The organism is Paracoccus sp. (in: a-proteobacteria) (assembly GCF_030538655.1).
Lineage (GTDB): Bacteria > Pseudomonadota > Alphaproteobacteria > Rhodobacterales > Rhodobacteraceae > Paracoccus.
Window position 1 is genome coordinate 1 of sequence record NZ_JAUNTO010000015.1, and the last position, 55,729, is coordinate 55,729.

The window sequence follows — 55,729 nt, forward strand, 5'->3', positions numbered from 1 at the left end:
CAAACCCCGAAAGGAACCAAAATGACCGGCTCATCCCCGCGCATGCGGGGAACAGGGCCGGAAAATGAACCTGCCGGATTGGGAGAACGGCTCATCCCCGCGCATGCGGGGAACAGTGGTCTGATGCGAATTTATTTTATGCGACAGTCGGCTCATCCCCGCGCATGCGGGGAACAGGGCATCCCGGCAACGCTGCGCTATCACCCCGACGGCTCATCCCCGCGCATGCGGGGAACAGGATGCGTTTCTGATCGGTTCGGAAATGGTCGGCGGCTCATCCCCGCGCATGCGGGGAACAGGCGGCGCGCGACCTCACGCCGCACGCGCTTTCCGGCTCATCCCCGCGCATGCGGGGAACAGTCTTCCTGTAGTCTATTGACCTACCAGCATTTTCACAATGTCAAACAGCGCACCGATTTTTCGGTGGTTCAGCGGCGGGGTGTTTCTGGCAGGAATTGCACCAGTTTCAGCCCGTCGAAATCGACCGGCATACGACGGTTGCGGCCGACTGTCAGAAAATCGAAGCCCTGATCGGTGGGGGCGCGCCAGACCATTACAGCATCACCGTTGTCGATGTAAGAAACCACCTGATCCCAGATCCTCTCGCGGGTGCGGGCGGAATAGTCGCCGACAAAAACTCCGGCGCGGATTTCCAGCAGCCAGGCGGCCAGCCGCCCCCTCAGCCGGGGTGGGGCGTTGTTAACCACGATGACCATCATCGCCGGATACCTCGTCGTCAAAGGCGGGGCCTGCGGCCTCGGGGGGCGGCTCGGGGCGGGGCAGATCGCCCGCGCTCAGCATATCCTCGATGGTGGGGATGATTTTCGCCAGCAGGCCACTGCGACGAAACGCGTCGCGGCAGGCCAGACGCACGGCGCGGTCGGGGGGCATATCCAGCCGCCCCTTGGCGTGCTGACCGGCAACGCGAAACGCCTCGGGGACGACAGTATCCAGCTTGAACAGATCAGCAATGTCATAGACGAAACTTAACGGCTTGCCAGTGTGCAGAAAACCAATGGCGGGGGCGTAACCTGCGGCCAGAACGGCGGCCTCGGTCAGGCCGTGCAGACAGGCGGTCGCCGCGGACAGGCAGCGGTTGGGGATGTCGCCCGCCTCCCAATCCTTGGGGTCATAGCGGCGGCGCTGCCACGCTACGCCATGCTGGGCCGCCAGCAGGGCATAGGTTTCGCGCACGCGCACGCCCTCGATCCCGCGCAACTGGTCGATGGACCTGCGGGCCGGGGCAGGCTCGCCAAAGCGGCGCTCATACATGGCGCGCACAACGCGCAGACGTGCGGCAGGGTCCAGCGCAATCGACGCCTGCCACAGCAGCTTGTCCGAACGCGCCCCGCCCGGCTGGCCAGCGGAATAAAGCCGCACCCCGGCCTCGCCCACCCATGTAATCAGCGTGCCGGTGCGCGCGGCCAGTGACACCGCAGCATGGGAAATGCGCGCGCCCGGTTCCAGCATCAGCCCGGCCAGACCGCCGACAGGAATATGCGTGCGCGTGCCATCAGCGTTGATCACGACGAAGGCACCGTCCACCACGTCAAGCTGTGCGCGTTCGACAAACACCAGCGACGAGCGATCCTTGAGCGGAATCGGCTTGGGCAGCGGCAGGCCCTTCATACGGCTAGGCCCGGCGGATCAGCATCAGGCCGCAGCCAAAAGCTTTGGCACGGCCAAAACCGGCGGCAAGGCGATCAATAAAGGCCGCCGGGTCGGTCACGATTATCTGCCCGGTCAGGTCGAGGATGCCGAATTGCGGCTGCCCCTGACGCTTGCCGCGATGCGCAGGCAGGGCCACGACAGAATAATCATCAACGGCCAGCGCGGGTCGGTCGTGGTCATCGTCCCACGCGATCTGAAAGCCATGGCGCGCGCCCTGCCCGGCCAGCCAGTCCTGCGCGGCACCCTGCGCTATTGCCATCCGCTGTGTCGCACGTTCAGCCTGCGGCACCGAATGCAGCGCATCCATCACCACATCAACGCGGCCAACACCTTTGCGCGTGCGCGTGGCATTGGTGCGCAGCACAAAGCGCAGCCGGTCGCCCGTCCGCAGATCGGGGGCAAAGGGCTTGACCTGAGGCGGATCGAACAACGCACTGGCCTGCGGCGGGCGAGCCGACAGCACGATGAACCGGCCCCGCCCCTCGGCCCGCCACAGGAAATCGCGGCCAGCCTCGGGGTCGCCGGCAAAGGCCGACCAGATCAGCCGGTGATGTGCGTCCTGCTGCGCCCCCTTCGGTGCCGGGTCCAAAAGGGCATTCAGCGCCGCCACATCAGGGCGCTGCGACAGATCAAGGCGCGACAGATACAACGTCATGGCGTGCCCCCCGGCCTGATGTCCACCACGCGCATCGCCACCTGACGCGGGGCAAAGTGCCAGCGGCTGCGATCCGTGGCAATGTCGTGGCGTGTTTCCAGCCTGTCCGCACTGGCGGTGTCGTCACTGGCCATGACCTGCGCCTGCGCGCCGCTGCGCCAGACCGGCAGGCTCAGCCCCGCCAATGCCTGTTCGGGGCTGTCGGCCGCGACGATCTGCGGGTTCAGCGGTGCCGCCAGCGGACAGGATTTGCGGCCCAGATACAAGGTGAACACCGGGCGGCGCAGCGCCTCGGCCAGCACCGCCAGATCACCACCCCAAACCCCCACGCCATAGAGCGGCGCGGTGCGGTAATCACGCAGCGTAATCGTGGTATTCAGTTTTGCACGCGTGTCGCGCAGGGCCTGTGGCCGCGATTGTGGCTGGCGCGCAGCGGCCCCCGGCACAGTCTGCACGGTATGATAATCGCGCAGTGCCTCGCCCGCGTCAAAGATTGCCACCGCCATGTGCAGCGGATCAAGCGCGGAAAAATCATCCCCCCGCCGCAACCCGAGTGCTGCGCCGAACATACCAATCAGCGCCGAACGTCCAGGCCAGATCAGCGAACCGCGCCGTTCATGCCCGGCGAATTCACCCATCGCGCCCAATGCGGCAGTCAGTTGAAAGATCAGGTAATCGCCCACCGTGTCAGCCTTTGGCTGCCCCCGCGGCAAAAGCCGCGATCTGATCCAGCGAGCCTGTGCCTGCGGCAATGTTCATCACCTCGGCCCGGTCGGACGAGACGCCGTAAGCGCTGTCAATCCGGCCTGCCATATCCTCCAGCGCGGTAATCGAGGCACCCATCAGATCACCACCCTCGACCGGCTTGAAAAATGAACCGGACAGATCGCGCGGCTGCTGTGCACCGATCTCGGCCCGGATGTAATGCGCGCGCGGATGGTGGGCAAAACTGTTCTGCTTGCCCTTGGGCGTCGCCACGGCCAGCGCGCGGGCCAGCGATTCCAGCCCCTGCGCCGCCAGATCACGGTCACCGTCAAGGTTTTCGATCAGCAGATCAACATTCACGCAAGTATAAAGGTAATACACGCCCGAGCCAAAACCCAACTCGCCCAAATGCCCTGCCCCGGCATCCTCCTCGCGGGTTTTCAGGTCATCGACGGCGGAAAACCAGTCGTCTTCAGCCAGCACACGATGGGTGGTGACTGCATGGGCAACCTGCACCGCCGCATCGCGGTTGAAATCGGGATCATCGGCCAGCATCCGCCCGAACATCGCAATATCCACCGCCCCGTCAGCGCGGCGCAGCACCAGCTTTTTCAGATCTTTGTCCTTGGGCAAATCCTCGCCTGCCAGTGCCTTGGCGGCCAATTCCTGTGCCAAATTCCATTCCGCGGGCGAAATAAAGGCCAGCGTTGTGGCAATCAGCCGCGGGTCATCCTTTTTCGGCTGTTCCAGCTTGCCAAAGATGCCCGCGACCGTCTGCGCTGCCTCATGTGCCGCTGTGTCGCTGGCCCCATCGGCGATCAGCTTTTCACGCAGCTTTTCAAACAGCCGTTTGGTGCGGGTGCCGGTATGCCCGGCCAGATCGTTCTGAAAAAAGCTACTTTCCCGGACGGCCCGTTTCACCGATTGCGAGGACAGACGCAGACGCGGTGCGCCGCCCATCATCGCCGATTTCGGCCGCCCCTGATCGTCGCGGTTCGGATTCGAGGGCGGATAGGCGGTCAGCAGATGAAACTGAACGAATGTTGTCACGGGGTAGCCTCGGCTGTTTTCAGTTTGTCAGGAATAGGCGCGGCGAAGTAATCAAAACTCCAGCGAGCGCGGGTTTTGTCGTTCCAGAACCACAGGTCGCGGCCCAGTGCAGCGATGTTACAGCCGGGGTCGGACAGGCTGCGGATAGCGCGGATCAGCGCGGTGGCCAGCGTGTCGCGGTCGGATCGCATCAGTCGCTGAAAGCGTGCCGTGGACAGCGCTGGTTCCGGCCCGCCCAGACGACGCGCCAGCGTCAGCCCGGCATCAAAGCGCAACTCAGCCAGCACCTGCACCAGCGCGATCAGCCGCAGCGCATCGCGGGTATCAAGATGGCGCGCCAGATCCTGCACGGCGGGTTCAGCCAGCACCTCGGTTCCCTGTGCCCGGCGCAGCCGTGCCGCAAGGCCTCGCGCGGCGCCACTTTGACGATCAGCAAGATGTGCCGCCCACCAGTTGCGAATAATCTGGCCGGTGTCCGATAGTTTCACGCTCATGCGGCCTCCTGCTTGGTGTTGTGCAGCGGCAGTTCCATTGCGCCAAACGCCGCCTTGCCGTATTTGCCCCGGCCCGCGAATGCTCCGGCCAGAAAGCCGCGCGCCTGCACCACCGCCTGCTGCGCCTTGACATCGCGATCCGCCAGCCCCGGCAAGGCGCGGGCGTCGAACAGATCAAAGGCGACGGCGCGCATCACCGCCAGCCAACCCTGCGCCACATCCGGCGCCGCGATGCCGGCTTCCAGCGCAGCCAGCGCAGTCTCAAAGCCAGTTTGTGTGCGGGTGTAAAATTCCTCGCGCGCGGCCTCGCGCAACTCACCCTCGGCCAGAACCGGGGCAAGGGCACCCCGCAGCGCCAGCGACAATTGTTCCGCCGCTTCGATCAGCCCGGCCAGCATCGCCTGAGCCGCCCCCTCCAGCCGGATCAGCGGCGGGGTAGACAGCACAAAATCACGCGGCTTCATGTTGTCCATCGCCCAACCGGCCACGATCACCCGTGCCCGTTGACCTTGAGCGCGTCGTTCCCATGCCTCGACCATGGCAGCGCGGCGCGCGAGGCCCTGCCCGTCATCCGGCAGAGCCGCGATAACGCCCAGCCAATGCCGATAGCCGAACAGACCGGCGCGCGGATGTTTGGGCAACCACTCCGCCCCTGCCTTGACGCGGTAATAGGGCGATGTCGGGTGATCCCAGCCCGCATAATTCGTGCCATAGGGCCGCTGGACAACCCCGGCGATTGCCTCATCGCCGACCAGCCGCAGGCGGCGCGGCATCCCAAAGAACGCCTCGACCGGGTGGCGCTGTTCGGGGAACACCTGCTGCGCCTTTTCCGAAGTCGTGGTCTTGCGCATCCATGGCAGATCGGCGGGCACCGCCGCCTGCCCGCAAGGCGTATTCGCCCAGATCAGCGGCCACAGCCCGCCCTGCGGTTCAACCAGTGTCACCATCGGCCCGCCACCGCGCATCGAGGTGCGGTTGCCCGCCCCACCCGCCGGGGCAAATGCCTGAAACGTATAAAGCGCCATCGCCGCCATCGCTGGCGTCAGTTCGCCATAGCGCCCGCGCCAGACCATCAGATCGGCGTTATTCTTGACCGTCTGCCCGCCCGCGCTGTCGATAAACAGCATGTCTACCGGGTTTGGCTCACCCGGCAAATCATCGAAATCCTGCATAAAGCGCGGTCCGACCCCGGTCAGGTTAAAGGCCGGTGCAAACGGCTCCAACCGCTGCCGCAGCCGGTCAGGATCGGGGGACCAGCGGTCCAGCCAATCGTTATCATCAGCGGGCGGATCAGCCATGGCCACCAGCCCGACCAGCAATTCCAGACAGGCAATATTCATATCCGCCCGCGGCCAGTCTGTCCGTAAAATTGCACAGTCCGCAATTTCCCAAGGCGCGACAGTACGATGCCCTGCATCGGTGACAACCGGAATCCATGGATCTGTGATAAGATTCAGGGGCATATAATTAAATTACCAGTTGCTTGCCGCCAAGCTAGGTCAGAGGCGCAGTCCACGTCAACACCCAAAATTGCGCGCTAAGAAATTATTATTTGTTAAATCTCTGGGTGATTGCTTTTTCATGCCGCTGACTTAACAGGTGTCCCCACATCGCCCCAAAGAAAACACATCAACGACAGCGGCAGGTCAAAGCCGGTCATCTTGATATTTCTTCGAGGGTCTATCCCCGCACACGCGGGGAACAGTGACGCGCGCAGAAACTGCCGCTGCATAAAATCGGTTCATCCCCGCACACGCGGGGAACAGGCCGTAGGGCGCGATGCGTGTCGGGTATTTTGAGGTTCATCCCCGCACACGCGGGGAACAGACGGCGGACGGGGCGAGGCGCGCGTGGCAATCCGGTTCATCCCCGCACACGCGGGGAACAGTAATCAGAGCGCAAATGAACAGGCAATTCCGGCGGTTCATCCCCGCACACGCGGGGAACAGCGCATCTGGCGGGTGCATCCGCCGCGTTGCAGCGGTTCATCCCCGCACACGCGGGGAACAGGCTGCATCGCGGACGGTGCGCACCGATGCGGCCGGTTCATCCCCGCACACGCGGGGAACAGTCCCAGTAGCGGCCGTTGTCGATATCATCAACCGGTTCATCCCCGCACACGCGGGGAACAGGGGCTAGCGGACGCGGCACCAACGGCAGGCACCGGTTCATCCCCGCACACGCGGGGAACAGTGATGAGGACCATCGCAGCGATCAGCACGAGGCGGTTCATCCCCGCACACGCGGGGAACAGGGGCTAGCGGACGCGGCACCAACGGCAGGCACCGGTTCATCCCCGCACACGCGGGGAACAGTGATGAGGACCATCGCAGCGATCAGCACGAGGCGGTTCATCCCCGCACACGCGGGGAACAGGCCTGCGCGATAGGTCAACCCACCGAATGACACGGTTCATCCCCGCACACGCGGGGAACAGTCAGGTGATCTACCAGTTCACGCAATGCGCGCCGGTTCATCCCCGCACACGCGGGGAACAGCTTCTCAAACCGCTCAAACCGCTCAAACCGGACGGTTCATCCCCGCACACGCGGGGAACAGTCTTCCCTCAACCCTCTGAATACAAACATCAACCCCATTCCGTCGTAAATTACCAAAAGCACGCAACCTATTTTTCATCGTGCCCAAACACCACCCCAACCTCCGCATCATATCCCAGCCCGGCACAGATCAACCCGGCCTCATCCACAGGACAGACCACCACCGCCACGCGGCGCCATTCGGGCCAGTCTGCCACCAGCGCCGCAATGTCAGGTGCGCTTTGATCCGGCAGGTTCAGCCCGCGCAGGCGGTGTTGGGCGACCTGGACTTCGGACAGGGACCAGCCGTCCGGGCCGGCGGCCCAAGGGCGAAGCACGCCGTTCATGTGCCGGGCCAGCATCAGCGTCTGCGTGGGGCGGCCAAGTCGGGTGGGATAGTCGGTGTCATCTGCGGCCGCATTGGCGCGATAGCCTTTGGTAAGGTCGATCAGATTGCGCCGGGCCTGATTTGCCTCGGCATAGCCTTGACCGATGCGCAAAAGCTCGGCTTCGGCCAGCGGGTCAGGGACGGGAGGCGCATCCTCACCGTGGGCCGCTTCGATCAGGGCGCGCAGACCACCCGGCGCGTCGATTCGCCCTGCGGCGAACAGCACCTGCGCGCTGCGCCATTGCAGGTCCAGCGGATAGACCCACGCACCGCGATCAAGCACATGGTGCAGCCATTGCGCGTCCTCGACCAAGGCCGGGTCGGGCGATACGATATACAGCATCGGTGCGGGCACCGGGCGCCTTGCCGCAGGGCGCAGATCCATATGTCGCCACAACCGCCCTGCCCGCTGAATCAGCGATGCAACGGGGGCAAGGTCAGACACCATCACGTCAAAATCCAGATCTAGACTGCTTTCGACAACCTGCGTGGCCACCAGCACCCGTCCCGCGCGACCCTGACCGTGCTTGCCGAACCGCGCCAGCGCCGCGCCTTCGTGGCGCAGTCGGTCGGCAAGAGCAAAGCGCGCATGCAGCAGATCAGCCGCAACCCCGGCTGCGCGCAAGGTCTGAACCCCGGCGATAGCGTCATCGACGGCATTGCGCACCCACAGGCAGGCGGCCCCTTGCGCCGCACGATCCGCCAACAGCGCCACAGCCTGCCCCGCGTCATGCAGCCGCGACACCACCACCGGGCCGCGCGCGCTGCCGGTTTGCGGGAAATCGCGCCGGGTTGCCCCACCCGCGATGGTCAGCGCCGGATAGGCCCGGTCGCCATCATCGCCCGCGCCCCATGCCGCCAGCAGCGCAGCGCGCTGATCCAAAGGCAAGGTCGCCGTCAGCAGAATCGCCGAGCCACCGGCCATCCGGTGCGCCCGTAAAAGCTGCGCCAGCTCGGTCGCCATATAGGGGGCGCCCATTTCGTGCACCTCGTCCACGATCAGGATTTTCGAGGACAGCCCATAATGGCGCAAGGTCGCAAAGCGGGTGGGCAGAACCGACAGCAGCGCCTGATCTATCGTGCCGACGCCCACAGTCGCCAGCAGGGCACGGCGGCGGCCCTCGGCCAGCCATTCGGTGCAGACGGGGGCATCGGTCACACCTGCCGGGGCGGCGCGCAGATCGCGGTATTCGCCCGACAGAGCCGCGCGGCCATGGGCCAATGTCAGACTGGGCGGACCGTCGAACATCCGCCGCACGATATGGCGCGCGCGGGCAAACATGGCATCCGCCGTTGCCGTGGTCGGCAGGGCAAAGAACAGGCCCTGCCCCTTGCCTGCCAGCATCATCCGCTGCGCCAAAAGCAGCGCGGCTTCGGTCTTGCCCGCGCCGGTTTCATCCTCGATCACGGCCAGCATGGGACCGTCGGGCAAGGCAATGTCGCGACAGGCGGCCTGCATCGGACGCAGGGTGAAATCGAACAACACGCCGGGCACAGGGGCCACGGCATCCAGCCCGGCAGTGCGGATCGCCGCACCTGCCCGGCCGCGGGCCAGCGACAGATAGGCGCTCAGATCGGGACCGGGCGCAGTCGGCGGAAACCAGGCAGGATTCGATCCAACCCAGTCAGCCGCCGCGATGAACCCCGGCAACCACCAGTCCAGCGCCTGCAAGCCATCCCTATCCAGCCCCGCCAGCGATGCGCCGGGCCACAGCGCCATAAAACCCGCGATCAGATCAGCAGCATCCGCCACGGCCTGCGGCCCGGCGGCATTAAGAGTGCGCGCCAGCATCGGCTCGTCACGCCGGGGCGGTTGTCCATGATGGCCCGCAACCCCGGCATAGAGCGCAAACCGCGCCGGGCGTTGCCTGGACCCGAACGGACCGGGTGGCCCGGCATCGGGTATCAGCGCCAAAGCCAGAACGGCGTCGTGATGGCGCAACAAAGCCTCGGTCACTTCCCAGTGGCGGCCCTGCGGCTGCGGGGCACCAGTGGTCAGCATAGCGCGAAAGCTGTCGCTGACCTTGCCCAGATCATGCAGCGCCGTCAGCAGGATCACAGCATCGCGCACTGCCGCCGGATAGCGCGCGCTGATCAGCCGCTCGGCCACGGCGGCCACGTCCAGCATGTGATAAGCAGCGGGATGTGCGATACCGTCTGAGGCCGCGCTTTTACCGGGCCAATTGCTGATGAAGGTTGCCGTCATTCCGTTCGCCTCTCTGACAGTGATTGGCACTGAACACACACCGCTGACAAAGTCTATCAGCCCTGCCAGACGAACCGGGCCATACCTGCCGCGCGGTCATGGGCCTATCGGCGACGGAGGCAATATGTGCCCAGCCACGACCCGCTCGGCTCGAAAGAGGGTATCACCACCCCGCCGGGGCAGGCCACCTATTCCGTGTCCAAGGCGGCGATCAAGGTGCTGACCGAACAGCTTGAACACGAATTGCGCAACGCAACCGGCGGCCGGGTCGCGGCGCATCTGTTGGTGCCCGGCTATACGTTCACGCCGATGAACTTTCCGGCCATGGGCGACAGCAAACCCGATGCCTCGTGGCGTGCGGACCAACTGGTCGATGACGTCATCACGCGGTTGCTGAACGGCGATTTTTACATCCTTTGCCCCGATAACGAAGCCACGTCGCAGATGGACCGCAAACGCATCCTGTGGTCGGCGCAGGACATGATCCTGAATCGCCCGGCCCTGTCCCGCTGGCACGCTGGCACGCTGATTACAAAAAGGTGTTCGCGGAATGGATGGAAAGCTGAAACCGCGTGTCTTTGTCACTGGCGGATCGACTGGAATCGGGCTGGATGGAACGGGCGCGGCTGCTGGCGACGGATGGCTATCACCTGATCGTAACTGGCAGCGGTGCGCGGACGCAAAATGCCCCGAACGCTGGGTGAACAGCACATCACCGTAACGCCGGTGTAATCGGACCTGTCCACCCCGCAAGGCGTGGCAGCCGTTATCAAGGCCGTTGGCACGCGCCCCTTGGATATGTTGATCCTGAACGCAGGCATCGCGGTTGGCGAAACGGCATTCCTTGATATTGCGCCGGACCGACGCCTGAACCTGATTGACCTGAACATCGTCAGCACGGACGGTCGGCCCAGGCACTGCTACCCCATGTGATCGCCGCCAAGAGGGACTGCTGATGGTCAGCTCTGTATCGGCAACCACACCGTTCGAATGCGTCTATGGTCCGTCCAAATCCTTCATGACTTCATTCAGGCATAGGTTGCGCAAAGAACTGCGCGATACCAGCGTTTCGGTGACGATTCCGCACAACAGTAACAGAGTTTCGCGCACAGGCAGGTATGGGCACGACAGCATTGGGCGACAACAGCTGAAAAAACGATCCCGTTCAGGTCGCGGGCAGGGATATGATGCAGGCTGACAACACTTCCCTGATCGGCGGCGACACCAAAGCGCAGAAGGTTGGCCGCCTTCGTAAATTACTGTTTAATAAAAAACCTCCACCACGCCGAAATGGCATGTTCAAGGGCGGGCGGCTTGGCATGGATATGCCAGCGATGTCAGTCTGCCCCACATCAAACCCTTGAAACAAGGCGCTTCGCGCCTGCCCTCTTTCGTGCCCAGCGGATCGCCCCCGGCATTGATCTCACACCGCAGATCCTTTGCTCGCTTCCACGCCACCAGCATCAACCATTCCAGCCAGCGCCCGAGTCTCATCCGCTGCCGCCGACCCGCATGACTGTAATCCAGCGTGAAAGCCCGGTTGCCAGAGCGGTAGATACAGATCGCAAAAGTCCCGAACCTCGCTGTCGAATATCTGATAATCCCGACCCTCGGCAGGCACTGCCTGCCGAAACGATTTTTCGTTTAGTATCAGTTACCTTAGCATGAACATGGCCTCCTTTTCTTGACCCCACGAGGCGTAGCCCCGCATGCATGGCCAGTCAGACTGCGCAGGGCAGACTGGCAGGGGGCAACCTCCGGGGAAAGGTGTCGGCCTGTAAGGATCGGAACCAAAGTGATGAATAAGTTGAAAGTCGGGCCGCACGTCTGGCCGCCCGGCCTTTGTGTTACAGCCCCAACGCCCCGGCAATATCCGCGATCAATGCCTGATGCAGCGCCGGGCGGTCGGTGCCGGGCGGATCGGCGCAGATCGGGTCGTCATCCTCTTCGGCCAGAATCTCGGCCGCGCCCGGTTTGCAGGGGGCCAGAAAGCTGAAATGATTGGCGGGGGCAAAGACGCTATAGGTCGTGCCGGCGATGCGCGTTACCAGATCGTGGCCATCCGGCCCGGCATTGGCCGCCGCAATCAGGTCCGCGCCTTCGCCCAGATTGACCAGATGCACCTGCGCCATGTCGGCCAGGTTTTCGGCATTCAGCGCGCCGATAAAGCCGGGGTCAACGGCCACGACGCGCGATACCCGTTCGTCGCGCATATCGACATCAAAGCCCTGCGCCTGACTGAAATCCACCCCGCGACGCAAAAAGAACCAGCAATCCGCCGCTTGCGGGTTATGTGTGCAATTCGCCTGCTGCACCTCAGCGTCCAGCCGCGCCCCGCCAAGGCCCAACGCCGTCGCACCGCCCAGTGAAAACCCCACCGCATAGATCCGGTCCACATCAATCGACGCCGCGAAGGCCGGATCGGCCAGCACCTGATCCAAGGCCGCGCTCAGATCGCCGGCGCGCGCGCCCATATCCACCGACCGCCATGCCGAACTGTCGCCCGAGGTCGAACCGGGATGGTTCACCGCCAGCACGATGGCCCCATGCGAGACCAGCCCCGCCGACAGCCAGCCCAAACTATCGGCATTCCCGCCCGAGCCGTGCGAGAGCAGAACCAGAGGGTGACGCCCCTCGGCCACGGCGGCACCGAAGATGGCGCGGGTTGGCTCAAATATTGGGCCATCCCCGATGGGCACGACATAGTTGACCCCGCCTGCGGGATACCAGATTGAGCCTGCAACCAAACGGGCGCGATGGGCGGCGTCAATGTCCAGACGGTCATAGCCCGGCAGCGTATCAGCCAGTGCGGTGGTGGCGGCCAGCGTCAGGGTCAGCGCGCAAAAGACGTTTTTCATCGGAAGCTCCATGTTTGACGATGCGGCAAACCTGCCCCCTGCCCGGATTTTTCGCGTCCTCAATCCCGGATTCAGGTCGCCTTGATCGCGAAATCGGACCAGAAGGGCACGATGCTGATGCTGCCTATCCCTACTTTCGCCGGTCTGATTCTGATCTGGCTTGCCCTGCGTGCGGCGCTTGACCGACGCCGGTTACTGGCGCTGTTCCTGACCGCCTGCGCGCTGCAATCGGTGGGGATCACACTGGCGGCGGGTTACGGGGTGGCGGCGCTCCGGCCCATCCTGCCGGTGACGGCGGCGATGATCCCGCCGCTGGCATGGATCACCTTTCGCGCCGGGCTGTTCGGGCAGTTGGGCATAGGACAGGCAGCGATTCATCTGACAGGCCCGGCATTCGTGCTGTTCTGCCGCCTCTTTGCGCCGGAAACCGTCGATAGTGCCGTGGCTGCGGTGTTTGTCTTCTACGGCGCGGCCATCCTGATGCGGCTGCGGCGCGCCGGTGATCTGCCTCTGGCGCGGCTGGAGGCTGGGTCGGCTCCGGGGTTGATCTGGCAAGGCGTGGGCTGGGCGCTCATCGTCTCGGCGCTCAGCGATCTGCTGATCTGGGCGGCATGGGCGGCTGGCCGCGCCGATCTGGCCGGGCTGGTTATCAGCCTTGGCTCATCCCTGTCACTGCTGGCCTTGGGACTGCTGAGCATCCTGCCCGCCGCCAAGGGTGAGGACATCCCCGAGCCTGCACCCCCGCAGCCCGAGCCGCCTGCCGAAGAGGACAGCGATATTCTGGCGCGGCTGGATGATCTGCTGGCGCGCGATCAGGCCCATCTTGACCCGAACCTGACGTTGGCGCGTCTGGCCCGGCGGCTGCGCGTGCCTGACAAGCGGCTGTCGGCTGCGGTCAACCGTGCGACCGGCGGCAATGTATCGCGCCATATCAACGGCTGGCGCATCCGCCATGCCTGCGCGCTGATCGAGGGCGGGGCATCGGTCACGCAGGCGATGCTGGACAGCGGCTTCAACACGAAATCCAACTTCAACCGCGAGTTTCTGCGGGTGACGGGCACGACGCCAAGTCAGTGGAAAGCACGCGATCAATCATAAACGTGAACGAGTCGCCGAAACCACTGTCATCTGGCCATCGTCGCCAACGGGATCGGTTCCACCACAACGTGCAATAGCCTTCTTCGCAGCGGTGATTGCGTTCATACAGGCCGGCACACCGGCATAAACCGAGACCTGCAAGATGATCTCGGTGATTTCCTCACGCGTGACGCCGGTGTTCAGGGCCGCGCGAATATGGAATTCCAACTGCCCTGGCGCAGTGTCCATCGCCGCCAACATAGCCACCGTCAGCATCTCGCGGCTGCGCAGGTCGAGGGCCGGGCAGGACAGGATGTCGGTAAAGGCATAGCCCAGCACCAGTTCGGCGGCATCCGGGGCGAACGCCTCCAGATTGGCCCGCACCCGTGGCGACGCGCCGGGTTCCAGCCGTTCGAGGATAGTCAGCGCATCGGACAGGCGGCTCATACGTCCACGCCTTTCATGCCTTCATCGGTGTAGCGTGCGCCGATGACCGGCAGAGCGATAAGAGTTCTGTCGATCTCGGCCAGATCATCGGCGGTCAGGGTGATCTCCGCCGCCGCTGCGTTATCGCTCAGATAGTCTGGGCGGGTCGTGCCGGGGATCGGCACCACGTCACCCCCTTGCGCCAGCAGCCAAGCCAGCGCCAGTTGCGCCGGAGTGCAGCCCTTGCGCGCGGCAATACCAGCGATGCAGGTCGCGATGTGGCGGTTGATTTCCAGCGCCTCGGGCTGAAAACGCGGCAGGCTGGCGCGGAAATCACCGGGGCCAAAACTGCCATTCTGAAAACGCCCGGTCAGAAAACCGCGCCCCAGCGGTGAATAGGCGACAAAGCCGACGCCCAGCTCGCGGCAAGTGGGCAATACCTCATCTTGGACCCCGCGCGACCACAGCGAATATTCGGTCTGCACCGCCGTCACAGGATGCACCGCATGGGCGCGGCGCAGGGTGGCGGGACTGACCTCGCACAGACCGATACGGGCGATCTTGCCCTCATCCATCAGCCGCGACAGGCCCTCCATCGTATCCTGAATGTCGCGACTGCGGTCGATGCGGTGGATATAGTAAAGGTCGATCCTCTCGACCCCCAGCCGCCGCAGCGATCCTTCGACGCAGCGGCGGGTGTAATCGGGGCTGTTGTCGATCTGGCGGCGGTATTCGCCCGGTTCGCGAACAATGCCGAACTTGGTCGCGATCTGCATCGGCACAGAGGTTTCACGCAGAAAACGACCGATCAGTTCCTCATTATGATGCGGGCCATACATGTCGGCAGTGTCCAGAAATGTGACGCCCAGTTCCGTCGCCTTGTGCAACACGCGCAACGATTGCGCATCATCGCGCGGGCCGTAAAACTCGCTCATGCCCATGCAGCCAAGGCCGATGGCTGAAACCTGAAAATCATTCGTCAATCTGCGCCGCTGCATCATCGCCTCCGTCATTGCCGGTCAGGGGAAAATGTGGCATTTCCAAAGCTGAACGAATATAGCCACCATCGACAAAGGGATTTCCGTTATCGGAAAAGATGGCTTCATCTGGAATGATGTGCAGACTTTTCTGGCCATCGCGCGAACCGGCTCACTCAGCGGGGCGGCAGCGCGGCTGGGGATCGGACTGGCCACCGTCTCGCGCCGCATTGCGCGGTTCGAGGCCGCGATGGGCCAGCCGCTGTTCATCCGCCAGCAGTCTGGTTACGCACTGACAGCGGATGGCGCGGCGCTGATCGACCGGGCTGAGGTGATCGAGGCCGCCGCACTGGCCCTGTCCGGCGTGCAGGCCGAGGTTTCGGGCCGGGTGCGGCTGGCGACTGCGGAAAATCTGGCCACCAGCCTGATCCTGCCCGAACTGGCCCGGCTGCGCGATCAGCACCCGCAACTGGTGGTCGAGGTGCTGACCGACATTACCACCGTCAACCTGCACCGCCGTGACGCCGACATCGCCCTGCGGATGGTGCGACCAGAACGCGGGAACGTCTCGGTTCAGCGGCTTGGGCTGCTGGGCTTCGGCCTGTATGCCGCCCCTGCCTATCTGGCCACGCGTCCGGCTGACGACGCCTTCATCGCCTGGTCCGAAGCGCAGATCCATCTGCCCACCGCTCAATGGACCGAGCGCCGTTTCCAAGGCCGCGCGCCTGCTGTCATAACGACCTCGCTTGCGGCGCAACTGGCCGCCTGCGCGGGCGGGCTGGGTCTTGCCGTGCTGCCGCATTTTCTGGCCCGCCGGCACGGGCTGATCTGCGTGGATGCGCGATTGGGTCTGGATCAGCCAATCTGGCTGGTCACACAAACCGACCTTGCCGGGTCGCGCCGCGTGCAGGCAGTGGCCGCGTTCCTGCGCGATCTGGTGGCAAGAAACAGGCAAAGGCTGGCAAGTGGGGAAGAATAGCCGGGCGCAGAAATACCCGCATCAGCCCCGCATCGACTGGCCGATCAGCATAGCGGCAAAGGCCAGATGAGCTTGCGACAGATTTTGTTGCATCTCCTCATCAGAATGAGGCCCCCTATCCGCCACGCTCGCGATCTGGGTTTTTCGCTGGGTGTGATCCGCGATCTGCTGAAGCTGGCCGGGCATCCCGACCAGCTCTGTGTCGCCGCCGATCAGATCGCTCGTCGCCAACTGGATGCGGTGCGCAGCCCTCTGGCTCGGCTGCGGGTGCTGGAATCGGAGCTGGAACGAATGCTGACGCAAGGCGCCCATGGCACGGTCGGTGATTGCTGCGTGATGGCCGATCACCGGCTTTGTTTGCAGGATCACGCCGGCGGCGATACGCCCTGACCCTGCACGGCGTGGAAATGGTGCACCGGGCCGTGGCCCTGCCCCACGCGCAGCGCGCCGGATGCGGCGATGGCATCCGACAGCCAGTGCTTGGCTCCGGCGACCGCCTGCGGCAAGGGCAAACCGCACCCCAACAGGCAGGCCAATGCCGAAGACAGTGAACAGCCGGTGCCATGGGTGTTGCGGGTGGGATGGCGCGGGCCGTCGAACCGCTGCACCCCGTCCGGCCCGATCAGCAGGTCGGGGCTGTCTGGTCCGTCCAGATGCCCGCCCTTCATCAGAACCGCCTGCGGCCCCAGTGCCAGCAAGGCACGGCCCTGCGCCGCCATTGCGGCCAGATCACGGGCCGGGGTTTCGCCCAGCAGATCGGCAGCTTCGGGCAGGTTCGGGGTGATGACCGTGGCCAGCGGCAACAGCCGCTCGCGCAGCGCCGCCACCGCCTCGGCAGCCAGCAGTCGGTCGCCGCTTTTGGCGACCATCACCGGGTCCAGCACGACGGGCGCATCCAGCCCCTCTAACGCGGCAGCCACGGTATCGGTAATCGCGGCAGACCCCAGCATCCCGATCTTGACCGCGTGGATGGCAATATCCGCGCGCAGCGACGCGATCTGCGCCGCCACCAGATCAGGGGCAACCAGTTCGACGGCCTGCACGCCCTGCGTATTCTGCGCCGTCAGCGCCGTCACCACGGCCATGGCATAACCGCCCACAGCCGAAATCGCCTTGATGTCAGCCTGAATCCCCGCCCCGCCCGAAGGGTCGGACCCGGCAATCGACAGGATGTTCGGGATCATGAAATTCATATCCGGCTCCATTCGTTCAACAGCGCGCGGGTGGCGGCCTGAGGGTCGGGGGCGCGGGTGACGGCGCTGACCACGGCCATGCCTGCCGCACCCGCCGCCCGCAGCGACGCTGCATCGCCGGGGGCAAGCCCGCCGATGGCCACGGCTGGTTGCGACAACAGCGCGATGATGCGGGCCAGACCCTCGAACCCCAAGGGCGTGGCGTGGTCGGGCTTGGTCGCCGTGGCGCGCACCGGACCCACGCCGACGTAATCGACGCAATCGGGCACCAGCCGCGCCTGCGCCGGATTATCCACCGACAGGCCAAGAATGCGGCCCGGCCCGATCCGGTCGCGCGCGGCGCGCGGATCGCCGTCGCCCTGCCCGATGTGCAGCCCATGCGCGCCGGTGCGTTCCACGACCGACACCCGATCATTCACGATCAGCCGCACACCACACGCTTGCATTTCCGGCAGCAGCGCCTCGATCAGCGCAGCCAGATCATCGTCGCTGGCCGTCTTGTCGCGCAATTGCACCGCCCAGGCCCCGCCCCGTGCAGCCGCGCGCGCCTGTTCGATCACCGGCCATGGCCCCGCCGGTTCGGTGATAACATAAACCGGCCCGATCATGCTGTTTCCACCTGTTCCACCTGCGCGCCCGCGTCCAGTTCAGCGGGGGTGAGGTTATGCAGCGCATCCAGAAACAGCGGCTGGAACGTGCCCGGCCCCTGGGCTTGCTGGCCCGCGATCTGCCCGGCCAGCCCGTAAAAGGCCATTGCGGCCACCGTCGCCTCTAACAGCGGCTGATCGACGCAAAAACCCGCAATCACGCCATTCAGCGAACAGCCCAGCACAGTGACGCGCGGCATCAGCGCATGGCCGTTACGCACCCGGAACGCCCGGTCGCCGTCGGTGACAAAATCCACCGGACCCGACACGGCCACCACGCCGCCGGTGCGCCGGGCCAGTTGCCGGGCGGCCCCCTCGGCCGCCTGAACGGTATCGCCGGATTCCGGGCCGCGCGCCTGACCGCCCAGACCCGCCAGCATCAGCACTTCCGAGGCATTGCCGCGCACCACGGCAGGGTGCGCATCCAACAGACGCTGCGACAGATCGGTGCGCATCCGCGTGGCCCCGACGCCGACAGGATCGAACACCCAGGACCGCCCCGCCCCGCGCATCACAGCGGCGGCGCGCAGCATGGATTCGCCCCAGTCAGGGTCCAATGTGCCGATATTCACCGTCAGCGCCTGCGCCAATGCGGCGAATTCCTCGACCTCCTCGACCGCGTGGACCATCGCGGGCGCGGCACCAGCGGCCAGCAGCACATTCGCCATGACATTCATGGCCACGTAATTGGTGATGTTATGGATCAGCGGCGCACGCGCACGCATCTGTTCAAGATAAGCCCCGGTCTGCATCTTCCCCCCCATGGCAAGGGGGCTGAAACCGGGCATGGGCAGATCGCCACCGGAAACAGACTCCCTCCGCCAGCATGATCTGGTTCAGGTTCAAAGGGTGCTTCTCAGCCCGCGGATGCGGACGCCCCTGTCTGCCGGTCAGTCAGCCACGCGGGGCCGCGCCTGTCAAGCCACCGTTACAAAACATAGCGCGACAGATCGGTGCTGCGCGACAGATCGCCCAGATGCTGTTCGACAAAGGCCGCGTCCACGGTGACGGAATCGCCATCACGGTCGGGGGCGGTAAAGGATAGATCCTCGAACACCCGCTCGATCACCGTATAAAGCCTGCGCGCGCCAATATTTTCGACGCTGCCGTTCACCTCGGCGGCGATGCGGGCCAGCGCGGCAATGCCGTCGTCCGTAAAGGCCACGGTGACATTCTCGGTCGCCATCAGCGCGGTGTATTGGCGGGTCAGGGCATTGTCGGTTTCGGTCAGGATGCGGACGAAATCTTCCTCGGTCAGCGCGCGCAATTCGACCCGGATCGGCAGGCGGCCTTGCAGTTCGGGCAGCAGGTCCGAGGGTTTCGCCACGTGGAACGCACCCGAGGCGATGAACAGGATGTGGTCGGTCTTGACCGGACCGTATTTGGTGGAAACCGTCGTGCCTTCGATCAGCGGCAGCAGGTCGCGCTGCACCCCCTCGCGGCTGACATCGGCGCCACGCGCCTCGGACCGGGCGGCCACCTTGTCGATCTCGTCGATAAAGACGATGCCGTTTTCCTGCACCGATTCCAACGCGGCAGCCTTGACCGCCTCGTCGTCCAGCAGCTTGTCGGCCTCTTCGGCGATCAGCAGATCATAGCTTTCGGCGACGGTCATCTTGCGCCGCACCCGCCGCCCGCCAAAGGCTTTCATCAGGCCGGACAGATCCATCATCCCGCCCATGGCACCGGGCGGCTGGCCGGGCAGTTCCATCATACCCAGCGGGTTCGAGTTATCGGCCAGTTCCAGTTCGATGACCGTGTTATCCAACTCGCCGCGTTTCAGCTTGTCGCGGAACATCTGGCGGGTGCCGTCGCGGGCCTGATCGCCGGCCAGCGCCTCGATCACGCGATCCTCGGCGGCCTTGTGGGCGCGAGCCTTGACGTTTTCGCGCATCCGCTCGCGTGTTTCGACCAGCGCGGCATCAGCCAGATCACGGATGATCTGTTCGACATCGCGCCCGACATAGCCGACTTCGGTGAATTTCGTCGCCTCGACCTTGATGAAGGGGGCATTGGCCAGCTTGGCCAAACGGCGGCTGATTTCGGTTTTGCCGACGCCGGTCGGGCCGATCATCAGGATATTCTTGGGATACACCTCATCGCGCAGATCATCGGCCAACTGCTTGCGCCGCCAGCGGTTGCGCAGGGCCACGGCCACGGCGCGCTTGGCGTCCTTTTGGCCGATGATGAAACGGTCCAGTTCGGACACGATTTCGCGGGGGGTGAGGTCGGTCATGGGCGGTTCCTGTGGCGGTTCCTGTCATCTTCCCGCCCGACTTAGACAGCGATCGGGGCGGTTTCAACCGTCCGGGCAAGTTCGCAGCCGTTCCATCAGCGCAACGGAAATCTTTTCCCATTGCGTCGAAATTCGCGCTATACTGGCCAAAGGGACAGTGCTTCCATCACCACAAGGGAGGATGTGCTGTGTCAGGGGGGAACAAAATTTCCAGCAATCACCACCGCAGCGGGGCCATGCCCCCGTTTCGGCACCCGGTGGCGCGGGCGGGCTTTGCCATCCGCAGCATCGACGCGCCCGACGGGCCTGCGCCCGTCCACACCACCGACCGTCAGGTGACTCCGTTTTATGCGGTGATTGAGTTCGACTGCCCACAACGCGCCGCTGCGGGAACGGTCGTTGTCGTGCCGCCACTGTCGGGCGTGCTGCCGCGCCTCATCCGCGACATCATTCTGGGCCTGCTGCCCCGGTTTCGTGTGCTGGTGCCGGAATGGATCAACCCGCGCTTTGTGCCGCGCACCGCAGGCAGTTTCGGGTTTCAGGGCAATATCGCCGGTATCATCGCCGCAATGCAGGCGGCGGGGCCGGGCGCGGGACTGGTGGCGCTGTGTCAGTCGGGTACGCCCGCGCTGGCCGCCGCCACCGTGATGGAGACGCGCGGCGACCCCGCAGCCCCGGCAATGCTGGCGCTGATGGGGGCACCCATCGACCCCTTTGCCGCGCCCACCAGCCTGTCGCGCTATTTCGTCCGCACCCCGATGTGGCGGCTGGCGATGGCCGTCACCCCCGTCCCTTTTGGCTTTCCGGGGGCGGGGCGGTCGGTCTATGCGGCGGAAACCCAGCGCACCATTCTGGCCACGAACCGAATGCGCAGCCTGTTGATGCCGATGTGGCCCGGCCTGTCCCCCGACATGGCCGAAATCGAGGCGCATCTGCCCTTTGCCGAACACAGCCGGATGATGATGGATATGGAGGGCCGGCAGTTTCTGGAAAACATCGACCTGGTGTTCCGCCGCCGCGCCCTGTTGGACGGGCGACTGCATTATGGCGGCCAGCCGGTCACACCCGCCGCCCTGCGCCGCTGCGCGCTGCTGACCATCGAAGGCGACCGCGACGGCATCATTGCACCGGGCCAGACGGTCCCCGCCCATGCGCTGTGCTCTGGCCTGCCTGTGGAACGCCGGGCTGTGGTGCTGGCCGAGGGCTGCCACCACCTGTCGCTGTTCCGGGGACCGCTGTTTCAATCCCGTGTTCTGCCGGAATTGCTGGCGAGGCTGGATCGCTGGGTCGCCTGACCGGGCGGGCATGGTATGTCAGCGCCATTCACACCCCACAGCGTTCCCGCACCGCCGCAAGGCTGCGGCAAATCACGATCACGGCGCAGGATCGGCCCCTTGACCATATCGCGAAAGGAACACCAACCATGCGACCCCGTGGCGACATGACCCATTCCATTACCTTGACCCGACGCGCCCTGACGGGCGTTTCAGCCGCCATCGGGATCGACTGGCGTGTCATCGGGGCTGGCCACCCGACCTGCGTGATGCGGCCCTGCGCGGTCTGGCGCTGACAGATCATCGGGGCGATCCCGTCAACGCGACTGCCGCGCGGGCAGTGATGCAGTGGCTGGCCGAGACTGCCCCGGAAGCGGCGCTGCTGCGTCTTGATCGCAAGCTGGACCTGTGCCCCTCGGTATATTGGCACGGTAACGACGTGCCGGATGTCGCGTCCGACGATCTGAGCACACTGCATCAGGCAATCCGCAATCACGCGCCGCTGTGCCTTGACGATACCAACCTTAAGGGCAACGAATCCGAACGTGCAGTTCTGCCATTGACACTGGTGCGCCCGCCCCAAGGGATCAAGCTGCTGGTATGATGTTCACAGGCCGGGAACTACCGCCAGTTCCCTGTTCGCGCCATGCACGATCTGACCCTGCTGCCCGGTGACTTCAGCAATAACCGCATGGAACTGCTGGCCAGGCTGGTTGAATAAGAAAGGGGCCTGACGCGGCCCCTTGCCCGCGCGGGCTTGGCGGTCAGGTCAGCCAATCACCTCGACCGTCAGATTGCCGTTGGTGTAAACGCAGATGTCAGCGGCAATCGCCATCGCGCGGCGGGCCACCGTCTCGGCATCCAGATCGGTTTCCATCAGCCCCCGCGCGGCGGCCAGCGCAAAATTCCCGCCAGACCCAATCGCCGCCACATCATGTTCGGGTTCCAGCACATCACCCGCGCCGGTCACGACATAAACCTGATCGCCATCGGTAACGATCAACATCGCCTCAAGATTGCGCAGATATTTGTCGGTGCGCCAGTCTTTCGCCAGTTCCACGCAGGCGCGCTGCAACTGCCCCGGCGCGGCTTCCAGCTTTTTCTCCAGCCGTTCCAGCAGGGTAAAGGCATCCGCCGTTGATCCGGCAAAGCCCACCACCACGTCGCGCCCGCCCGGCGACAGGCGGCGGACCTTGCGCGCGGTGCCCTTCATCACGGTCTGGCCGACGCTGACCTGACCATCACCCGCCACCACCACGCGCCCGCCGCGCCTGACGGCCAGAATGGTGGTGCCATGCCAGCCGGGAAACTTATCTTGGGACATGCTGAACTCCTGTCGTTTGCGGTCAGATATGGGCGGGCGGACGCTTGCACAAGGCGCGGGCCAGAGCCTAAAGGCAGGGGCAATGGACCAGACACTGCGCCTTTATCTGCATCAGCCGCTGCTGACCACCGCGCGGGCGGGTAAACTGGGCGTGGCAAACCGGCTGGCGGCGGCATTGCACAGCGTGGGCTGGCGACTCAACGTGCTGGCACTGACCCGGGCCGCCATGGTGCAGGCACCGGACCTGCCCGGATGGGCGCTGTATCACATGGCCAAACCCACGCACGACCGGGCACTGACGATGCGGCTGGCCTATCATTACCCGTTCTGGCGGATCGAGACGGTGGCCGAACGCTGGCGCTGGCCGGTGGCGCTGGCCCGGTTCCGGCCCGGCGCGATGGATGGCCCGGCGGCACGCGATTTCGCCGCCCGGCTGGCGCGGCGGGTGCTGCCCGGCCCTGCGCCCAAGCGCGGCGATCACGTGCTGATCCCGCTGCAAGGCCAGATCCGGCGGCAGCGATCGTTTCAGACCATGGCCCCGGTGGATATGCTGGCCACCGTCGCACAAAGCGGGCGGCCCTGCGTGGCGACGCTGCACCCGCGCGAGGATTACGACGCCGAGGATCACGCCGCACTGTCCGCACTGGCCGCGCGGCACCCGAACCTGACCATCGGCGGCAACACCGCCGATCTGCTGCGCAATTGCGCCTTCGTGGCCACGATGAACAGCGCGGTGGCCTTTGACGGCCTTATCCTTGGCAAACCGGCGGTTCTGTTCGCGCAAGTGGATTTTCATCATATCGCACTGAACACCGCCGATCTGGGCGTGGCACAGGCGCTGGACCGGGCGGCAGATCACCGCCCGCCCTTTGCCCGCTATCTGGACTGGTTCCTGCGTCGGCAATCGCTGGACATGATGGCCGATGATGTGCAGGCACGCATCCTGTCCGCGCTGCGGCGGGGCGGGGTGCCAATCGGGTGACGGTTGGTCCGGGCAGCGCGGAATCGCCCCAAGCTGCGTATTTGGGCAAACACTAAGCGCAGGCCCCATCCGACAGAAAAAGGCCGCCCCGTCTTTCGTTTCCAAATATCCCACGGGGGTCCGGGGGTGTGAAACCCCCGGCCTTTGGGCGCGACCTATCCGCCTGCGCCCTGACAGGATCAGACCGATTCCTCGATCCACGCCTTAAGCGCGGCCTTGGGGGCGGCACCCATACGGTTCGACACGACTTCGCCATCTTTGAACATGAACAGCGCCGGAATACCGCGCACGCCCAGACCGGCGGCGGTGTCGGGGTTTTCATCCACGTTCACCTTGACGATCTTGATCTTGCCCGCAAATTCATCCGACAACTCTTCCAGCGCCGGGCCGATCTGTTTGCACGGGCCGCACCATTCGGCCCAGAAATCGACCAGAACCGGGGTATCGGCCTGACGTACCTGGGCGTCGAATTCGGCATCGCTGACGGGTTGAGTGGCCATCGGAAACTCCTTGTAATTCGGTGCGGGGCGCGGTGGCCCGGCGTATGGGTTCTGGTATCAGCTATGTATGTGTCACCGTCGGGTCAAGCCCCGCCTGCACCCGGTCCAGCAATGCATCGGGCAGTGGCATGAGGCTGCGGTCAGCCGTCCACAGGATCGCGGTATCGACCTGACGGCCCGGCCAGATCAGCCGCAGCGCGGCGCGATAGGCGGCCATCTGGCGCAGGATACCATCCGGCACGGCATCGGGGCGGGCGGGCACGGTGGCGTTGGATTTGTAATCCACCGCCAACACCCGGTCAGGCCCGACGATCAGCCGGTCGATGGTGCCCGACAGCGGTGCGCCGTTCAGCACCATCCAGTTCAGCGGCGCGGTCAGCGCCACTTCGGTCAGCACGGTATCACCGGGATCGGGCTGCATCACCGCCGCCAGATCGGGGGCGGTCAGCACGGCCTGCGCCTCGGCCAGCAGGGTGGCCAGATCATCGTCAGAGGGCAGGCCACCCTCGGCCCCGGCCAGCAGGGCGCGGGCGGTGCCGGGCCAATCCTGTAGCGGCAGAGCCGGCAGATGTTCCAGCAGCAGATGCAGCCGCGTGCCGTGCAGCATCGCCGCCACGGGATCATCGCCCGCCGCACCACCAATGGCCTTGGCCCCGCCAAGCGCCGTCGCCGCCACAGGCAGCGGCAGCGGCACCGCGCGCGGGGGCGCGTCATTGGCCCAAACCGGCAAAGCGACAGTCGGCGGCTGGTCCTCGTCCCTTTCTTCGGGGGCGGTATCGGGCCAGTCACCAAAGGACAGCCGCTGCCCGGTGCCGATCCCCGGCACCGCCAGCGGCGCGATGTCCAGCCCGGACTGCGCCGCACCTTGGGCCACCAGCGCGTGCCAGCTGTCAGATCCCGCCCCGGTGTCGCCCGCCGCCGCCACGATCAGCCAGCTTTCGGCACGGGTCAGCGCCACATACAACAGACGGCGGCGTTCCTGTTCGGCGGCCTGTTCCTCGGCCTGCACAGTCCGGTCCACCGGGGGCGGACGGTCGGATTTGGCCCCGCGCCACAGCGTCAGGTCATCGACCCGCACCGGCGCGGTTTTCGGGCTTTTCCGCCGCTTGGCCGTATCAGGCAAGATCACCACCGGCGATTCCAGCCCCTTGGCACCATGCACGGTCATCACCCGGATCAGCCCGCCGCCGCTGGCCGCAACCTGGCGGCGCACCTCGACATCATCGCCCGACAGCCATGTCAGAAACCCGGTCAGCGAGGGCGTTTCCACCGCCTCATAGGCCAGAGCCTGCGACATCAACTCGTCGATGCCGTCCTCGGCCTCGGGGCCAAGGCGGGCGATCAGGCGGGCGCGGCCGCCGTGGCGGATCAACAGACGCGCGATCAGATCATAGGGGCGCAGAAAATCTGCCTGCCCGGCCAGATCGTTCAGCACCACCTGCGGCTGCACGTGGTCCGAGGCCCGCAGCGCCTGCATCAGCCAGCCGGAGCGCCCGGCGGCAAGGCGATACAGGTCATCTTCGGTCAGGCCGAACAGCGGCGATTTCAGCGCGGCGGCCAGTGACAGGTCATCCTCGGGCGTGGCCAGCACCGACAAGACGGCGCGGATGTCGCGCACGGCCAGTTCGGCGGCCAGTTTCAGCCGGTCGGCCCCGGCAATGGGCAGACCCTCGGCCTTGCAGGCGGCGATGATCGCGCCGAACAGATCGGATCGCCGCTGCACAAGGATCAGGACATCGCCCCAGTCCAGCCGCCGCACCGCGCCGTGGCGAACGGAATAGAACGGCGTGCCGTGCATCGCCTTGATCTGGCGGGCGATGGCGCGGGCCAGCGCAGTATCGGCATCGTCCACGCCCGGCTGATCGACTGGCTGCCACCATTCGCCCGCCTCGGGCGCGTCGGGCTTGGACAGGGGGGGCCAGATGTCCACCCGCCCCGGCAGAGCAGCGTGAAAGGCGCGGTGATCGGGCGGGCCGCCCAGGCCCTGCGCGGCATCGCCCGCGAACACCGCATCCACCAGCCGCAGCACGGCAGGCGAAGACCGAAAGGAATGCGCCAGCACCCGTTCGGCCATCGGGGCCTGCGCGGCCTGAAACTCGGCCCCGAACTGATCGCGGACGGTTTCGAACACGGCAATATCGGCACCCTGAAAGGAATAGATCGACTGTTTTGGATCACCCACCACGAACAGCGTGCGCGCTGTGTCGCGCGCGCCCTGCCCGCTGGTGAATTCGGCGGTCAGGCGACGGATTACCTGCCACTGGCCGGGGCTGGTGTCCTGCGCCTCGTCCACCAGAATATGGTCGATGCCGCCATCCAGCCGCCACAGCACCCACAGCGCCATCGCCGGATCAGACAGCAGCCGCCCGGTGCGCCCGATCAGATCGTCGAAATCCAGCCAGCCATGGCGCAGTTTGGCGGCGGTATAGCGGCGGGTGAAGGCATGGGCAAAGCGGTGCAGATGCAGGCTGCGCTGTGCCGCCCCAAGGCCCAGCATCGGTGCGCGGGCCGTTTCGACGCGGCGCATCAGGTTATCCAGCGCCTCGATATAGGGCGCAGCGGGGCCGTTGCGGATCGCCTTGGTCGGGATGCTGCCGATTTTCGCGATAAAGGGTTCCCTGGCACCCGCCCCGGTCAGCAGCGCGCCGCACAGCAGCGCCAGATCAGGCAGGCCCGGCGCATCCCAGTGGGTGGCGGCCAGCGCATCGGCCAGCTTGTTGTCGTTTGATCCGCTGGCGCGCAGCACCGGGATCAGGGCGGCGGCCAGATCGCCCTCGCCCCCCCGAAACACGTCTGCCAACAAGTCATCGGGCGTCAGCCTCGGCAGCAAGTCCAGCGCCGCCCAGATCGCCGCAGGGTCGGGTGGCGCGGCAAAATCATCCGCCGACAGGCCAGCCAGAAACCCGTCCAGCCGGTCGCCCGATTCCAGCACGGTCAGATCAGTCATGGCCGGATCACCCTCGGCCGCCATCTGATCGACGATCTCGGCCCGCAGCACGGCGGCGGTGCGGTCGTCCAGCTCGGTAAAGCCCAGCGGCACCCCGGCCTCCAGCGGAAAGCGCCGCAACACGCCAGCACAAAAGGAATGGATCGTCTGCACCTTTAACCCGCCCGGCGTTTCGATCGCACGGGCAAACAGGCGGCGGGCCTGCGCCAGATCGGGAATGCCGCCCTCGCCCAGATTGGCCAGCGCGTGGCGCAGATCGTCGGGCGGCAGCATCGCCCATTGCCCCAAGGTGCCCAGCAGGCGGTTCTGCATCTCGGTTGCGGCAGCCTTGGTATAGGTCAGGCACAGAATGCGTTCAGGCGCCGCCCCGCGCAGCAGCAGGCGGGCGACGCGATTGGTCAGCACCCGCGTTTTGCCCGAACCGGCATTGGCCGTCAGCCAGGTGGATCGCGCCGGATCAGCGGCCTCGATCTGGTTACGGGTCGCCTCATCCATCGTGGTGATCCCCCACCTGCTCGGGCCGTGGGTCGGTGGTCAGATCCCATTCGCCAAACCGCGCCAGATGTGCGTAATCGCCGGTTTCATCGCGCAATTCCGGCGCGCGCAAGGCGGTAAAGGCCACCGCCCCCGACAGATAGCCCGCGATCAGATCGACAAAGCGATCCCATGTCTGCCCCGGATCGGGCAAGTCGCGCAGATGGGTTTCGCCGCTGCCGCCCAGTTGGATATAGGCGATGCCCGCGACATCCGCCTGCCCCAGCGGATCAAAGCCGCCCTGCGCCACCAGCGCCGCCGTCAGCGGCAATTGCTTGTCAAAGGCATTGAGCTGCTTCTGGCTGGGAGGCGTGCCGGATTTGTAATCATAGACGCGGATGCGCCCGTCCGCTGTGCGGTCGATCCGGTCGGGCCGGGCGGTCAGCGTAAAGCCAAGCCCGGCCAGTTGCGCGCGGCCCTGCGTTTCGATCACCACTGGCACATCGCCCGCTGCCCGGCGCGCCAGTTCATCGACGGCGATCTGGCGGGCGATCCGTGCGATCCGCGCCTGCCAAAAGGCGCGTGCGGCGGGCCACGGCACCTGCTGCGCCAGCACCCCGGCGGCAATATCGGCCAGCCGCGCGGCCAGCGCATCCGGCCCCGCGGCGGGGTCGGGCACCTCTTTCAACATACGTTCAACGATCTGATGCAGCACCTGCCCGCGCAGCGCCGCATCGGGACCGGAATGCAGCGGGTCCAGCGGACGCAGCCGCAGCACCCGGCGGGCATAGATCGCATAAGGGTCGCGGATCAGCGTGGCGATGTCGGTGACGGGCAATTCACGCAGCGCGGGCGGCGGCGGGATGGGCGCGGGGCGGGGCGCGGGCGGCGGCTTGATTTGCGGCGCGGCCAGCACATCGGCCAAGGCCAGCCAATGCGCGCCCCGCTTGCGCATCGCCGCCAGCGCCTGCGGCCCGTGCTGATCGGGCAGGCCGCTCATCAGGTTGACCAGCCGGTTCAGCCAGCGCGACGGGATGGTTTCCGCATCGGCATCGCGCCGCGCGCGGGTCAGGATCACCCGCTCGGCGGCAATACCCTGCTGAAAGTCATGCGCGGCCAGCCCGATCTGCCGTTCGGGCAAGGTCAGCCCTGCCGCCAGCCGCATGGGCCGCGACAGCCACGGATCGGGCTGGGCGGGCTGCGGCCAGCCACCTTCGTTCAGACCGGCCAGAATGACGGTGCCATGCGATTCCGTGCGCGCCTCGCGCGGGCCTCGGATACGGACGCGGGAATCGGCCCCCGGATCGGCGCGCAGGGCCAGCGGCTGCATTTCCTCGTGCAGCAATTCGGCGAAATCGCGCGCGGTCATCGGCGGCGCATCCCCGGCATGGGCGGCCAGATTGTCCAGAACCGCGCGGGTCAGCTCGCCCGCCTGTTCCTGCCACAGCCGCGACTGCGCCACATCGCCCTGCGGCCCGGCGGCAAAGCTCTGTGCCAGATCACGCAGCGCCGACAGCCGTGTCGCAACCGGCTGCGTGGCGCGATCATCCGCCAGCGCCGCCAGCGGGCCATCCAGCAGCGCCGCCAGCCAGTCGGCAAAGGCGCGACAATCATCGCCCCGCCCCTGCGCCCAATCCCGCAGCGCCGCACCATCGGGGAAGGCCGGGCCGTGGCGGCGCAGGCCCAGTTCCAGATCGCGGATCTGCAACAGCGCCTGATTGCGTGGCAACAGTGATGATCCGGTGGCGACCAGCGGATGCTTCAGAATAGCGATCAGCCGGTCGGCGCTGATCGCCTGCCCCGGCAGATCGGCCAGCATCCGCAACAACAGCCCCGCCGGTGACAGCGGCAAGGGCCGGCCGGCGCTGTCATCGGGGATGATCTGCCAGCGATCCAGCGCCGCCGTGACCCGCCGTGTCAGCCCCCGGTCGGCGGCGATCAGCGTCACGCGGCGGTCGTGCTGCACCTCGTCGCGGATCAGGGCGGCGATGGCGGCGGCCTCGGTTCCCGGCTGGTCGGCTTCGATCAGCGTCAGCCCAGCCGTGGCCGGACGCAGATCGCCCAGGCCGGGACCATCGGCGATCCACTGATCCGTCACCGGCGCAGGCCGCAGCGCCAGCGACACCAGCCGATTACGGGCCGGGTCCGGGGCGGGCGCGCCGTCCCACGGGCGCACCGGCCCTGCGGCACGCAAAGCGGCAAAGCGTGCCTGCGGGTGATCCTCGGCCCCCGGCGCATCCAGCCCGTCCCAGATTGCCTCCGGCTGGTCAAAATCATAGCCCGGCAGCACCACCGCCCCCATCGGCAAGCGCGCCACCGCCTGCATAAAGGTCCGCGTGCCCCCGTGCGAGCCGGTGGACCCGGCCACGATCACCGGCGCATCAGGCCGGCCCTGTTCGCTGGCCCAATCCGCCGCCAGCCGTTCCGCCGCCGCGCGTTGCAGGGCCGCGCGATCCAGCGCAGGCGCGCCAAGGTGGAACCGCGCGGCAATGCGCAGAAACGCCAGCGCGTTTTGCCAGTGGCGGGCATGATCGCCTGCCTCGATCCGGTCCAGCGCCTCGGGCGGGCAGCCTTCGCGCTGCATTTCTGTCATCAGTTCCGACAGCGATTGCGCCAGACGCGGAATCGACTGGCCGTGCCCCAGTTCGGGCCGTGCCGCGATCAGCCCGTCGATCAGCCGCGCCAGTTCGATCCGCCGGGCCAGCGGCGCGGCCACCACGCCATCGCCCGCGCCCAGATCCGTCACCAGCCGCAAGCGCGGCAGCAGACGCGCCGGACCAGCGGTAAAGGCCCGGCTCAGCGCGCTCAGCGTCCGGCCCGAGTTGACCCAGACGGTGATCCGCGCCTGAACCTCGGGCGGCAGATGGGCGGTGCGGGCGTCATAGCCGCGGACAAAGGCGGTGCCGAAATCCACCCCGCAGGGCAGGCCAAAGACGCCGCTTTGCCAATCAGCCATGCAACAATGCCTCGGCCAGCGGGATGGTGTCGGGGCGGCCCACATCGCACCAGCCGCCGGAGTGGATCAGGCCAAAGGCGCGACCCTGCGCAATGGCCGCATCCCAGCAGCGGTTCAGCGAAAACACCGTCTCGGGGATCGCATCCAGCAGCGCCGGGTTGATGATCTGCGCCCCGCCATAGACCAGATCGCCGCCCCGGCTGATCCGTCCCGCACTGTCCTGCGCGAAATCGCCCCCCCCCGCGCGGGCCGTGGCGCGCGCCAGCGGCACCAACATCAGCAGCGCATCCATCCGTGCGCCGTCCCATGCCGCACGCAGGCCCGCCACCGGGTTCGCGCCGGTCCAGACCACATCGGGGTTCAACGTCAGCACCGCACCCGCACCCAGCAAGGGCAGCGCCTGCCGCAGCCCGCCGCCGGTTTCCAGCACCGGGCCGGGTTCGTGGCTGATCGCCACATCGGTGCCCGCCAGATGATCGGCAATCATCGGTGCCAGATAATGCGTATTCACCACCACCCGCCGCGCCCCGCCCGCGCGCCCCAGCGCGATAGCACGGTCCAGCAGCGTCTGCCCGCCGACGCGGATCAGCGGTTTGGGCCGCGTCTCGGTCAGGGGCCGCATCCGGGTGCCAAGACCAGCGGCAAAGATCATCAGCGCGTCGGGCATCACGGGGCGATCCTTTGCAGAAATTCGGCATCGGGTGGCGGCACATCCGCCAGCAGCGCCGCCAAAGGCGCCAGCGCCGGATGCGCCAGATTGCGGTGCAGATACCCCCAGACGCGCGGCATCATCGCCAGATAGCGCGGCTTGCCGTCACGGATTGCCAGCCGGGCAAAAATACCCAGGATACGCAAGGCCCGCTGCGCCCCCAGCAAGGCATAAGCCGCGCGGAACCCGTCATCCACACGACCGCCCAGATAGCGGTCGATCATCGCCTCTTCGATCGCCGGGTCCACATCGCGGCGTGCGTCCTGCAAGGCCGACACCAGATCATAGGCCGGATGCGCCGCCACCGCGTCCTGAAAATCCAACAGGCCCAAAGGGGCCGCACCGCGCCAGATCAGGTTCTCGGCATGGAAATCACGCAGCGATGTAACGCTGGCCATGCCTGCGCCGGTCTGCACGGCCAGATCGGCCAGAACGGCAGGCAAGCCAGAGGCCGTATCCGCGCCCGGATACCACTCCACAAACAGCGTCGCCAAATCGGCCAAAGCCGCCCCATCCAGCCGGCGCACCCAATCAGGCGGCGCATGGCGGTGCAGATCGGCCAGCAGATCGGTGATGCGAGCATAAATCGTCCGGGCCTGCGCCGGATCGCCTTCCAGCACACGGGCGACCAGATCATCGCCCAGATCCTCGATCAGCAGAAACCCCGCCGCGCGGTCCTGCGCCAGCATGTGCGGCGCATGAAAGCCACGGTCGCGCAGCCAGCCGGTCATCGCCAGATAGGCCGCGATACTGCCAGGCGGCGGATCGTCCATCAGGATCGCCGTGCCTGCGCCATGCAGCCTGAAATACCGCCGCGCGGATGCATCACCCGCCAAAGAGTGAACCCGCGCCTCACCCCAGCCCGCAGCATCGGCAAAACCGGCCCGGTCCAGATCGCGGCTCAGAGCGGGCCAATCCGCCGGATCGCCCGCAAACACCAGATCACGCAGATCCGGCCCCGCCCCCGGTGACAGCCGCAGCCACAGCGCGCCGGGCGGTGCGGCCTCCAGCCGGTCGGGCCATTCGATCAGGCAGGTGGCACCGCCCGCCATCGCCTCGTCCAGCCCCAGTTCGTCCAGCTCTGACACATCGCCCAGCCGATACAGATCGGCGTGCCAGACCTCGCCCAAGGGCGTGTCATAGGTCTGCACCAGCGTGAAGGTCGGGCTTGGCACATCCTCGGCCGCATCGCCCTGCCGGGCGCGGATAAAGGCACGGGCGAAATGCGTCTTGCCCGCCCCCACCGCCCCGTCCAGCAACAGCACCCGGCCCGGCGGCATCACCCCGGCCAGCATCCGCGCGATGGCGGCAACCCGGCCTTCATCGGCCCCGTCGATCTTGGCAATCATCTGCATGACGATGTTCTAGCCACTTGTCCGCGACAAAGGAAAGCCCCGGCTTCCTGCTTGTCCCAATACCCATGCGATCTGACAGAAAAATCAGGTGCCACCGCCTGAGCCGGATGGTATGTCGGGAGCATGAAACATATCGCCCTGATCCTGATGATGACCGCCACCCCGGCCCTTGCCACGCCGGAATATGTGCTGCCCACCCTGTTCGACGTCAGCGGTGTCGCGGCCGATGATGTGCTGAACGTGCGGGCCGAACCTTCGGCCCAAGCGGAAATCCTGTCTTCCCTGCGCCCCGACGCCACCGGGATCGAGGTTGTGCAGGAACAGGACGGCTGGGGCCGCGTCAACGCTGGCGAAATCTCGGGCTGGGTCGCGATGCGGTATATGTCGTATCGCACCGATGTCTGGGACGGGGCCGCCCTGCCCGGCGGATTCCGCTGCTTTGGCACCGAACCGTTCTGGGATGCCCGCATCAGCGATGGCGCGCTGGTCATCGGCACCCCCGATGACACGCCCCGCAGCCTGCCGGTCAGCGATCTGCTGGCCAACGGCCTGTTCCGCGATCCGACGCGCGTGGTAATGGCGCAGGGGGCCACCCTGACCGCCACCCCCATGATCTGTTCCGACGGTATGTCCGACCGGCTGTTCGGCCTGCGCGCCGATCTGGCGATCAGCGGTCAGGACCGGCTGCTGTCCGGCTGCTGCACCATCCAGCCCGCCGAGTAACCGTAAACAAGGCGGGCCACGCGACCCGCCCCGCCCGGATCAGGCCAGTTCCACGGCGATGGCCGTGCCCTCGCCGCCGCCGATGCAAATCGCAGCCACGCCGCGGCGCAGGCCGCGTGCCTTCAGCGCATGGATCAGCGTCACGATAATTCGCGCCCCCGAGGCCCCGATGGGATGGCCAAGCGCACAGGCACCGCCGTTGACGTTCACCTTGTCATGCGCGATCCCCATCCGCGCCATGAACGCCATAGGAACAACGGCGAAGGCTTCGTTCACCTCCCACAGATCCACGTCGTCCTTGCCCCAACCGATCTGCTGCAACAGCTTTTCGGCGGCGGGAACCGGGGCGGTCGGGAAATCGGCGGGAGCCTGCGCATGGCTGGCGTAACCGACGATGCGCGCCACCGCGCCATCGGCCTGGTCCGACAGCACCAGCGCCGCCGCTCCGTCCGAAATGCTGGAAGAATTGGCCGCCGTCACCGTGCCATCCTTGCGGAAGGCGGGCTTCAGATGCGGGATCTTGTCGGGGCGGGCATTGCCGGGCTGTTCATCGGTGTCCACCACCGTATCGCCGCCACGTCCCTTGACCGTCACCGCCGTGATCTCATCGGCAAAAGCGCCCGTTTCGATGGCCTCGACCGCGCGCGACAGGCTGGCCAGCGCATAGCTGTCCTGATCCTCGCGGGTAAAGTTAAAGGCACTGGCGCAATCCTCGGCAAAGGTGCCCATCAGGCGGCCTTTGTCATAGGCATCCTCAAGCCCGTCAAGGAACATATGGTCGATCACCTGCCCATGCCCCAGCCGCGCCCCGGCACGCATTTTCGGCAGCAGATAGGGGGCGTTGGTCATGCTTTCCATGCCGCCCGCAATGATCGTGCGGGCACTGCCGGCGCGGATCGCATCGGCGGCCATCATCACCGTCTGCATCCCCGATCCACACATCTTGTTCAGCGTGGTGGCGGGCACCGACTGCGGCAAACCCGCCGCGAAACCGGCCTGCCGCGCGGGGGCCTGCCCTTGACCGGCGGGAAGAACGCAGCCCATGAACAGCGCATCGACCGAGTCAGCCGCGGCGCCTGCACGCTGCAAGGCGGCGGCAATCGCCGCCCCGCCCAGTTCCGCCGCCGTCAGCCCGGCCAGCGCGCCCTGCATCCCGCCCATCGGCGTGCGCGCCGCGCCCCGAACATAAACTTGCTGCATTTTCCCTGTTCCTCCCTGCAATGAACGGCCATCGCTTACCAGATGCTAACCTTTTGCGTCTAGGAAAGGGAATCACCGAATATGCGAAAGGGCCGCAGATGAATCTGACCGTGAACCAGTCCAACGATCTGATCGTTATCACCGTGGATGAAACACGGCTGGATGCGGCCATTTCCACCCGCTTCAAGGATCGGATGCGGGAAATCGTAACCAAGGCGCAGCACCCGGTGCTGATCGACATGCGCGGCGTGGATTTCATGGACAGTTCCGGCCTTGGCGCGATGATCGCCGTGCACAAGGCCATGCCGCCCGGCGTCGGGCTGACGCTTGACGGGCTGACGCCGAACGTAGATCGGGTCTTTCGCCTGACGCGCATGGATTCCGTCTTTACCATCACCGACAGCACCCCCTTGCAGGAGAAACGTGCATGACCCTCGGCCAGCAAGCCGTCAGCCCAGAAGGGCGCCGCCGGGTCCATACCCAGCCGATGTTTCACCGGGTTTTCAGCGCCACGCCCATGGCGGTGCGCACGGTGCTGGACGATATGCGCAGCCGGTTCCGCGACAATGTGGATGACGATGCCCTGGGTCGGCTGGAACTGGTGCTGGCCGAAGTGATGAACAACGTCACCGAACATGGCAGCGCCCTGCCCGGCGATGCACCGGGCGGACGGGCGCCCTCGATTCACCTGTGCATTGTGCGCCACGACAACGGCCTGTCCTGCGCCGTCACGGATGATGGGGTATCACTGCCCGCCGATTGTCTGCGTCCGCGCGATCTGCCCGGATCAGACAGTGACGGAATGCCCGAGGGTGGCTTTGGCTGGTATCTGATTCAGGATCTGACGCAGGCGTTGTGCTATTACCGCGAGGAACGGCGCAATTTTCTGGCCTTCTGCGTGCCGTTCAGCGCGGAAAAAACCGCGCATCCGGTCAGCTGAGACCAATCAGTTCAGCAGATGCCCCAGCGGGTAGTGCCCATCCTCGAAATCACCAAAATGTTCCATGACTTCGGGATGTTCGACCGGCTCACCCGAGAAATCGGGAATCAGGTTCTGTTCCGACACATACGCGACGTAATAGGTCGCCTCATTTTCGGCAAACAGGTGGTAGAAGGGCTGATCCTTGGCCGGACGAACTTCTTCCGGGATGGATTCATACCATTCCTGCGTATTGGCGAATTCGGGATCAACGTCAAAGATCACACCCCGAAACGGGTGCGTGCGATGCCGCACCACCTGACCCAAACTGAACTTTGCCACACGAGCAGAATCCGTCATTTCCAGTCCTTTCCTGCGCCGTCCCATACCGTGCGGTGCAGTTTCTGTCCATTGTCTGTTACGCGGGGTTTTACGGCTGCTCCGCTTCGTCCGGGGTCAACGCCACGGCAGACAGCGACATCTTGGCCGAACCCTGATTCAATTCGCGCGCATGGGCCAGATAGACCAATGTGCGATTCTGCGCATCATAGATGCGCTTGACCCGCAGCGATTTGAACACCAGCGACCGGCCTTCGGAAAACACATCCTCGCCCGCCGGGCCGCGCGCGATGTCGCCCAGAACCACCGGCCCGGTGCGGGTGCAGGCAATGGCGCTGTTTGACGGGTCTTCGAACCAGTTGCCCTGACTCAGCCGATCCAGAACCGAGCGGCTGAAATAGGACAGATGACAGGTGACGCCTTGCACCTTGGGGTCGGCGATGGCCTCGATCACGATGTCGTTGCCGATCCAGTCCACCCCCACCTTGCCGACCTGTTCGGCTGACACAGGCGCACCAATCGTCAGCAGAACCGCAATGATCGCAGCCTTCATCCATATCCCCCTTATCCGCGCGGCCTTATCAATCCCGCCAAGCGCGCGCATATCCCGATTCTGCCCGAGTCAGCACAGGACAGCCGGATCGGCGCGCCTTATACCAGACTGGCGGCGCCACATGCAGCGGAAAAACGGATCAGCCGATGGGGCGCGGCAGCCGCGCGACCGGCACCCGCCCCTGATCGCTCAAGGCCCAGATCCCGGACGGCTCGATCACCACCGCGGTCAGCGGCCCACCATAGGCTGCGCCGGTGTCGATGTTCAGCCGGTTGCCATAATGCGAAGGCTGCTTGACAGGCGTGTGCCCGTGCACCACCAGCGGCCCGAAATCCGTCCCGCTGTCCAGAAACGGCCGTCTGATCCAGACACAATCATCCTGCGTTTGATTCTGTAAATCCACGCCTGGCCGGATACCCGCATGAACGAACAGCGCCAGCGGATGCAGATACCAATGCGGCAGCCCCGCCAGCCATACCACATGGTCACGCGGCACTGCCCGCAGCGCCGCACGGTGCAGTTCGGCGCGCGGCAACGCCGGGTCCACCCCATAGGATGCCAGCGTTTCCGCCGCGCCAAGACCGGGATGATCGACCCAATGCGCCCGATCCGAAAGCCCCGCATCGGTCCAGTCCCGGTCGGTCAGAAAGCGCAGAAACAGACGGTCGTGATTCCCCAGAACCACCCGCCAGTTGCACCCCGCTGCCTGACCGTCGATCAGATGCCGGATCACACCACGCGAATCCGGCCCACGGTCCACCAGGTCGCCCAGATGAACCACCATTGCATCATCCCCGCCATCGACAATGATCCGCTCATGCGCCTGCCGCAGCAGGTCGAGATGACCATGCACATCACCGATGGCATAAACGCGCATGAGATCAGACCTCGAACTGCAAGGCACGGGCCTGAATGAACTTGCCGGTCTTTTGCAGTGCGGCCAGCACCTCGGGCGACAGCGGCTCATCCAGATACAGAATGGCGATGGCATCCCCGCCCGAGGCAGCACGCCCCAGCGTAAAGTTGGCGATGTTCACGCCCATATCGCCCAGCGTGCCACCAAGGGTCCCAACCACGCCCGGCACGTCGCGGTTTCGGGTATACAGCATGTTCGCCCCCACCTCGGCATCAATATTGATGCCCCGGATCTGGATAAAGCGCGGCTTGCCGTCGCTGAACACAGTGCCCGCGATAGAGCGTTCGCGTTCTGCGGTGACGACAGTCAGCTTGATATAACCCTCGAACACACCGCTCTTGTCCTGATGCGTGGTCGAAATCTGAATACCGCGATCCTTGGCGATCACCGGGGCGGACACCATGTTCACATCCGGATTAGTCGCCTTCATCACACCCGCGATCACCGCCGCGTTCAGCGCCGCCAGATTCATCTCGGCCACGATGCCGTCATAAAGAATATTGATGGCCTTGATCGGCTCATCCGTGGCCTGCCCGACAAAGGCACCCAGATGCCCGGCCAGCTTGATCCACGGCCCCATAACGGCAGCTTCTTCGGCGGTGACAGAGGGCATGTTCAGGGCGTTCTGCACCGCGCCGGTCAGCAGATAATCGGCCATCTGCTCAGCCACTTGCAATGCGACGTTTTCCTGCGCCTCGGTGGTCGAAGCCCCCAGATGCGGCGTCACCACCACATTGGACAGGTTGAACAGCGGGCTTTCGGTCGCCGGTTCCACCGCAAACACATCAAAAGCCGCGCCGACCACACGGCCATCCTTCAACGCCTCGGCCAGAGCGTCCTCATCCACCAGCCCGCCACGCGCACAGTTGATGATCCGCACGCCGGGCTTCAGCTTGGCAATCGCCTCGCGCGACAGAATATTGCGGGTCTTGTCGGTCAGCGGCACATGGAAGGTAATGAAATCGGCGCGCGGCAGCAGCTCGTCCAACTCGACCTTGGTGACGCCCAGTTCCTTGGCACGGTCTTCGGACAGGAAGGGATCATAGGCGATCACCTTCATATGCAGGCCCAAAGCGCGATCAATCACGATCGAGCCGATATTCCCCGCACCAATCACACCCAGCGTCTTGTTGAACAGCTCGACCCCCATAAAGCGGTTCTTTTCCCACTTTCCGGCATGCGTGCTGACCGAGGCTTCGGGCAATTGCCGCGCGACGGCAAACATCATCGCAATCGCATGTTCGGCGGTGGTGACGCTGTTGCCAAAGGGCGTGTTCATCACGATCACCCCTTTTTTGCTGGCAGCGGGAATATCGACGTTATCCACCCCGATCCCGGCGCGACCCACCACTTTCAGGCTGGTGGCGTTCTCCAACAGCTTTTCGGTCACTTTCGTCGCAGACCGAATCGCCAGCCCGTCATATTGGCCAATCACCTCGGCCAGCTTTTCCTTATCCTTGCCCAGATCGGGCAGGTAATCGACCTCGACCCCGCGATCGCGGAAAATCTGAACGGCGGTTTCGGAGAGTTTGTCGGAAACGAGAACCTTGGGCATCATATGCTCCTTTACGCCACGCGACGGCGGCATCTTCTGTCTGAAAATATCCCACGGGGGTGTGGGGGTGTGAAACCCCCACGAGCTTTACGCCTGCGCTGCGATCTCGGCGTTGAACGCCCATTCGATCCACGGCATCAATGCGGCGACATCGGCGGTTTCCACCGTCGAGCCGCACCAGATCCGCAGACCGGGGGGCGCATCACGATAGGCGCCTGCGTCCAGCGCAACGCCCTCTTTTTCCAGCCGCTTCGCCACCGCCTTGGCAAAGGCCGCGCCATCCTTGATGCGATCATCGGTGAACTTCAGACACACCGAAGTCGTCGAAGCCGTCGCCGCATCCACCGCCAGATCGGCGATCCAGGCCTTATCCGCGATGAAATCCCGCACTGCCGCCGCATTGGCGTCGGCCCGCGCGATCAACGCCTTGCGCCCGCCGATGGACTGCGCCCATTTCAGCGCGACGATGTAATCCTCGACACACAGCATCGAGGGCGTGTTGATCGTTTCGCCCTTGAAAATGCCTTCGATCAGCTTGCCGCCCTTGGTCATACGGAAAATCTTGGGCAAAGGCCATGCGGGGGTATAGCTTTCCAGCCGCTCGACCGCGCGCGGCGACAGGATCAGGATGCCATGCGCACCCTCGCCACCCAGAACTTTTTGCCAGCTGAACGTCACCACATCCAGCTTGTCCCATGGCAGGTCCATGGCAAAGGCGGCAGAGGTCGCGTCGCAGATGGTCAACCCGGCACGATCCGCCGGGATCGCATCGCCATTCGGCAGCCGCACCCCCGAGGTGGTGCCGTTCCAGGTGAACACCACGTCCTTGTCGAAATCGACTTGTGCAAAATCAACGATCTGGCCATAATCGGCCTTGCGCACCACGGCGTCCAGCTTCAGCTGTTTGACCACATCCGTGACCCACCCTTCGCCAAAGCTCTCCCACGCCAGCATTTCCACGCCGCGCGCACCCAGCAGCGACCACAGCGCCATTTCCACCGCGCCGGTATCAGATGCAGGCACGATGCCGATGCGATAATCGGCAGGCACATCCAGCACCGCCCGCGTCAGATCAATCGCCTCGGCCAGCTTGGCCTTACCGACAGCAGCACGATGCGACCGCCCCAACGGAGCGTCGGACAGCATATCAAGAGTAAAACTGGGGATTTTGGCACAAGGGCCAGAGGAAAAACGCGGATTTTCCGGGCGCGCAACCGGGGTCGTCGAATCGGCCATATGGCTCAGCCTTCCAGCTAAAAGCCCCTCGTTGGGGAGGGGTGTCCCACGGTCCGGATACGCCTTTGTCGGGCGTTCGGCAACAGAAAAAACGGTCACGACCAGGCGGATCGCCCTGTCACGGCTCACGATCCGCGCCCTGAACAGATATGCAGATTGTGGTTGCAACAAAGGCTGCGACAGAAAGGCAGCCTCTGATCTGCCGCTCGAAACGGGCTGTGCCGCATGAGAGAGATCAGAAAACCGTCACGTGAACTGTTTCCCTGGCAGTTCACAAATCTTTCTGTCAGTCAAAGATAATCATAAACCATTTGCGGCACCGACCGCGCTGTTCGCCATTCTTACACTTTGCCGCACGTCATGCGCCAGAGAGGCAAAGGTGTTAACGCGCCACCGCACCGGCCTGCGGCCATTCAATGGGCAGCCGTCCCTGACGATCATACCAACATTTTGCAGGGCATCTTTCGCTGGACATACATCCGACCAGCATCGCCCCCGCCAAATATTCAGTCTGATCGCGGGCCTGAACGACAATCATCCCCGATGGTTCGAAACCCCCGAAGCCCAGCAGACAAAGCTGTCCCAAGGCCATGAGCGACGGTTCCAAAGCAGATCCCTCTGTGACGTCCGTTGCAGCACGAAACGGACAGTCGCAGGCTTCATGCAACCGGCGAACCGTGGGGGACAGGTGATAACCGGCGTCAAAGATGGCGGTATAATAAACCGCATATTCCCCTTCGATCATGTGGAACATGGCCAGTCATGCCGGTTTGGGTCGTCCTATGCCACCACGCTGTCAAAAATCGCGCGAACCGCTCGGCAACAGCAAGAAATAACCGGCGTTGTACTGCCAACGAAACACCGTCAAGCCGCCCGGAACATCGGTACAAGTTCAGCGGTGAACATGCGTCCTATCTGCCTCCAAGCCGTCTCGCGGACCTGATTTGGCAGCCCATGAAGAGCCTCCGTCCTTGGGCAGATTTTCGAATGAGCAACACTGCTGCTTTTGTCATCTGCTCGGTTTTGCCTCTGTTGCTGAAAACCACAGCAGGCAGCCGGGGCCATCATTAGCTTTGAACACCCTTCCCAACAATCGCCGCCATAAATGTTGACAATTATGTTGACTCGAATCTGATCATCTCTCAACCTGCGGGTAACGGATTGGCAGCAAGAGGACGCCATGCGCAGATCGCCGAAATTTCTGGTCCTTGCGGCGGCCATTTTGCCCTCGATGGCGATGGCTGAAAACGTGCTGAAATGGGGTGGTCCGCGCGACATTTTTTCGCTCGACCCCTATTCCTACGGCTCGACCTCGAACCTTGCCTTTCTCAATCATGTCTATGAGGGGCTGGTCCGCTACACGCCCGAATTTGACGTCGTGCCGGCATTGGCCGAGCGGTGGGAGTTCGTGGCCCCTGATACTTGGCGGTTTCACTTGCGGCGGGGCGTGAAATTCCACGATGGCGCCGACTTCACTGCGGATGACGTGCTGGCATCCATGAAGCGGGTCAGCGATCCGGCTTCGCCCTTGCGCGGCAACATCCCCACCTATGTTTCTGCGGAAAGGATCGACGACCACACGGTAGACATCAAAACGACCTCGGGCAGCCCGCTGTTTCTGAACGACATGACCAACATCTTCATGTTCGACGCAGATTGGCTGCGCACGAACAATGCCGAGGCACCGACCGATGTGGGGGCAAAGGTCGAAGGCTTTGCGACTCATAACACCAATGGCACTGGCCCCTTCATGCTGGAAAGCCGCGTGCCGGACGCCAAGACAGTTCTGGTGGTTAATGACGGCTGGTGGGACACGCCGGTGCATAATCTGGACCGGATCGAATTCACCCCGATCACAGCGCCCGCAACCCGCGTCGCAGCTCTGTTATCGGGCGAAATCGACCTGACGGATGGCGCGCCAATTCAGGATCTGGACCGACTGCGGGCCAGCCCCGGCATACAGGTCGAACAGCGCAGCGATCTGCGCACGATCCATGTCGTCTTCAACCGCAAGGATACGCTGGCCGACGGACGCGACAATCCGTTCAACGACCTGCGGCTGCGGCAGGCCATAGACATGGCCATCGACCGCGACCTGATCGGCAAACGGATCATGCGGGGTATGACACATATCGCCGGCACGATGGTCGCGCCCGACATCCCCGGCTACAGCGCCGAACTGGACGTGCCGACCCCGCACGACCCCGACCGCGCCGCGGCGCTGATCGAGGAAGCGGGTCTCAAGGATACCGCCTTTACGATGGTCTGCGCCAATGATGAAAGCGTCAACGAAGAACAGGTCTGCCAGGCCATCGTCTCGATGCTGACCAAGGTGGGGCTGAAGCCGTCACTGGATATTGGCCCGCGCGCCGTGCAGTCACCCAAGCGGTCTTCGGGCAATGCCGATGTCTACATGATCGGCTGGGCCAACGAACCTACGCTGGATGCCTATTCCATTCTTGTGCAGGTGCTGCACAGCCGCGAAGGGGCAGCCGGTGTCGCCAACTATGGCGGCTGGTCCTATCCAGAACTGGACCGCCTGACCGACGAAGCCTCGGTCGAGATGGACCAGGCCCGCCGGATCGAGCTGGAACAGCAGGCCCTGAAGCTAGCCAAAGACGAGGTTATCATGATCCCGCTTTACCAGCAGCCGATGGCCTGGGCGATGAACGACAAGGTCAGCGACGTCGTCATCCGCGCCGACAACAAGCCGCGCCACTGGCTGACCCGGATGGCCGAATGATCCGCCCGCCCGCACCCGGCACAAAGACCGGGGCGGGCCTTTTCCTGACAGGGAGTGCCTGATGAGACCCACCAAAGGACTGCTTGCCGCACTGGCTATCGCCATGATCGGCACCTCGGCCAGCGCCCAGAACGTAATGCGCTGGGGTGGCGCGCGCGACATTTACTCGCTTGATCCGTATTCCTACGGTGACAGCTATACGATCGCCTTTCTGAACCATGTCTACGAAGGGCTTGTCCGCTATAATGACAAGCTGGAAATCGAACCCGCGCTGGCTGAAAGCTGGGAAATCGTGTCGCCCTCGGTCTGGCGCTTTACCCTGCGGGATGGTGTCAAGTTTCATGACGGCGCCGATCTGACCTCGGACGACGTGCTGGCCAGCCTGACCCGCGTCAGCGACGAAACCTCGCCGCTCAAGGGCAATCTTCCCACCTACAAGTCCGCGACCAAGATCGACGACCGCAGATTCGAGATCGAGTTGACCGGCGCCTATCCGCTGCTGCTGAACGATCTGACCAACATTCATATCTTTGATGAAGGCTGGCTGACCGAAAACGACTCGCTGCTGCCGACCGATGTCAGCGCGCAGAAGGAAGGGTTTGCCACCTTTAACGCCAACGGCACCGGCCCGTTCAGGGTCGAAAGCCGGGTTCCGGACAGCCGCACGGTGCTGACCCGCAATGTCGAATGGTGGGATACGCCGCATCACAATATCGACCGGATCGAGTTCACCCCGATCACATCTGCCGCGACCCGCGTGGCGGCGATGCTGTCGGGCGAGATTGACTTCACCGAAGAAGCGCCTGTGCAGGATCTGCCGCGCCTTGCTGCGGCGCCGGGGATCGAGGTGATGGAGCGGGCCAACCTGCGCACGGTCATGCTGGGTTTCAACCGCAAGGACAAGCTGACCGATGGGCGCGACAACCCGTTCAATGAACTGCGGGTGCGGCAGGCTTTTGAACTGGCACTGGACAAGGACCTGATCCAGCGCCGCGTGATGCGCGGCAAATCGCGCAATGCCGGCACCATCGTCTCGCCCGAGATTCCGGGCTATAGCGAGGCGATGGACGCTTTTCCGGCAGCGGACCCGGCCAAGGCGCAGGCGCTACTGGCGGAAGCGGGCCATGAGGGGTTGCCCTTCACCCTGACCTGCACCACCGACAGCTATGTCAACGAGGAAGAGTTGTGCAACGCGATGGTGTCGATGCTGGCCCGCGCGGGGTTTCGCCCGACGCTGGATATCGGGCCTGCCGCCGTGCAGACCCCGAAAAGGTCAGGCGGTCAGGCGGATGTATATCTGATCGGATGGGCGAACGAACCGATGCTGGATAGCTATTCGATCCTTGTGCAGATGATCGAAACGAAGTCAGGCACCGCTGGTGTGTTCAACTGGGGCGGCTGGTCTTATCCCGAGATCGACGCGCTGATCCAGCAGGCTTCGACCGAGATGGACCGTGACAAGCGGCTGGCCTTGCAGACCGAGGCGCTTGGCAAGGTAAAAGACGAACTGGTCATGCTGCCTTTGCATCAGCAGCCGATGGCCTGGGCCATGTCGGACAAGATCGAAAGCACGGTGCAGCTTGCTGACAACAAGGTCCGTCACTGGCTGACCATGATGAAGTGATCGCGGCGGGGCCGCCTGACCGCGCCCCTGCTTGCCCAAACCCTGACACAAGGCGGATCATGCTGGTCTTCATTCTCAAGCGCCTGTTCAACGCCGTGTTCGTGATGCTGGCGGTCGCGTTTCTCGCATTTTCGATCTTTCGGGTTGCGGGCGATCCCGTCGAGATGATGGCCAATGAGCAGATGACGCAGGCCGACCGTGATGCCTTGCGCGAACGCATGGGGCTGAACGACCCGATGCTGGTGCAATATGCGCGCTTTGTCGGGAATGCGGCGACAGGCGATTTCGGGATGTCATGGAGAAACGGACAAGAGGTCTTGGGCCTGATCGCCGAACGCTTCCCCGCCACGATGGAGCTGGTGCTGGTCGCAACCTTTCTGTCGCTGGCCATTGGCCTGCCACTGGGTGTTCTGACCGCAATCGGGCGAGGCCGTTGGTATGCCGAAGGGTTGCAGTTCGTGTCGATCATCGGCGTCTCGCTGCCCAGTTTCGTGGTGGGTATTCTGCTGATTCTTGTTTTTGCGGTGATCCTTGGGGTGGCGCCTGCCTTTGGTCGGGGCGAGGTGGTGCGGATCGGCTGGTGGACGACAGGGGTGCTGACGCCCTCGGGTCGCGCAGCGCTGATCCTGCCGGCTGTCGCGCTGGCGCTGTATCAGATCACACTGATTATGCGTCTGGTCCGGGCCGAGATGCTTGAGGTGATGCGATCCGATTTCGTCAAGTTCGCCCGCGCCCGCGGCGTGCCGCGCTGGCGGATCTGGTTTCGCCACGCGCTGCGCAACTGCCTGATGCCGGTCGTGACAATGACGGCCATGAATATCGGCGCGCTGATCGCCTTTGCACTGATTACCGAAACGGTGTTCCAGTGGCCGGGGATGGGGATGCTGTTCATCCAGGCCGTGACCTTTCTCGATTTCCCGGTGATGTCGGCCTATCTGGTCATCATCTCGTTCATTTTCGTGGCCCTGAACACTGCGGTGGACATCGCCTATGCGGTCATCGACCCGCGCCTGCGCGATGCGACGTAAGGGGCCAGCCATGTCCGATCCCAGCCAAACCCAGCCGCAGGTCGATCTGCCCGCCGACGCAATCGTTCCGTCCGACGGGCCGGATGGCCGTGTTACCCGCTGGCGGAAAAGCGACTTGTGGTATTCCTTCACGCACAAACCCTCGGCAATGATCGCCGCGCTGGTGCTGCTGGTGCTGGCAGTGGCGTCCTTCACCGCACCGCTTTATGTGCCGCAGAATCCCTATGATCCGGCCCAGCTTGACCTGCTGAACGCAGAAATTCCGCCAATCTGGATGGCCGAGGGACAATGGCCGTTCATCCTTGGCACCGACATGCAAGGGCGGGATATGCTGTCGGCGATCCTTTACGGGTCGCGCATTTCGATCATCATCGGCGTTGCCGCGGTGGCGCTGTCGCTGGCGATCGGGTTGGTCCTTGGCCTGCTGGCGGGGTATTTCGGCGGCGTCATCGACATGGTGCTGATGCGGCTGGGCGACATTCTGTTGTCCATCCCCACGATCCTGATCGCCATTCTTGTCAGCGCCGTGGCGCGTCAGGCGCTGCCGCAGAACCTGCGTGAAATCGGGGCGGCGGGCGTGCTGGTGCTGGCGATCACGCTGTCGGCCTGGGTGCAATATGCCCGCACCGTGCGCGCGCAGGCGGCCGTAGAACGGCGGCGCGAATATGTGCAGGCGGCACGACTGCTAAAGGTGCCCGCGCGGCGGATCATGTTCCGGCATATCCTGCCCAACACGTTGACGCCCATCTTTGTCGCCGCGACGCTCAATTTCGGGATGGCGATCCTGACCGAAGCCACGCTGTCCTTTCTTGGTATCGGGATGCCACCCAGCCAGCCCAGTCTGGGAACGCTGATCCGGCTGGGCAATGAATATCTGTTCTCGGGCGTGTGGTGGGTGGTGCTGTTCCCGGTGATCCAGCTGTCACTGCTGGTCGTGTCGGTCAATCTGCTGGGCGACTGGCTGCGCGACGCGCTGAACCCAAAGCTGAGGTAATGACGATGGACCTGCTGATCCGCAACATCCGACCGATGGGCGGCGCACTCGCCGACATTCTTGTGCGCGATGGCCGTATCGCCCGCATCGCGCCGGATATTGATGCCAATGTGCCGGTCGAGGATGGCGGTGGCCATCTGGCCGTTCCCGGCCTGATCGACGCGCACACCCATCTGGACAAGACCACATGGGGCATGGGCTGGCACACCAACGCCCATCAGGCGACATTGCAGGAACGCATCGACTTTGAACGCGAACACCGGCTGGACATCGGGATTGATCCACACCGCCAGTCAATGCGCCACGCCTTGGGACTGATGGCGCATGGTGCGACCCATATCCGCAGCCATGTGGATATCGACACCCGGCACGGGTTGGCGATGTTTCATGGCGTTCTGGAAACGCGGCAGGCTTTGGCCGGGATGATCGACATCGAGATCGTGGCCTTTCCGCAATCAGCGATCATGGCGCGGCCCGGCACGGTCGATCTGATGGACCAGGCGCTGGCCGAAGGTGCCGAGGTGGTCGGCGGCATTGACCCCTGCGGCATGGAACGCGATCCGAAAGGCGCGCTGGACGTCATCTTTGGGCTGGCCGAGCGGCACGGCAAGCCTGTGGACATCCACCTGCACGAGATGGGCGAACTGGGTGCCTTCAGCATGGAGATGATCTTTGACCGCATCCGCGCGCTGTCGATGCAAGGCCGGGTGGCGATCAGCCACGCGTTCTGCCTTGGCGCACCGGACTGGCAGCGGACACAGGGGCTGATCGACCAACTGGCGGAACTGGACGTGGCGATCCTGACCACCGGCGCACCATCGGTTCCCGTCCCTGCGATCCTTCGCCTGCGTGATGCGGGCGTCCGGGTGGGCGCGGGCTGCGACGGTATCCGCGACACCTGGGGACCATGGGGCAAGCCGGATATGCTGCATCGTGCCGAGATCATCGGCATGAAGAACGGCTTTCGCCGTGATATAGATCTGGAATATGCGCTGCACGTCTGTTCCGTTGGTGGGGCCGAGGTGATGGGCGTGCCGCACGGGCTTGCCGAAGGCATGCCCGCTGACCTGACGCTGTTGCAGGGGCAGACACTGGCCCATGCCGTGGCAGATACCGCCCCGCGTCCGCTGGTCGTCAAGGGTGGCCGCGTCACCGCCAGAATGGGCGATGTGCCGGGGGTTGCGGTCCCATGACGCTGGAAACCCTCACCCTTGGCGCGCGCCCGGCCGGACGAACCCTGCTGACAGCCCGCTGGGTGCTGGCCGACGGGCCGCGCCTTATTCGTGACGGCGAGGTGGTGATCGAGGGCAGCAGCGTTATCTATACCGGCCATCGCTTTACGGGCGAGGTGGCGCGGCGGATCGACTTTGGCGCGGCGCTGATCTCGCCCGGTCTGATCGACCTTGACGCGCTGTCCGATCTGGACACCACGATCCTTGCACTGGATCATCAACCCGGCTGGGCCAAGGGCCGCGTCTGGCCGCGATCTTATGTCGCGCGTGGCCCCTATGAAATGTATTCGCAGGACGAGTTGGCGTTCCAGAAACGTTTTGCCTTCGCACAGTTGCTGATGTCCGGCATCACCACCGCCGCACCCATCGCCAGCCTGTTCTATCGCGAATGGGGCGAAACCGTGGCCGAGTTCGCCGCCGCCTCGGACGCTGCGGGCGAGATGGGGTTGCGGGTCTATCTGGGACCGGCCTTCCGGTCAGGCGGCATGGTGCTGGAGGCACCGGGCGACATGCGCCCGGTTTTCGACGAGGCGCGCGGGCTGGCAGGGCTAGCGGACGCGGCAGCGTTTATCCGCGATCATGACGGACGGCATGGCGGGCTGGTGCGCGGCCTGCTGGCGCCCGATCGGGTCGAAACCTGCACCGAGGCGCTGTTGCGGGCCACTGACGCCGCCAGCCGCGATCTGGGCTGCCCGATCCGGCTGCACATGGCACAGGGCCAGATGGAGGTGGAAACCGTCCGCGCCCTGCATGGCACCACCGCGCCGGACTGGCTGGCGCGGCTGGGGTTGCTGTCCGACCGGCTGATCGCGCCGCACGCCACCAACGCCACCGACACTGACCTGCGCCACTATGCCGATCAGGGGGTCAGCGTCGTGCATTGCCCGCTGGTGTCCGGGCGGGGTGGGTCGATCCTGCGGTCGTTCGCCCGGCTACGCGACATGGGCATCACCATCGCGATGGGGACCGATACCGCGCCCGCCGACATGCTGCTGAATATGCTGACCGGGCTGATGACAGCGCGGATCTCGGACGGAGCCGAAGCCGTGAGATCGCGCGACTTCTGGGATGCCGCGACCCTGGGCGGAGCGGCGGCGCTGAAGCGCCCTGACCTTGGCCGACTGGCACCGGGCCTGCCCGCCGATATTGCGGTCTTTGCGCTGGATGATGCGGTGATGACGCCCGCCATCGACCCGATTTCAACACTGGTCGCGGGCGGTTCGGGCAAGATCTGCCGGGCCGTCTTTGTCGATGGGCGGCTGTCGATGCGGCGCGTGGGCCACACGCCCGAGGTCGCCGGAATCGACCTGCCCGCCGCGCAGACCCGCGCGCAGGCGCAGTTCGACGGGCTGGTGGCAAAATACCCCGAGCGCAGTTGGAACCACCCGCCGGTGGAACAGCTTTTCCCGCCCTCTTATCCCGTCGAGGCGCCATGACCGTTCTGTCGGTAGAAAACCTGCGGGTGCAGTTCCCCTCGCGTCACGGCACGCTGACCGCGCTGGACAATGTATCGCTGTCGATCGAGCCGGGCGAAATCCTGGGCGTCGTCGGCGAATCCGGCGCGGGCAAGTCGATGACCGGGCTGGCTGTGCAAGGGCTGCTGGAACCGCCCGGCCATATCGCAGGCGGTGCGGTCGTGCTGAACGGACGGCGCATCGACGGGCTGCCAGAAGCCGCGATGGAAAAAATCCGCGGCCGCGAGATCGGGGCGATCTTCCAGGATCCGTTGACCTCGCTCAATCCGCTGTTCACGGTCGGTGCGCAGCTTGTCGAAACGATCCGGCTGCATCTGCCGATGCCGCGCCGCGCCGCGCGGGAACGTGCGGTGGCGCTGCTGGCCGAGGTCGGCATCCCCGCGCCCGCCGAACGGATCAATCATTTCCCCCATCAGTTCAGCGGCGGGATGCGGCAGCGGGTTGTCATCGCACTGGCACTTGCCGCGCAACCCAAACTGATTATCGCGGACGAACCGACGACGGCACTTGACGTCTCGATCCAGGCGCAGATCACCGCCCTTTTGCGGCGGCTTTGCGATGAACACGGAACAGCCGTGATGCTGGTGACGCATGACATGGGAGTGATCGCGGAAACCGCCGACAGGGTGGCGGTGATGTATGCCGGGCGCATGGTCGAGATCGGGGCGGTCGATCAGGTCACGCGCACCCCTGCGCACCCCTATACACGCGGCCTGATGGGTTCGATCCCCGCGCTTGGCGCGCGCGTCGAACGGCTGGCGCAGATCGACGGGGCCATGCCGCGACTGGACGCGATCCCCACAGGCTGTGCGTTCAATCCGCGCTGTCCGCAGGCGGGCGCGCGCTGCCGGGTCGACCGCCCGGAACTGGCCCCAGCCGGGGCAAATCTTGCCGCCTGCTGGCTGCATCAGGGAGGAGTTGATGCCTGACGCCATGACCGCCACTGGCCTGACGCGCCGCTTCGACGTCTCGGCCCCGTGGCTGAATCGCGTGATCGAACGCCGACCACGCCAGTTTCTGCGCGCCGTCGATGATATAGACTTTGCCGTGCCACAGGGCGGATGCCTGTCTCTGGTCGGCGAATCCGGCTGCGGAAAATCTACCGTGGCCCGGCTGGTGACGGGGCTTTATGCCCCCAGCACGGGCGAAATCCGCTTTGCACCGGGACGCGGCGGACAGCCGCTATCGGCGCAGATGATCTTTCAGGACCCTTATGCCAGCCTCAACCCACGTTGGCGCGTTTTCGATATTATCGCAGAGCCTCTGCGCGAATTGAAACTGCGGCAAGGTGACGAAATCCGCGCACGCGTAGAAGAGCTGCTGTCCACCGTGGGCCTGTCACCGCGCGACGGGATCAAATATCCACACGAGTTTTCCGGCGGCCAGCGGCAGCGCATCTCGATCGCCCGTGCGCTGGCGTCGGAACCCGAATTTCTGGTCTGCGACGAACCAACCAGCGCGCTGGATGTATCGGTGCAGGCGCAAATTTTGAACCTGATGCGTCGGTTACAGGACCAACTTGGGCTGACCTATCTGTTCATCAGCCACGATCTGTCGGTTGTGCGCCATATGTCCGACCGCATCGCGGTGATGTATCTGGGCCGCATCGTCGAGGACGCACCAACTGAAACGCTGTTTGCAACCCCGCGCCACCCCTATACACAGCTGTTGCTGGACACGATCCCCGACGTCCGCAACCCGCAGCGCCATCGCCCGCTGCGCGATGGCGAGGTCCCCAGCCCACTTGACCCGCCGCCGGGATGCAGTTTCCATCCTCGCTGTCCACTTGCCGACGCCCGCTGCCGCAGCGAACGCCCCGAAATGCGCAGTTGGGCGGACGGATCGCGCACCGCCTGTCACCGGGTCGAGGAACAGGCTGGCGCCCCCGCAAGGGCGGAACCCAAAACCAAGGCCGGTCAGTCCGTAGCCTCGGGCAACGGGGGCGCGACGTGACTCAGCGCGCTGCGCAGGTTCGGCTCGGGGCAGCGGTCCCGGTCAAGATCCAGATCGGCTTCGATATGATCGAGATGCGCGCCCATCGCATCGCGCGCCGCCACTGCGTCCCCACGTTCAAGTGCAGCGATGATGGCCTCATGTTCGTCCGGGCCGCAATTGTCATGGGCGCTGTCGCGATAGATCGCGGTAATCAGGGAACTGCGCGAGATCAGGTCACGCAAAACGGAACAGAGAAAATCCGATCCCACAAGCTCGGCCAGCTTGAGGTGGAACCTGCCAGACAGACGGATGACATCAGTTGTGATGGCCGCACGCGCCGCGTCGCGTTCCCGCGCCACATGGTCGCGCAACGATGCAACGGCGTCGCACGCCACCTGTCCACCCCGTATCTGGCCGGCCAGACGCTCGACGACGCGCTGTTCGATGGTGCGCCGCGCAAACAGAACATCGCCCGCCTCCTCGACCGTGGGCGCAGCGACGAGTGCGCCGCGATTGGGCACGATCTTGACCAGACCTTCACGTTCAAGGCCACTCAGCGCCTGACGGATGCGGGCGCGGGTAACGCCGAAAATTTCGGCCAGTTCTTCCTCTTTCAGCCGGGTGCCGGGACGCAGGCGCCGCTCTGCGATGGCCAGCCAGATACGCTCGCCGATTTCGGCCGGAATGGCGGGTCCGCTCATCAAGAACATCCAATATAATTTGGTAACATCATTGCGAACAATAATGTTGCCAAATTTATCTGAATTCAACCACACTTGCCATCCTGATCCAGAGCCAACCCATGACCCAATTCGACTTCACGGTGCTGCCACCCGATGATCGCTACCGCCTGCTGACGAACTTCATCGGACCACGGCCCGTGGCTCTGGTTTCGACCAGCGGCCCTGCCGGACAGAACGCGGCACCGATGAGCTTTTTCAACGTATTCTCTCACGAACCGCCCATCGTGATTCTGGGCATCCAGACACGCCCCGACGGCACCATCAAGGATACCGTCGCAAATATTCGCGCAACCGGCGAATTCGTTATCAACATGGTCGATATGGCCCTTGCCCCTGCAATGCTGATTTGCGGTCTCCCGTTCGGATCCGAGGTCGATGAAATCCGGACGGCTGGCCTGACGCCGCTGCCGGGAACACGGGTTCAGGCGCCGCTTATCGCCGAAGCGCCCTGTTCGATGGAATGCCGTGTTGAGCGGCTGATTGATTATGACCGCCGGGTGATCGTTTTTGGCAAGGTCGAGTTCATGCATGTCCGGCGCGACTGCCTTGATGAAGCCGGTCGTTATGTTGATCCGGCGGCCTATCAGCCAATCGCTCGTCTTCATGCGGATGAATACATCGCTTCGGATCGTCAATTCACGCTGCCCCCCCCGCCGATTGACAGCATCGTTCCGATACAGGGGGACGCATCGTGATCCTGCATCTGGTGAACCCCAACGCCACGGCATCCATGACAGCCAAGGTGGCCGCCGCCGCCCAAGCCGTGGTCGCGCCCGGCACGCAACTGCTGACGGGCAACCCGACCGGCGTCCCTGCGAGCATCGAAGGCTATGCCGATGAGGCGATGGCCGTGCCCGCCTTGCTGCGCGCAATCCTCTTGGCCGAGGCCCAGGGCGCAGACGCCCATGTCATTGCATGCTTTGACGATCCCGGGCTTGATGCCGCGCGCGAGGTCGCCCGTGGCCCCGTCATCGGCATATGTCAGGCCGCTGTTCAGGTCGCAATGACCATTGCGGCCCGGTTTTCGGTGGTGACGACGCTTCCCCGTTCGGTCCCGATTATCGAGGATCTGCTGCAATCCTATGGTGCGACCCATCGTTGCCGCCGGGTGCGCGCCGCCGATGTGCCAGTGCTGGCGATCGAACAACCCGGCGGAGTCGCGCTGATCGAAGCCGAGATTCTGGCGGCCCGTGACGAAGACCGGGCCGAGGCCGTTATCCTCGGATGCGCCGGCATGGCAGACATCGCAGCCGAGTTGCAGGCGCGCTGCGGACTTCCGGTCATCGACGGCGTGACCGCAGCCGTCAAACTGGCTGAAGGGATGGTCGGCGGGGGGTTTGCCACATCGAAAATCGGCGCCTACGCCCTGCCGCGCGCCAAAGCTGGCAGTATTCTTGCAGGGGGTGGGCCCTAGTTGGTCACAGGACAGGCACGCCCTGAACGCTATGGATCAACAGACCCGCCCGCACACCGCCGCATTCCGGGTTACGCCTACTCCTCTGGTCACAGCGGTGCAGAGCGGGACGCTGGGTTCTCGCGCGATCAGATTGGCAGTTGCACAACGGGCCGCGAATATAGCGAATGGCCCGGCGGTGATCTGAACGCACACCCTGATGGTAGTGTTTTACATCTGGCAGGACACAAGATTGAGCGGCAGCACATCGACAAAGCACAAGGTTACAATGCTCTGGATGACAAAGCCCCGACGTTCAGGCCCTGTAGGTATATCTCGGATACGGATCGCAACACCGCAGCCGGATGTCCTCTTTGTAGCGTGTAACATTACAGCATGTGGCAGGCCCGAGGAGCCATTGCAGGACCACTAGTTCTGACTGAAAAGGTGCAGGTCCGCCTCTGTGCCGGGTTGCCTGATCCAATCATCACGGCCCGTCACAAACCGTGCCAATCGGTTCCCAAATGGACAGAGACAGAAACAAATATCGGCCGGGGCATCGTCACCCCGGCCGACCCCTGACTTGATCGGTCTCGTCAACCGAAAGATACGATCCCAAGCGCGATCTGCGGGAAAATGACAAGCAGGATTACCGTGAACAGCATGATCGCTACAAATGGCAATGATCCGCGTGCAACTACCCCCAGAGGCGCCTTGTCCAAGGACTGAATGACAAACAGGTTCAGACCGACGGGTGGAGTAATCAGCGCAACCTCGATCAGCAGCACGAAGAAAATCCCGAACCAGATCGGGTCGATGCCAAGCGCAGTCACCGTCGGCATCAGAACCGGCACCATAATCAGTAACATCGACATGCTTTCAAGGAAAAACCCGATGAAGATCAGGATCACAGCAATCAGCAACAGGGCCAGCGTCGCCGTGTTAAAATACCCTTCGAACAGCCATGCCAGCCTTGCGGGAAGCTGATACAAGGTGATCGCCTGCCCAAAGATTTTGGCCCCGATTACAATCAGAAAGATCACGGTTGTTGTTTTCACCGTGTCCGTGACCGCGCCAATCAGCACATCGCGGCTAAGACGGTTTGATCCGATCAGAATCAGGAACGCAAGAGTTGCGCCAATCCCCGAAGCCTCTGTCGGGGTGACGATACCCGCGTAGATCCCGCCAAGAATCGTGACTGACAGCAGCAATGTCGGCACAGCCTTCCACGTTGCGACACGTCGTTCGTCCCAGTTAGCGCGCGGGATGGCCTGGTGGGTGCCATGAATGGCTGACATGATAACGACATAGATCCCGAACAGGACGATCAGCAAAAGGCCGGGGCCGATACCTGCCAGAAACAGATGGCCTATGCTCTGCTCGGTAATTGCGCCATAGACGATCAACGGGACAGAGGGCGGGATGATGATGCCCAGGGTGCCCCCCGCCGCCATCAGACCAAGCGTCAGGCTGCGTGAATAGCCGCGCTTTATCATCTCGGGGATGGCGACGGTGCCCACGGTCGCGGCTGTCGTAACGGAACTGCCAGAAATCGCCGAGAACACGCCGCATGTCAGCAGCGCGGCGATGCCCAGTCCGCCCGGCCAGTGACCCACCCACGCCTGCATTGCCACGAACAGATCGCGTCCGATACCGCCACGCAACAACAGGTTCGACATCAGCAGAAAAAGTGGAATCGCCAACAGAACGAAATCGTTGATACCACCGAACAGAGTGCTGGCGACCATCGACAACGGCAGCCCCTTGATCGCCAACAGACTTGCGCCCAAAATTCCTAGTGCAAACGCCACCGGGATGCCCATCATCAGGACCACCAGCAAGGCACCGAAGATCAGAAAGGGTGTCATCGTTCCACCTCGGGATGGTCAGTAGGCAATTCCTGCTCTCCGGCACCGACAAAGACAGGCGCGGGTCTGCCTGGCAGACGCAGCAGATCGGCCAGCGCCTGAAGCGCCAGAATGATAAAGCCCAACACAATCGGCAGTTCAGCGATCCATGTCGGCATCCTTAGCATGGATGGCTGACGCCGCCCGAACGCGATCCCGTTCATCATCGCGCGCGATGCGATCCAGATCACAAAGATTGAAAACAGCAAGATCGCCACCAGACTTAACGCCTCGGCTGCCTTACGTCCGCCTGCGGGCAGTTGGCCGATGACTGCGGTGATGCGGATCATGTGACCTTCGCGCAAACAATAGCCCATGGCCAGAAAGGTCAGCCAGATCATCGTTGTGGTCGCGACATCCGATGTCCAATGCGTCGGTGCGCGCAGGAAATATCGTGCGATCACCTCATATGTCAGCAGCACCGTCATGGCGACGACACCCACTTTGGCAAGCTGCGCCGCCGTCCATGACAATCTGTCGGCCACACCGCCAAGGCGTGACTGTTTGGAAAGTTGATCGGTCATGCCTGCGCCCTATTCCAACGCAGCCAGCGCGTTCAGCAGTTTTTCGCCCAGTTCACCAGCGTCCTGTCGA

The 55,729-nt window shown here is 64.4% G+C and carries 55 protein-coding genes, 2 CRISPR repeat arrays and 1 riboswitch (1 of these 58 cut by a window edge); of the genes, 22 read left to right on the top strand and 33 right to left on the bottom strand.

What is annotated here, in order from left to right; translation table 11 throughout:
* The first annotated feature begins 26 nt into the window (after positions 1–26).
* Positions 27–360: direct repeats of the CRISPR family, unit length 29 nt; unit sequence CGGCTCATCCCCGCGCATGCGGGGAACAG.
* Between the two features lie 68 nt (positions 361–428).
* The 8 genes from cas2e to cas3 form a co-directional block, all read right to left on the bottom strand.
* Positions 429–716, bottom strand: a complete 288-nt coding sequence (gene cas2e / locus Q4G22_RS10845) for a type I-E CRISPR-associated endoribonuclease Cas2e (RefSeq protein ID WP_303385923.1) — start codon at positions 714–716, stop codon at positions 429–431.
* A complete protein-coding gene (gene cas1e, locus Q4G22_RS10850) occupies positions 700–1,629 on the bottom strand; it encodes a type I-E CRISPR-associated endonuclease Cas1e (protein WP_303385924.1) in 930 nt (309 codons plus the stop codon). Before cas1e ends, cas2e begins: the two co-directional genes overlap by 17 nt.
* 4 nt (positions 1,630–1,633) lie before the next feature.
* On the bottom strand, positions 1,634–2,326 hold the full coding sequence (gene cas6e, locus Q4G22_RS10855) for a type I-E CRISPR-associated protein Cas6/Cse3/CasE (RefSeq protein ID WP_303385925.1): 693 nt from the start codon (positions 2,324–2,326) through the stop codon (positions 1,634–1,636).
* The gene (cas5e, locus tag Q4G22_RS10860) at positions 2,323–3,009 is read right to left on the bottom strand and encodes a type I-E CRISPR-associated protein Cas5/CasD (RefSeq protein WP_303385926.1); all 687 of its coding nucleotides are present in this window, start codon (positions 3,007–3,009) and stop codon (positions 2,323–2,325) included. The genes cas6e and cas5e overlap by 4 nt, the downstream gene beginning before the upstream one ends.
* 4 nt (positions 3,010–3,013) lie before the next feature.
* Positions 3,014–4,081, bottom strand: coding sequence for a type I-E CRISPR-associated protein Cas7/Cse4/CasC (gene cas7e / locus Q4G22_RS10865; RefSeq protein ID WP_303385927.1), 1,068 nt, complete (start codon positions 4,079–4,081; stop codon positions 3,014–3,016).
* On the bottom strand, positions 4,078–4,575 hold the full coding sequence (gene casB / locus Q4G22_RS10870) for a type I-E CRISPR-associated protein Cse2/CasB (RefSeq protein WP_303385928.1): 498 nt from the start codon (positions 4,573–4,575) through the stop codon (positions 4,078–4,080). The genes cas7e and casB overlap by 4 nt, the downstream gene beginning before the upstream one ends.
* Positions 4,572–6,038, bottom strand: a complete 1,467-nt coding sequence (casA, locus tag Q4G22_RS10875) for a type I-E CRISPR-associated protein Cse1/CasA (RefSeq protein WP_303385929.1) — start codon at positions 6,036–6,038, stop codon at positions 4,572–4,574. Before casA ends, casB begins: the two co-directional genes overlap by 4 nt.
* 213 nt (positions 6,039–6,251) lie before the next feature.
* Positions 6,252–7,134: direct repeats of the CRISPR family, unit length 29 nt; unit sequence CGGTTCATCCCCGCACACGCGGGGAACAG.
* A 67-nt stretch (positions 7,135–7,201) separates the two neighbouring features.
* On the bottom strand, positions 7,202–9,706 hold the full coding sequence (gene cas3 / locus Q4G22_RS10880; protein ID WP_303385930.1) for a CRISPR-associated helicase Cas3': 2,505 nt from the start codon (positions 9,704–9,706) through the stop codon (positions 7,202–7,204).
* A gap of 126 nt (positions 9,707–9,832) precedes the next feature.
* Between cas3 and Q4G22_RS10885 the strand changes: the two genes are divergently transcribed.
* Both Q4G22_RS10885 and Q4G22_RS10890 read left to right on the top strand, forming a co-directional pair.
* Positions 9,833–10,360, top strand: a complete 528-nt coding sequence (locus tag Q4G22_RS10885) for an SDR family NAD(P)-dependent oxidoreductase (RefSeq protein ID WP_303385931.1) — start codon at positions 9,833–9,835, stop codon at positions 10,358–10,360.
* A 530-nt stretch (positions 10,361–10,890) separates the two neighbouring features.
* On the top strand, positions 10,891–11,070 hold the full coding sequence (locus Q4G22_RS10890) for a hypothetical protein (protein ID WP_303385932.1): 180 nt from the start codon (positions 10,891–10,893) through the stop codon (positions 11,068–11,070).
* Here the strand turns inward: Q4G22_RS10890 and Q4G22_RS15735 are convergent.
* Together Q4G22_RS15735 and Q4G22_RS10895 are read right to left on the bottom strand one after the other, a co-directional pair.
* Positions 11,006–11,323: an integrase arm-type DNA-binding domain-containing protein gene (locus Q4G22_RS15735; protein WP_368661478.1), complete on the bottom strand. Its 318-nt coding sequence runs from the start codon at positions 11,321–11,323 to the stop codon at positions 11,006–11,008. The genes Q4G22_RS10890 and Q4G22_RS15735 overlap by 65 nt on opposite strands.
* A 230-nt stretch (positions 11,324–11,553) precedes the next feature.
* On the bottom strand, positions 11,554–12,564 hold the full coding sequence (locus tag Q4G22_RS10895; protein WP_303385933.1) for a hypothetical protein: 1,011 nt from the start codon (positions 12,562–12,564) through the stop codon (positions 11,554–11,556).
* A gap of 111 nt (positions 12,565–12,675) precedes the next feature.
* Between Q4G22_RS10895 and Q4G22_RS10900 the strand changes: the two genes are divergently transcribed.
* Positions 12,676–13,662: an AraC family transcriptional regulator gene (locus Q4G22_RS10900; RefSeq protein ID WP_303385934.1), complete on the top strand. Its 987-nt coding sequence runs from the start codon at positions 12,676–12,678 to the stop codon at positions 13,660–13,662.
* On the opposite strand, the gene Q4G22_RS10905 is transcribed toward Q4G22_RS10900, so the two are convergent.
* The gene (locus Q4G22_RS10905) at positions 13,657–14,088 is read right to left on the bottom strand and encodes a carboxymuconolactone decarboxylase family protein (RefSeq protein WP_303385935.1); all 432 of its coding nucleotides are present in this window, start codon (positions 14,086–14,088) and stop codon (positions 13,657–13,659) included. The two genes, Q4G22_RS10900 and Q4G22_RS10905, sit on opposite strands and share 6 nt — an antisense overlap.
* Positions 14,085–15,080 (bottom strand): aldo/keto reductase, encoded by a 996-nt coding sequence (locus tag Q4G22_RS10910; RefSeq protein ID WP_368661476.1) that lies wholly within the window; start codon positions 15,078–15,080, stop codon positions 14,085–14,087. The genes Q4G22_RS10905 and Q4G22_RS10910 overlap by 4 nt, the downstream gene beginning before the upstream one ends.
* 103 nt (positions 15,081–15,183) lie before the next feature.
* Between Q4G22_RS10910 and Q4G22_RS10915 the strand changes: the two genes are divergently transcribed.
* Positions 15,184–16,023 (top strand): LysR family transcriptional regulator, encoded by an 840-nt coding sequence (locus tag Q4G22_RS10915; protein WP_303385936.1) that lies wholly within the window; start codon positions 15,184–15,186, stop codon positions 16,021–16,023.
* A gap of 105 nt (positions 16,024–16,128) precedes the next feature.
* A complete protein-coding gene (locus Q4G22_RS10920; RefSeq protein ID WP_303385937.1) occupies positions 16,129–16,413 on the top strand; it encodes a MerR family DNA-binding protein in 285 nt (94 codons plus the stop codon).
* Here Q4G22_RS10920 and thiD read toward each other — a convergent pair.
* The 4 genes from thiD to hslU all read right to left on the bottom strand — a co-directional run bounded on the left by thiD (position 16,389) and on the right by hslU (position 20,099).
* Entirely contained in the window at positions 16,389–17,207 is an 819-nt protein-coding gene (gene thiD, locus Q4G22_RS10925) for a bifunctional hydroxymethylpyrimidine kinase/phosphomethylpyrimidine kinase (protein ID WP_303385994.1), read from the bottom strand. The two genes, Q4G22_RS10920 and thiD, sit on opposite strands and share 25 nt — an antisense overlap.
* A 5-nt stretch (positions 17,208–17,212) precedes the next feature.
* Positions 17,213–17,824 carry a thiamine phosphate synthase gene (gene thiE / locus Q4G22_RS10930; RefSeq protein WP_303385938.1) on the bottom strand — a complete coding sequence of 204 codons (612 nt, stop codon included), beginning with the start codon at positions 17,822–17,824 and terminating at the stop codon, positions 17,213–17,215.
* Positions 17,821–18,615, bottom strand: a complete 795-nt coding sequence (gene thiM, locus Q4G22_RS10935; protein ID WP_303385939.1) for a hydroxyethylthiazole kinase — start codon at positions 18,613–18,615, stop codon at positions 17,821–17,823. The genes thiE and thiM overlap by 4 nt, the downstream gene beginning before the upstream one ends.
* 44 nt (positions 18,616–18,659) lie before the next feature.
* Positions 18,660–18,754: riboswitch (TPP riboswitch) on the bottom strand.
* Positions 18,755–18,791: 37 nt separating this feature from the next.
* The gene (hslU, locus tag Q4G22_RS10940) at positions 18,792–20,099 is read right to left on the bottom strand and encodes an ATP-dependent protease ATPase subunit HslU (protein WP_303385940.1); all 1,308 of its coding nucleotides are present in this window, start codon (positions 20,097–20,099) and stop codon (positions 18,792–18,794) included.
* Positions 20,100–20,335: 236 nt separating this feature from the next.
* On the opposite strand from hslU, the gene Q4G22_RS10945 reads away from it, so the two are divergent.
* The 3 genes from Q4G22_RS10945 to Q4G22_RS10955 all read left to right on the top strand — a co-directional run bounded on the left by Q4G22_RS10945 (position 20,336) and on the right by Q4G22_RS10955 (position 21,977).
* Positions 20,336–21,394 carry a hypothetical protein gene (locus Q4G22_RS10945; protein WP_303385941.1) on the top strand — a complete coding sequence of 353 codons (1,059 nt, stop codon included), beginning with the start codon at positions 20,336–20,338 and terminating at the stop codon, positions 21,392–21,394.
* 128 nt (positions 21,395–21,522) lie between these two features.
* Complete coding sequence (locus Q4G22_RS10950) at positions 21,523–21,669, top strand: hypothetical protein (RefSeq protein WP_303385942.1); 147 nt, start codon at positions 21,523–21,525, stop codon at positions 21,667–21,669.
* A 47-nt stretch (positions 21,670–21,716) separates the two neighbouring features.
* Positions 21,717–21,977, top strand: coding sequence for a hypothetical protein (locus tag Q4G22_RS10955; RefSeq protein WP_303385943.1), 261 nt, complete (start codon positions 21,717–21,719; stop codon positions 21,975–21,977).
* Between the two features lie 165 nt (positions 21,978–22,142).
* On the opposite strand, the gene hslV is transcribed toward Q4G22_RS10955, so the two are convergent.
* Positions 22,143–22,697, bottom strand: a complete 555-nt coding sequence (hslV, locus tag Q4G22_RS10960; protein WP_303385944.1) for an ATP-dependent protease subunit HslV — start codon at positions 22,695–22,697, stop codon at positions 22,143–22,145.
* An 82-nt stretch (positions 22,698–22,779) separates the two neighbouring features.
* On the opposite strand from hslV, the gene Q4G22_RS10965 reads away from it, so the two are divergent.
* A complete protein-coding gene (locus Q4G22_RS10965; RefSeq protein ID WP_303385945.1) occupies positions 22,780–23,679 on the top strand; it encodes a hypothetical protein in 900 nt (299 codons plus the stop codon).
* Between the two features lie 179 nt (positions 23,680–23,858).
* On the opposite strand, the gene trxA is transcribed toward Q4G22_RS10965, so the two are convergent.
* The 5 genes from trxA to tsaE all read right to left on the bottom strand — a co-directional run bounded on the left by trxA (position 23,859) and on the right by tsaE (position 32,620).
* Positions 23,859–24,179, bottom strand: coding sequence for a thioredoxin (gene trxA / locus Q4G22_RS10970; protein ID WP_303360012.1), 321 nt, complete (start codon positions 24,177–24,179; stop codon positions 23,859–23,861).
* Positions 24,180–24,240: 61 nt separating this feature from the next.
* Positions 24,241–27,621 (bottom strand): double-strand break repair helicase AddA, encoded by a 3,381-nt coding sequence (addA, locus tag Q4G22_RS10975; protein ID WP_303385946.1) that lies wholly within the window; start codon positions 27,619–27,621, stop codon positions 24,241–24,243.
* The gene (addB, locus tag Q4G22_RS10980) at positions 27,614–30,556 is read right to left on the bottom strand and encodes a double-strand break repair protein AddB (RefSeq protein ID WP_303385947.1); all 2,943 of its coding nucleotides are present in this window, start codon (positions 30,554–30,556) and stop codon (positions 27,614–27,616) included. The genes addA and addB overlap by 8 nt, the downstream gene beginning before the upstream one ends.
* Positions 30,549–31,223, bottom strand: coding sequence for a nucleotidyltransferase family protein (locus Q4G22_RS10985; RefSeq protein ID WP_303385948.1), 675 nt, complete (start codon positions 31,221–31,223; stop codon positions 30,549–30,551). The genes addB and Q4G22_RS10985 overlap by 8 nt, the downstream gene beginning before the upstream one ends.
* On the bottom strand, positions 31,223–32,620 hold the full coding sequence (gene tsaE, locus Q4G22_RS10990; protein WP_303385949.1) for a tRNA (adenosine(37)-N6)-threonylcarbamoyltransferase complex ATPase subunit type 1 TsaE: 1,398 nt from the start codon (positions 32,618–32,620) through the stop codon (positions 31,223–31,225). The genes Q4G22_RS10985 and tsaE overlap by 1 nt, the downstream gene beginning before the upstream one ends.
* A 123-nt stretch (positions 32,621–32,743) precedes the next feature.
* Here tsaE and Q4G22_RS10995 point away from each other — a divergent pair, with 123 nt between their 5' ends.
* Positions 32,744–33,343 carry a COG3650 family protein gene (locus Q4G22_RS10995; RefSeq protein ID WP_303385950.1) on the top strand — a complete coding sequence of 200 codons (600 nt, stop codon included), beginning with the start codon at positions 32,744–32,746 and terminating at the stop codon, positions 33,341–33,343.
* 39 nt (positions 33,344–33,382) lie between these two features.
* On the opposite strand, the gene Q4G22_RS11000 is transcribed toward Q4G22_RS10995, so the two are convergent.
* The gene (locus Q4G22_RS11000) at positions 33,383–34,543 is read right to left on the bottom strand and encodes an acetyl-CoA C-acyltransferase (protein WP_303385951.1); all 1,161 of its coding nucleotides are present in this window, start codon (positions 34,541–34,543) and stop codon (positions 33,383–33,385) included.
* Positions 34,544–34,641: 98 nt separating this feature from the next.
* Between Q4G22_RS11000 and Q4G22_RS11005 the strand changes: the two genes are divergently transcribed.
* Both Q4G22_RS11005 and Q4G22_RS11010 read left to right on the top strand, forming a co-directional pair.
* Positions 34,642–34,974, top strand: coding sequence for an STAS domain-containing protein (locus Q4G22_RS11005; RefSeq protein ID WP_303385952.1), 333 nt, complete (start codon positions 34,642–34,644; stop codon positions 34,972–34,974).
* Positions 34,971–35,483, top strand: coding sequence for an ATP-binding protein (locus Q4G22_RS11010; RefSeq protein ID WP_303385953.1), 513 nt, complete (start codon positions 34,971–34,973; stop codon positions 35,481–35,483). The genes Q4G22_RS11005 and Q4G22_RS11010 overlap by 4 nt, the downstream gene beginning before the upstream one ends.
* 6 nt (positions 35,484–35,489) lie before the next feature.
* On the opposite strand, the gene hspQ is transcribed toward Q4G22_RS11010, so the two are convergent.
* From hspQ to Q4G22_RS11040, 6 genes are all read right to left on the bottom strand, one after another.
* Positions 35,490–35,822 (bottom strand): heat shock protein HspQ, encoded by a 333-nt coding sequence (gene hspQ, locus Q4G22_RS11015; protein ID WP_303385954.1) that lies wholly within the window; start codon positions 35,820–35,822, stop codon positions 35,490–35,492.
* A 70-nt stretch (positions 35,823–35,892) separates the two neighbouring features.
* The gene (locus Q4G22_RS11020) at positions 35,893–36,354 is read right to left on the bottom strand and encodes a CreA family protein (protein ID WP_303385955.1); all 462 of its coding nucleotides are present in this window, start codon (positions 36,352–36,354) and stop codon (positions 35,893–35,895) included.
* A gap of 139 nt (positions 36,355–36,493) precedes the next feature.
* Positions 36,494–37,231: a metallophosphoesterase gene (locus Q4G22_RS11025; protein ID WP_303385956.1), complete on the bottom strand. Its 738-nt coding sequence runs from the start codon at positions 37,229–37,231 to the stop codon at positions 36,494–36,496.
* Positions 37,232–37,235: 4 nt separating this feature from the next.
* On the bottom strand, positions 37,236–38,828 hold the full coding sequence (gene serA, locus Q4G22_RS11030; protein WP_303385957.1) for a phosphoglycerate dehydrogenase: 1,593 nt from the start codon (positions 38,826–38,828) through the stop codon (positions 37,236–37,238).
* A gap of 84 nt (positions 38,829–38,912) precedes the next feature.
* Entirely contained in the window at positions 38,913–40,061 is a 1,149-nt protein-coding gene (locus Q4G22_RS11035) for a phosphoserine transaminase (protein WP_303385958.1), read from the bottom strand.
* Between the two features lie 382 nt (positions 40,062–40,443).
* Complete coding sequence (locus Q4G22_RS11040; protein WP_303385959.1) at positions 40,444–40,815, bottom strand: hypothetical protein; 372 nt, start codon at positions 40,813–40,815, stop codon at positions 40,444–40,446.
* Positions 40,816–41,241: 426 nt separating this feature from the next.
* On the opposite strand from Q4G22_RS11040, the gene Q4G22_RS11045 reads away from it, so the two are divergent.
* The 8 genes from Q4G22_RS11045 to Q4G22_RS11080 all read left to right on the top strand — a co-directional run bounded on the left by Q4G22_RS11045 (position 41,242) and on the right by Q4G22_RS11080 (position 51,110).
* A complete protein-coding gene (locus tag Q4G22_RS11045) occupies positions 41,242–42,804 on the top strand; it encodes an ABC transporter substrate-binding protein (RefSeq protein WP_303385960.1) in 1,563 nt (520 codons plus the stop codon).
* Positions 42,805–42,865: 61 nt separating this feature from the next.
* Complete coding sequence (locus Q4G22_RS11050) at positions 42,866–44,428, top strand: ABC transporter substrate-binding protein (protein WP_303385961.1); 1,563 nt, start codon at positions 42,866–42,868, stop codon at positions 44,426–44,428.
* Between the two features lie 59 nt (positions 44,429–44,487).
* Complete coding sequence (locus Q4G22_RS11055) at positions 44,488–45,456, top strand: ABC transporter permease (RefSeq protein WP_303385962.1); 969 nt, start codon at positions 44,488–44,490, stop codon at positions 45,454–45,456.
* Positions 45,457–45,466: 10 nt separating this feature from the next.
* Positions 45,467–46,450 (top strand): ABC transporter permease, encoded by a 984-nt coding sequence (locus Q4G22_RS11060; protein WP_303385963.1) that lies wholly within the window; start codon positions 45,467–45,469, stop codon positions 46,448–46,450.
* Positions 46,450–47,643, top strand: a complete 1,194-nt coding sequence (locus Q4G22_RS11065) for an amidohydrolase family protein (protein ID WP_303385964.1) — start codon at positions 46,450–46,452, stop codon at positions 47,641–47,643. The genes Q4G22_RS11060 and Q4G22_RS11065 overlap by 1 nt, the downstream gene beginning before the upstream one ends.
* Positions 47,640–49,118 carry a chlorohydrolase family protein gene (locus Q4G22_RS11070; protein ID WP_303385965.1) on the top strand — a complete coding sequence of 493 codons (1,479 nt, stop codon included), beginning with the start codon at positions 47,640–47,642 and terminating at the stop codon, positions 49,116–49,118. Before Q4G22_RS11065 ends, Q4G22_RS11070 begins: the two co-directional genes overlap by 4 nt.
* Positions 49,115–50,086: an ABC transporter ATP-binding protein gene (locus Q4G22_RS11075; protein WP_303385966.1), complete on the top strand. Its 972-nt coding sequence runs from the start codon at positions 49,115–49,117 to the stop codon at positions 50,084–50,086. Before Q4G22_RS11070 ends, Q4G22_RS11075 begins: the two co-directional genes overlap by 4 nt.
* Complete coding sequence (locus Q4G22_RS11080; protein ID WP_303385967.1) at positions 50,079–51,110, top strand: ABC transporter ATP-binding protein; 1,032 nt, start codon at positions 50,079–50,081, stop codon at positions 51,108–51,110. The genes Q4G22_RS11075 and Q4G22_RS11080 overlap by 8 nt, the downstream gene beginning before the upstream one ends.
* On the opposite strand, the gene Q4G22_RS11085 is transcribed toward Q4G22_RS11080, so the two are convergent.
* Positions 51,074–51,793 carry a GntR family transcriptional regulator gene (locus Q4G22_RS11085; protein WP_303385968.1) on the bottom strand — a complete coding sequence of 240 codons (720 nt, stop codon included), beginning with the start codon at positions 51,791–51,793 and terminating at the stop codon, positions 51,074–51,076. The two genes, Q4G22_RS11080 and Q4G22_RS11085, sit on opposite strands and share 37 nt — an antisense overlap.
* 122 nt (positions 51,794–51,915) lie before the next feature.
* On the opposite strand from Q4G22_RS11085, the gene Q4G22_RS11090 reads away from it, so the two are divergent.
* Together Q4G22_RS11090 and Q4G22_RS11095 are read left to right on the top strand one after the other, a co-directional pair.
* Complete coding sequence (locus Q4G22_RS11090) at positions 51,916–52,530, top strand: flavin reductase family protein (RefSeq protein WP_303385969.1); 615 nt, start codon at positions 51,916–51,918, stop codon at positions 52,528–52,530.
* A complete protein-coding gene (locus Q4G22_RS11095) occupies positions 52,527–53,249 on the top strand; it encodes an aspartate/glutamate racemase family protein (protein WP_303385970.1) in 723 nt (240 codons plus the stop codon). Before Q4G22_RS11090 ends, Q4G22_RS11095 begins: the two co-directional genes overlap by 4 nt.
* A gap of 575 nt (positions 53,250–53,824) precedes the next feature.
* Here the strand turns inward: Q4G22_RS11095 and Q4G22_RS11100 are convergent.
* The 3 genes in view from Q4G22_RS11100 to dctP are tightly spaced (at most 9 nt apart) and all read right to left on the bottom strand, a layout consistent with a single transcriptional unit that may run on beyond the window.
* Positions 53,825–55,096 carry a TRAP transporter large permease gene (locus Q4G22_RS11100; RefSeq protein ID WP_303385971.1) on the bottom strand — a complete coding sequence of 424 codons (1,272 nt, stop codon included), beginning with the start codon at positions 55,094–55,096 and terminating at the stop codon, positions 53,825–53,827.
* Entirely contained in the window at positions 55,093–55,659 is a 567-nt protein-coding gene (locus tag Q4G22_RS11105) for a TRAP transporter small permease (RefSeq protein WP_303385972.1), read from the bottom strand. Before Q4G22_RS11105 ends, Q4G22_RS11100 begins: the two co-directional genes overlap by 4 nt.
* A 9-nt stretch (positions 55,660–55,668) precedes the next feature.
* A protein-coding gene (dctP, locus tag Q4G22_RS11110; protein ID WP_303385973.1) for a TRAP transporter substrate-binding protein DctP crosses the window boundary here: on the bottom strand, positions 55,669–55,729 show its final stretch. The gene runs 941 nt beyond the window's last position; only the last 61 of its 1,002 coding nucleotides appear in the window; the start codon falls outside the window, past its right edge — the gene reads right to left on this strand; the stop codon is at positions 55,669–55,671.

Bases quoted from the DNA above. Each gene is read 5' to 3' on its own strand.
- cas2e (WP_303385923.1), bottom strand. From the start codon at position 716: ATGGTCATCGTGGTTAACAACGCCCCACCCCGGCTGAGGGGGCGGCTG.
- cas1e (WP_303385924.1), bottom strand. From the start codon at position 1,629: ATGAAGGGCCTGCCGCTGCCCAAGCCGATTCCGCTCAAGGATCGCTCG.
- cas6e (WP_303385925.1), bottom strand. From the start codon at position 2,326: ATGACGTTGTATCTGTCGCGCCTTGATCTGTCGCAGCGCCCTGATGTG.
- casB (WP_303385928.1), bottom strand. From the start codon at position 4,575: ATGAGCGTGAAACTATCGGACACCGGCCAGATTATTCGCAACTGGTGG.
- casA (WP_303385929.1), bottom strand. From the start codon at position 6,038: ATGCCCCTGAATCTTATCACAGATCCATGGATTCCGGTTGTCACCGAT.
- cas3 (WP_303385930.1), bottom strand. From the start codon at position 9,706: ATGACGGCAACCTTCATCAGCAATTGGCCCGGTAAAAGCGCGGCCTCA.
- Q4G22_RS10890 (WP_303385932.1), top strand. From the start codon at position 10,891: ATGATGCAGGCTGACAACACTTCCCTGATCGGCGGCGACACCAAAGCG.
- Q4G22_RS10895 (WP_303385933.1), bottom strand. From the start codon at position 12,564: ATGAAAAACGTCTTTTGCGCGCTGACCCTGACGCTGGCCGCCACCACC.
- Q4G22_RS10900 (WP_303385934.1), top strand. From the start codon at position 12,676: ATGCTGATGCTGCCTATCCCTACTTTCGCCGGTCTGATTCTGATCTGG.
- Q4G22_RS10905 (WP_303385935.1), bottom strand. From the start codon at position 14,088: ATGAGCCGCCTGTCCGATGCGCTGACTATCCTCGAACGGCTGGAACCC.
- Q4G22_RS10910 (WP_368661476.1), bottom strand. From the start codon at position 15,080: ATGACGGAGGCGATGATGCAGCGGCGCAGATTGACGAATGATTTTCAG.
- Q4G22_RS10920 (WP_303385937.1), top strand. From the start codon at position 16,129: ATGAGGCCCCCTATCCGCCACGCTCGCGATCTGGGTTTTTCGCTGGGT.
- thiD (WP_303385994.1), bottom strand. From the start codon at position 17,207: ATGATCCCGAACATCCTGTCGATTGCCGGGTCCGACCCTTCGGGCGGG.
- thiE (WP_303385938.1), bottom strand. From the start codon at position 17,824: ATGATCGGGCCGGTTTATGTTATCACCGAACCGGCGGGGCCATGGCCG.
- thiM (WP_303385939.1), bottom strand. From the start codon at position 18,615: ATGCAGACCGGGGCTTATCTTGAACAGATGCGTGCGCGTGCGCCGCTG.
- hslU (WP_303385940.1), bottom strand. From the start codon at position 20,099: ATGACCGACCTCACCCCCCGCGAAATCGTGTCCGAACTGGACCGTTTC.
- Q4G22_RS10945 (WP_303385941.1), top strand. From the start codon at position 20,336: ATGCCCCCGTTTCGGCACCCGGTGGCGCGGGCGGGCTTTGCCATCCGC.
- Q4G22_RS10950 (WP_303385942.1), top strand. From the start codon at position 21,523: ATGCGACCCCGTGGCGACATGACCCATTCCATTACCTTGACCCGACGC.
- Q4G22_RS10955 (WP_303385943.1), top strand. From the start codon at position 21,717: ATGCAGTGGCTGGCCGAGACTGCCCCGGAAGCGGCGCTGCTGCGTCTT.
- hslV (WP_303385944.1), bottom strand. From the start codon at position 22,697: ATGTCCCAAGATAAGTTTCCCGGCTGGCATGGCACCACCATTCTGGCC.
- Q4G22_RS10965 (WP_303385945.1), top strand. From the start codon at position 22,780: ATGGACCAGACACTGCGCCTTTATCTGCATCAGCCGCTGCTGACCACC.
- trxA (WP_303360012.1), bottom strand. From the start codon at position 24,179: ATGGCCACTCAACCCGTCAGCGATGCCGAATTCGACGCCCAGGTACGT.
- addA (WP_303385946.1), bottom strand. From the start codon at position 27,621: ATGGATGAGGCGACCCGTAACCAGATCGAGGCCGCTGATCCGGCGCGA.
- addB (WP_303385947.1), bottom strand. From the start codon at position 30,556: ATGGCTGATTGGCAAAGCGGCGTCTTTGGCCTGCCCTGCGGGGTGGAT.
- Q4G22_RS10985 (WP_303385948.1), bottom strand. From the start codon at position 31,223: ATGCCCGACGCGCTGATGATCTTTGCCGCTGGTCTTGGCACCCGGATG.
- tsaE (WP_303385949.1), bottom strand. From the start codon at position 32,620: ATGCAGATGATTGCCAAGATCGACGGGGCCGATGAAGGCCGGGTTGCC.
- Q4G22_RS10995 (WP_303385950.1), top strand. From the start codon at position 32,744: ATGAAACATATCGCCCTGATCCTGATGATGACCGCCACCCCGGCCCTT.
- Q4G22_RS11000 (WP_303385951.1), bottom strand. From the start codon at position 34,543: ATGCAGCAAGTTTATGTTCGGGGCGCGGCGCGCACGCCGATGGGCGGG.
- Q4G22_RS11005 (WP_303385952.1), top strand. From the start codon at position 34,642: ATGAATCTGACCGTGAACCAGTCCAACGATCTGATCGTTATCACCGTG.
- Q4G22_RS11010 (WP_303385953.1), top strand. From the start codon at position 34,971: ATGACCCTCGGCCAGCAAGCCGTCAGCCCAGAAGGGCGCCGCCGGGTC.
- hspQ (WP_303385954.1), bottom strand. From the start codon at position 35,822: ATGACGGATTCTGCTCGTGTGGCAAAGTTCAGTTTGGGTCAGGTGGTG.
- Q4G22_RS11020 (WP_303385955.1), bottom strand. From the start codon at position 36,354: ATGAAGGCTGCGATCATTGCGGTTCTGCTGACGATTGGTGCGCCTGTG.
- Q4G22_RS11025 (WP_303385956.1), bottom strand. From the start codon at position 37,231: ATGCGCGTTTATGCCATCGGTGATGTGCATGGTCATCTCGACCTGCTG.
- serA (WP_303385957.1), bottom strand. From the start codon at position 38,828: ATGATGCCCAAGGTTCTCGTTTCCGACAAACTCTCCGAAACCGCCGTT.
- Q4G22_RS11035 (WP_303385958.1), bottom strand. From the start codon at position 40,061: ATGGCCGATTCGACGACCCCGGTTGCGCGCCCGGAAAATCCGCGTTTT.
- Q4G22_RS11040 (WP_303385959.1), bottom strand. From the start codon at position 40,815: ATGTTCCACATGATCGAAGGGGAATATGCGGTTTATTATACCGCCATC.
- Q4G22_RS11045 (WP_303385960.1), top strand. From the start codon at position 41,242: ATGCGCAGATCGCCGAAATTTCTGGTCCTTGCGGCGGCCATTTTGCCC.
- Q4G22_RS11050 (WP_303385961.1), top strand. From the start codon at position 42,866: ATGAGACCCACCAAAGGACTGCTTGCCGCACTGGCTATCGCCATGATC.
- Q4G22_RS11055 (WP_303385962.1), top strand. From the start codon at position 44,488: ATGCTGGTCTTCATTCTCAAGCGCCTGTTCAACGCCGTGTTCGTGATG.
- Q4G22_RS11060 (WP_303385963.1), top strand. From the start codon at position 45,467: ATGTCCGATCCCAGCCAAACCCAGCCGCAGGTCGATCTGCCCGCCGAC.
- Q4G22_RS11065 (WP_303385964.1), top strand. From the start codon at position 46,450: ATGACGATGGACCTGCTGATCCGCAACATCCGACCGATGGGCGGCGCA.
- Q4G22_RS11070 (WP_303385965.1), top strand. From the start codon at position 47,640: ATGACGCTGGAAACCCTCACCCTTGGCGCGCGCCCGGCCGGACGAACC.
- Q4G22_RS11075 (WP_303385966.1), top strand. From the start codon at position 49,115: ATGACCGTTCTGTCGGTAGAAAACCTGCGGGTGCAGTTCCCCTCGCGT.
- Q4G22_RS11080 (WP_303385967.1), top strand. From the start codon at position 50,079: ATGCCTGACGCCATGACCGCCACTGGCCTGACGCGCCGCTTCGACGTC.
- Q4G22_RS11085 (WP_303385968.1), bottom strand. From the start codon at position 51,793: ATGAGCGGACCCGCCATTCCGGCCGAAATCGGCGAGCGTATCTGGCTG.
- Q4G22_RS11100 (WP_303385971.1), bottom strand. From the start codon at position 55,096: ATGACACCCTTTCTGATCTTCGGTGCCTTGCTGGTGGTCCTGATGATG.
- Q4G22_RS11105 (WP_303385972.1), bottom strand. From the start codon at position 55,659: ATGACCGATCAACTTTCCAAACAGTCACGCCTTGGCGGTGTGGCCGAC.